Annotated in this window: 49 protein-coding genes (2 of these 49 only partly in view); 27 read left to right on the top strand and 22 right to left on the bottom strand. The window is 67.8% G+C overall.

All coding sequences use genetic code 11. The annotated features are described in order from the left end of the window. From QFZ83_RS31625 to QFZ83_RS31705, 17 genes are all read left to right on the top strand, one after another. On the top strand, positions 1–769 hold the 3' portion of the coding sequence (locus tag QFZ83_RS31625; protein WP_307512333.1) for a tetratricopeptide repeat protein. The gene continues 566 nt to the left of window position 1, outside the view; 769 of the gene's 1335 nt are visible here — the last part of the coding sequence; its start codon lies off the left edge, out of view; the stop codon is at positions 767–769. 69 nt (positions 770–838) lie between these two features. Continuing rightward, positions 839–3568: a type VI secretion system ATPase TssH gene (gene tssH / locus QFZ83_RS31630; protein WP_307512334.1), complete on the top strand. Its 2730-nt coding sequence runs from the start codon at positions 839–841 to the stop codon at positions 3566–3568. Between the two features lie 51 nt (positions 3569–3619). Continuing rightward, positions 3620–6688, top strand: a complete 3069-nt coding sequence (locus QFZ83_RS31635; RefSeq protein WP_307512336.1) for a type VI secretion system Vgr family protein — start codon at positions 3620–3622, stop codon at positions 6686–6688. Between the two features lie 21 nt (positions 6689–6709). Next, positions 6710–9304, top strand: coding sequence for a DUF2169 domain-containing protein (locus tag QFZ83_RS31640; RefSeq protein WP_307512337.1), 2595 nt, complete (start codon positions 6710–6712; stop codon positions 9302–9304). Beyond that, positions 9301–10353 carry a pentapeptide repeat-containing protein gene (locus QFZ83_RS31645; RefSeq protein WP_307512338.1) on the top strand — a complete coding sequence of 351 codons (1053 nt, stop codon included), beginning with the start codon at positions 9301–9303 and terminating at the stop codon, positions 10351–10353. Before QFZ83_RS31640 ends, QFZ83_RS31645 begins: the two co-directional genes overlap by 4 nt. A gap of 53 nt (positions 10354–10406) precedes the next feature. Further along, positions 10407–11072 carry a DUF3540 domain-containing protein gene (locus tag QFZ83_RS31650; RefSeq protein WP_307512340.1) on the top strand — a complete coding sequence of 222 codons (666 nt, stop codon included), beginning with the start codon at positions 10407–10409 and terminating at the stop codon, positions 11070–11072. Between the two features lie 22 nt (positions 11073–11094). Then, the gene (locus QFZ83_RS31655) at positions 11095–11490 is read left to right on the top strand and encodes a DUF4150 domain-containing protein (RefSeq protein ID WP_307512342.1); all 396 of its coding nucleotides are present in this window, start codon (positions 11095–11097) and stop codon (positions 11488–11490) included. Between the two features lie 58 nt (positions 11491–11548). Then, entirely contained in the window at positions 11549–13927 is a 2379-nt protein-coding gene (locus QFZ83_RS31660) for a type VI secretion system Vgr family protein (protein WP_307512345.1), read from the top strand. A 21-nt stretch (positions 13928–13948) separates the two neighbouring features. Continuing rightward, positions 13949–14431 (top strand): DUF6484 domain-containing protein, encoded by a 483-nt coding sequence (locus tag QFZ83_RS31665; protein WP_307512347.1) that lies wholly within the window; start codon positions 13949–13951, stop codon positions 14429–14431. Between the two features lie 21 nt (positions 14432–14452). Further along, positions 14453–15550, top strand: coding sequence for a DUF2169 domain-containing protein (locus QFZ83_RS31670; protein WP_307512349.1), 1098 nt, complete (start codon positions 14453–14455; stop codon positions 15548–15550). A 3-nt stretch (positions 15551–15553) separates the two neighbouring features. Beyond that, entirely contained in the window at positions 15554–16579 is a 1026-nt protein-coding gene (locus QFZ83_RS31675) for a hypothetical protein (protein ID WP_307512351.1), read from the top strand. Next, positions 16579–17682 (top strand): PAAR-like domain-containing protein, encoded by a 1104-nt coding sequence (locus tag QFZ83_RS31680; RefSeq protein WP_307512352.1) that lies wholly within the window; start codon positions 16579–16581, stop codon positions 17680–17682. The genes QFZ83_RS31675 and QFZ83_RS31680 overlap by 1 nt, the downstream gene beginning before the upstream one ends. Before the next feature lie 51 nt (positions 17683–17733). Continuing rightward, on the top strand, positions 17734–18687 hold the full coding sequence (locus QFZ83_RS31685; RefSeq protein ID WP_307512353.1) for a hypothetical protein: 954 nt from the start codon (positions 17734–17736) through the stop codon (positions 18685–18687). Next, entirely contained in the window at positions 18684–19958 is a 1275-nt protein-coding gene (locus QFZ83_RS31690; protein ID WP_307512354.1) for a TIGR02270 family protein, read from the top strand. Before QFZ83_RS31685 ends, QFZ83_RS31690 begins: the two co-directional genes overlap by 4 nt. 7 nt (positions 19959–19965) lie before the next feature. Then, positions 19966–20118, top strand: coding sequence for a hypothetical protein (locus QFZ83_RS31695; RefSeq protein WP_307512356.1), 153 nt, complete (start codon positions 19966–19968; stop codon positions 20116–20118). A gap of 122 nt (positions 20119–20240) precedes the next feature. After that, on the top strand, positions 20241–21962 hold the full coding sequence (tagH, locus tag QFZ83_RS31700; RefSeq protein ID WP_307512358.1) for a type VI secretion system-associated FHA domain protein TagH: 1722 nt from the start codon (positions 20241–20243) through the stop codon (positions 21960–21962). Further along, positions 21959–22864, top strand: coding sequence for a PP2C family serine/threonine-protein phosphatase (locus tag QFZ83_RS31705; protein WP_306881839.1), 906 nt, complete (start codon positions 21959–21961; stop codon positions 22862–22864). Before tagH ends, QFZ83_RS31705 begins: the two co-directional genes overlap by 4 nt. On the opposite strand, the gene QFZ83_RS31710 is transcribed toward QFZ83_RS31705, so the two are convergent. The 5 genes from QFZ83_RS31710 to tssA form a co-directional block, all read right to left on the bottom strand. Beyond that, complete coding sequence (locus QFZ83_RS31710; protein WP_013539050.1) at positions 22852–23448, bottom strand: hypothetical protein; 597 nt, start codon at positions 23446–23448, stop codon at positions 22852–22854. The two genes, QFZ83_RS31705 and QFZ83_RS31710, sit on opposite strands and share 13 nt — an antisense overlap. A gap of 116 nt (positions 23449–23564) precedes the next feature. Then, positions 23565–24047: a type VI secretion system tube protein Hcp gene (locus QFZ83_RS31715; RefSeq protein WP_013539051.1), complete on the bottom strand. Its 483-nt coding sequence runs from the start codon at positions 24045–24047 to the stop codon at positions 23565–23567. Between the two features lie 137 nt (positions 24048–24184). Beyond that, entirely contained in the window at positions 24185–25678 is a 1494-nt protein-coding gene (gene tssC / locus QFZ83_RS31720; protein WP_013539052.1) for a type VI secretion system contractile sheath large subunit, read from the bottom strand. A 56-nt stretch (positions 25679–25734) separates the two neighbouring features. After that, positions 25735–26250, bottom strand: a complete 516-nt coding sequence (gene tssB, locus QFZ83_RS31725) for a type VI secretion system contractile sheath small subunit (protein ID WP_013539053.1) — start codon at positions 26248–26250, stop codon at positions 25735–25737. A 65-nt stretch (positions 26251–26315) separates the two neighbouring features. Then, positions 26316–27344 carry a type VI secretion system protein TssA gene (gene tssA / locus QFZ83_RS31730; protein ID WP_307512360.1) on the bottom strand — a complete coding sequence of 343 codons (1029 nt, stop codon included), beginning with the start codon at positions 27342–27344 and terminating at the stop codon, positions 26316–26318. Positions 27345–27415: 71 nt separating this feature from the next. Between tssA and tssJ the strand changes: the two genes are divergently transcribed. Beyond that, positions 27416–27937: a type VI secretion system lipoprotein TssJ gene (gene tssJ / locus QFZ83_RS31735; protein WP_306881837.1), complete on the top strand. Its 522-nt coding sequence runs from the start codon at positions 27416–27418 to the stop codon at positions 27935–27937. A gap of 17 nt (positions 27938–27954) precedes the next feature. Here tssJ and QFZ83_RS31740 read toward each other — a convergent pair whose 3' ends face one another. Together QFZ83_RS31740 and QFZ83_RS31745 are read right to left on the bottom strand one after the other, a co-directional pair. Then, positions 27955–29118, bottom strand: coding sequence for a type VI secretion system protein (locus tag QFZ83_RS31740; protein ID WP_306881836.1), 1164 nt, complete (start codon positions 29116–29118; stop codon positions 27955–27957). Then, entirely contained in the window at positions 29115–30440 is a 1326-nt protein-coding gene (locus QFZ83_RS31745; protein WP_013539057.1) for a DotU family type IV/VI secretion system protein, read from the bottom strand. Before QFZ83_RS31745 ends, QFZ83_RS31740 begins: the two co-directional genes overlap by 4 nt. A 242-nt stretch (positions 30441–30682) precedes the next feature. Here QFZ83_RS31745 and QFZ83_RS31750 point away from each other — a divergent pair, with 242 nt between their 5' ends. Continuing rightward, positions 30683–31375, top strand: coding sequence for a response regulator transcription factor (locus QFZ83_RS31750; RefSeq protein WP_013539058.1), 693 nt, complete (start codon positions 30683–30685; stop codon positions 31373–31375). 170 nt (positions 31376–31545) lie between these two features. Here QFZ83_RS31750 and QFZ83_RS31755 read toward each other — a convergent pair whose 3' ends face one another. From QFZ83_RS31755 to QFZ83_RS31785, 7 genes are read right to left on the bottom strand one after another with little or no spacing between them, the layout of a single operon-like run. Beyond that, positions 31546–32859: an MSMEG_0569 family flavin-dependent oxidoreductase gene (locus QFZ83_RS31755; RefSeq protein ID WP_307512363.1), complete on the bottom strand. Its 1314-nt coding sequence runs from the start codon at positions 32857–32859 to the stop codon at positions 31546–31548. 49 nt (positions 32860–32908) lie between these two features. Further along, positions 32909–33193, bottom strand: a complete 285-nt coding sequence (locus QFZ83_RS31760) for an MSMEG_0570 family nitrogen starvation response protein (RefSeq protein ID WP_013539060.1) — start codon at positions 33191–33193, stop codon at positions 32909–32911. Further along, a complete protein-coding gene (locus QFZ83_RS31765; RefSeq protein ID WP_306881833.1) occupies positions 33184–34197 on the bottom strand; it encodes a sll0787 family AIR synthase-like protein in 1014 nt (337 codons plus the stop codon). The genes QFZ83_RS31760 and QFZ83_RS31765 overlap by 10 nt, the downstream gene beginning before the upstream one ends. Continuing rightward, complete coding sequence (locus tag QFZ83_RS31770) at positions 34194–34754, bottom strand: MSMEG_0567/Sll0786 family nitrogen starvation N-acetyltransferase (protein ID WP_306881832.1); 561 nt, start codon at positions 34752–34754, stop codon at positions 34194–34196. The genes QFZ83_RS31765 and QFZ83_RS31770 overlap by 4 nt, the downstream gene beginning before the upstream one ends. A 2-nt stretch (positions 34755–34756) precedes the next feature. Further along, entirely contained in the window at positions 34757–35839 is a 1083-nt protein-coding gene (locus QFZ83_RS31775) for an MSMEG_0568 family radical SAM protein (protein WP_307512850.1), read from the bottom strand. Continuing rightward, positions 35802–36860, bottom strand: coding sequence for a Nit6803 family nitrilase (locus QFZ83_RS31780; protein WP_307512364.1), 1059 nt, complete (start codon positions 36858–36860; stop codon positions 35802–35804). The genes QFZ83_RS31775 and QFZ83_RS31780 overlap by 38 nt, the downstream gene beginning before the upstream one ends. A 15-nt stretch (positions 36861–36875) precedes the next feature. Beyond that, positions 36876–37358: an MSMEG_0572/Sll0783 family nitrogen starvation response protein gene (locus QFZ83_RS31785; RefSeq protein WP_013539065.1), complete on the bottom strand. Its 483-nt coding sequence runs from the start codon at positions 37356–37358 to the stop codon at positions 36876–36878. A gap of 346 nt (positions 37359–37704) precedes the next feature. Between QFZ83_RS31785 and QFZ83_RS31790 the strand changes: the two genes are divergently transcribed. Then, positions 37705–39108, top strand: a complete 1404-nt coding sequence (locus QFZ83_RS31790) for a PLP-dependent aminotransferase family protein (protein ID WP_307512365.1) — start codon at positions 37705–37707, stop codon at positions 39106–39108. Here the strand turns inward: QFZ83_RS31790 and QFZ83_RS31795 are convergent. The 8 genes from QFZ83_RS31795 to QFZ83_RS31830 form a co-directional block, all read right to left on the bottom strand. Further along, a complete protein-coding gene (locus tag QFZ83_RS31795; protein WP_307512367.1) occupies positions 39089–40324 on the bottom strand; it encodes an NUDIX domain-containing protein in 1236 nt (411 codons plus the stop codon). The two genes, QFZ83_RS31790 and QFZ83_RS31795, sit on opposite strands and share 20 nt — an antisense overlap. A gap of 62 nt (positions 40325–40386) precedes the next feature. Next, on the bottom strand, positions 40387–41364 hold the full coding sequence (locus QFZ83_RS31800) for a tripartite tricarboxylate transporter substrate binding protein (protein ID WP_307512369.1): 978 nt from the start codon (positions 41362–41364) through the stop codon (positions 40387–40389). Positions 41365–41505: 141 nt separating this feature from the next. Further along, positions 41506–42189, bottom strand: a complete 684-nt coding sequence (locus tag QFZ83_RS31805; protein ID WP_307512371.1) for a response regulator transcription factor — start codon at positions 42187–42189, stop codon at positions 41506–41508. After that, a complete protein-coding gene (locus QFZ83_RS31810; protein WP_307512373.1) occupies positions 42186–43829 on the bottom strand; it encodes a cell wall metabolism sensor histidine kinase WalK in 1644 nt (547 codons plus the stop codon). Before QFZ83_RS31810 ends, QFZ83_RS31805 begins: the two co-directional genes overlap by 4 nt. Before the next feature lie 114 nt (positions 43830–43943). Beyond that, positions 43944–44438, bottom strand: coding sequence for an Lrp/AsnC family transcriptional regulator (locus tag QFZ83_RS31815; RefSeq protein ID WP_013539071.1), 495 nt, complete (start codon positions 44436–44438; stop codon positions 43944–43946). A gap of 78 nt (positions 44439–44516) precedes the next feature. After that, entirely contained in the window at positions 44517–45920 is a 1404-nt protein-coding gene (locus tag QFZ83_RS31820; protein ID WP_307512374.1) for an aspartate aminotransferase family protein, read from the bottom strand. A 184-nt stretch (positions 45921–46104) separates the two neighbouring features. Further along, positions 46105–47040: a glyoxylate/hydroxypyruvate reductase A gene (locus QFZ83_RS31825; RefSeq protein WP_307512376.1), complete on the bottom strand. Its 936-nt coding sequence runs from the start codon at positions 47038–47040 to the stop codon at positions 46105–46107. Positions 47041–47051: 11 nt separating this feature from the next. Then, complete coding sequence (locus QFZ83_RS31830) at positions 47052–47930, bottom strand: GNAT family N-acetyltransferase (protein ID WP_307512379.1); 879 nt, start codon at positions 47928–47930, stop codon at positions 47052–47054. Positions 47931–48434: 504 nt separating this feature from the next. Here QFZ83_RS31830 and QFZ83_RS31835 point away from each other — a divergent pair. The 7 genes from QFZ83_RS31835 to QFZ83_RS31865 all read left to right on the top strand — a co-directional run. After that, positions 48435–49100 (top strand): haloacid dehalogenase type II, encoded by a 666-nt coding sequence (locus QFZ83_RS31835; protein ID WP_307512380.1) that lies wholly within the window; start codon positions 48435–48437, stop codon positions 49098–49100. Positions 49101–49131: 31 nt separating this feature from the next. Continuing rightward, positions 49132–50424: an FAD-binding oxidoreductase gene (locus tag QFZ83_RS31840; RefSeq protein ID WP_307512382.1), complete on the top strand. Its 1293-nt coding sequence runs from the start codon at positions 49132–49134 to the stop codon at positions 50422–50424. Positions 50425–50494: 70 nt separating this feature from the next. Continuing rightward, the gene (locus QFZ83_RS31845; protein ID WP_307512384.1) at positions 50495–52117 is read left to right on the top strand and encodes an ABC transporter substrate-binding protein; all 1623 of its coding nucleotides are present in this window, start codon (positions 50495–50497) and stop codon (positions 52115–52117) included. 34 nt (positions 52118–52151) lie between these two features. Further along, positions 52152–53108 (top strand): ABC transporter permease, encoded by a 957-nt coding sequence (locus tag QFZ83_RS31850; RefSeq protein ID WP_307512386.1) that lies wholly within the window; start codon positions 52152–52154, stop codon positions 53106–53108. A gap of 10 nt (positions 53109–53118) precedes the next feature. Continuing rightward, on the top strand, positions 53119–54024 hold the full coding sequence (locus tag QFZ83_RS31855; protein WP_307512388.1) for an ABC transporter permease: 906 nt from the start codon (positions 53119–53121) through the stop codon (positions 54022–54024). After that, on the top strand, positions 54024–55682 hold the full coding sequence (locus tag QFZ83_RS31860) for an ABC transporter ATP-binding protein (RefSeq protein WP_307512390.1): 1659 nt from the start codon (positions 54024–54026) through the stop codon (positions 55680–55682). Before QFZ83_RS31855 ends, QFZ83_RS31860 begins: the two co-directional genes overlap by 1 nt. Positions 55683–55693: 11 nt before the next feature. Then, positions 55694–56504: the 5' portion of a tartrate dehydrogenase gene (locus QFZ83_RS31865; protein WP_306881961.1), read on the top strand. Its footprint extends 278 nt past the window's final position; the window shows 811 of its 1089 coding nt (coding positions 1–811); it begins with the start codon at positions 55694–55696; its stop codon lies off the right edge, out of view.

Genomic DNA, 56504 nt, shown 5'->3' on the forward strand with positions numbered 1-56504 from the left:
CTCCAAGGTGATTCGCGCGCTGGAGCTGCTCCGAGAGAACGAGCAGGCCATCCGCATGTACCGGGAGTGGCTGGCCGAAGATCCAGGCAATCCCGTGGTCGCGCATCTGCTGGCCGCCTGCGAGGGGCATGCGCCCGCGCGCGCCAGCGACGGCTATGTGGAGACGTTGTTCGACAGCTACGCCGGCAGCTTCGACGCCAGCCTCGAGAAGCTGCACTACCGCGCACCCGAACTGGTGGCGCGCGCGGTGCGGGACATGTTCGGCCCGCCCGCCGCGCGCATCGCCGTGGTCGATGCCGGCTGCGGCACCGGGCTCTGCGCTCCGCTGCTGCGGCCCTGGGCCTCGCACATGGCCGGCTGCGACCTGTCGGTCGGCATGCTGCAGCGCGCGGAGCAGCGCGGCGGCTACGACGTGCTGCACAAGGCCGAACTCACCCACTACCTGCACACCCAGCCCGGCCGCTTCGACCTCGTGGCATCGGCCGACACGCTGTGCTACTTCGGCGACCTGCACGAAGTGCTGGCGGCCGCCGCGCGTGCGCTGCGCCCCGAAGGCGGCGTGGCGTTCACGGTCGAGGCCATGGACGGCGGACCGAACGACTTCAGGCTCGAAGGCAGCGGCCGCTACCGCCATGCGGCCGCGCATGTAGAGGCCTGCCTCGCGGCCGCCGGTTTCGACGCCATTCGCATCGAGCCGATCGTTCCGCGCCGTGAAGCGGGGCGGAACGTGCAAGGGTGGCTGGCCAGCGCAAGGCTTTTTGCGCCATGAAGCCGGGCACGGACCGCCGAACTTCAAATTGCCCGAGATGAATCGTCTTCAACAGATACGGAGTCTTCCATGAGTGAAATCAGTCGCACCGCCCTCTTCGGCAAACTCAACTCGCTGGCCTACAAGGCCATCGAAGGCGCCACGGTGTTCTGCAAGATGCGGGGCAATCCGTATGTGGAACTGGAGCACTGGTTCGCCCAGCTGCTGCAGGCGCAGGACTCCGACCTGCACCGCGTGATCCAGCATTACGGCCTCGATGTGTCGGTGATCGCCAAGGACATGACGGCCGCGCTCGACCGCCTGCCGCGCGGCGCGACCGCGATCAGCGACTTTTCGCCGCACATCGAGAACGCCATCGAACGGGCATGGACCTACGCCACGCTGCAGTTCGGCGAGGCGCAGGTGCGCACCGGCTACATCCTGGTGGGCATGTTGAAGACGCAGAGCCTGCGCAACCCGCTCTTCAACTTGTCCAAGCAGTTCGAGAAGATCAAGGTCGAGGACCTCGCCGACAACTTCCCCAAGGTATGCGATGCCTCGCCCGAATCGCAGATGCGTGCGCAGGACGGCACCGGCATGGGCAGCGGCGCCCCCGGCGAAGACTCGGGCGCGATGGCGCCGGCCGCCATGGGGAAGGGCGATGCGCTGAAAAAATTTGCTGTCGACCTCACGGAGAAAGCCAAGAAGGGAGAGATGGATCCGGTGACCGGGCGGGACGAGGAAATCCGCCAGATCGTCGACATCCTCATGCGCCGCCGCCAGAACAATCCGCTGCTCACCGGCGAGGCCGGCGTCGGCAAGACCGCGGTGGTGGAAGGCTTTGCGCAGCGCCTCGCGCGCGGCGACGTGCCGCCGCAACTGAAGGACGTGAAGCTGCTCACGCTCGACATTGGCCTCTTGCAAGCGGGCGCGAGCATGAAAGGCGAGTTCGAGCAGCGGCTGCGCCAGGTGATCGACGAGGTGCAGAGCTCGCCGACGCCGATCATCCTGTTCATCGACGAGATCCACACGCTCGTGGGCGCAGGCGGCGCGGCCGGCACCGGCGATGCAGCCAACCTGCTCAAGCCGGCTCTGGCGCGCGGCAACCTGCGCACCATCGGCGCGACCACCTGGGCCGAGTACAAGAAGTACATCGAGAAAGACCCGGCGCTCACCCGCCGCTTCCAGGTCGTGCAGGTGCCCGAGCCCGACGAGGTGAAGGCGATATTGATGCTGCGCGGCGTGGCCAGCGTGCTGGAGAAGCACCACCGCGTGCAGCTGCTCGACGAGGCCATCGAGGCTGCAGTCAAGCTCTCGCACCGCTACATTCCCGCGCGCCAGTTGCCTGACAAGGCGGTGAGCCTGCTCGATACGGCGTGCGCCCGCGTGGCCGTGTCGCAGCATGCGACGCCGCCCGAAGTGGAAGACTGCATGCGCCGCATCGAAGGGCTCACGGTCGAGCAGGAAATCATCGGTCGCGAAGCCACCATCGGCATCGACGTGACCAAGCGCTCGGCGCAGGTGGAGGCGCTGCTGGTCGAGTCGAAGCTGCAGCTCGAAGCGCTGAATGCGCGCTGGCAGGAAGAGAAGGGGCTGGTCGACCGGTTGCTTGAATTGCGCAGCAAATTGCGCGCGGGCAACAAGCCGGTGGATGCGCCTGCGGCCGCAGCCGATGCAACGGTCGCCGCCGCGCCGGCAGACCCGGCCGCTGCCGCAGTCCCCGCGCACGACCGCGCCGCGCTGCTTGCCGAACTGCACGAGCTGCAGGCCAAGATTCACGCGGTGCAGGGCGAATCGCCGCTCATCCTTCCTTCGGTCGACGAACAGGCCGTGGCCTCGGTCGTCGCGGACTGGACCGGCATCCCGGTCGGCCGCATGGTCAAGAACGAAGTGGAAGCGGTGCTCAAGCTCGCCGACACGCTGAACCAGCGCGTCATCGGCCAGAAGCACGGCCTGGAGATGATCGCGCGCCGCATCCAGACCTCGCGTGCGCGGCTGGACAACCCGCAGAAACCCATCGGCGTCTTCATGCTGTGCGGCACCTCGGGCGTCGGCAAGACCGAGACCGCGCTTGCGCTGGCCGAGGCGCTCTATGGCGGCGAGCAGAACATCATCACCATCAACATGAGCGAGTTCCAGGAGGCGCACACCGTCTCCACGCTCAAGGGCGCGCCGCCCGGCTACGTCGGTTATGGCGAGGGCGGCATCCTGACCGAGGCGGTGCGCCGCCGTCCCTACAGCGTGGTGCTGCTCGACGAAGTGGAAAAGGCCCACCCCGACGTGCACGAGATCTTCTTCCAGGTCTTCGACAAGGGCTGGATGGAAGACGGCGAGGGCCGGATGATCGATTTCAAGAACACGATCATCCTGCTCACCACCAACGCCGGCAGCGAGCTCGTCATGAGCATGTGCCGCGACCCCGAGCTGCTGCCCGATTCGAACGCGCTGGCCGATGCGCTGAAGGCGCCGCTCATGAAGGTGTTCCCGCCCGCGCTGCTGGGCCGCATCGTCACCATTCCCTATTACCCGCTGTCGCCGGACATGATGAAGAAGATCGTGCGGCTGCAGCTGGGCCGCATCAAGAAGCGCGTGGAGACCAACCACGGCGTGCCCTTCGAATACACCGAGGCGGTGATCGAGCAGGTGGTCGCGCGCTGCCAGGACCCGGAGTCGGGCGGCCGCGTGATCGACGCGATCCTGACCAACACGGTGCTGCCCACCATTTCGGTCGAGTACCTGCAACGCCTGGCCTCCGGTGGAGAGATCCGCCGCGTCGCGCTGGACGTGAAGGACGCCGACTTCACCTACGCGTTCGACTGAGCTGCTCCATCTTCAAGAGACCGAGCCGCCTTCATCCTTCAAGAGTAAAAAATGGCCGACCACGAGTTCCGCATCGAGACCGATTCACCCGCCAAGGACGACCTGATGTTCTGGCGCATCGTGGGTCACGAGGCGCTCGCGCGCCCCTCGGCGTACGAGCTCACGGTGCTCTCGAAGAACAAGGCGCTCGATGCCAAGGACATCCTGGGCCGTGCGTTCGACGTGGTCATCGAGTTCCAGGACAAGGACGGCGGCAAGCACGAGCGGCATTGCCAGGGCCATGCGGTGCGCTTCGTGCGCGCGGGTCATGTGGGCCGGCATTTCGAATACCGCATCACGCTGCGCTCGTGGTTCTGGCTGCTCACCAAGCGCACCAACTCGCGCATCCTGCAGGACAAGAAGATCCTGGAGGTGCTCGATGCCGTGTTCGAAGACAGCCCCATCAAGCGCTTCAAGAAGACCAAGGCCGGCAACGTCATCGGCACCCACACGCCCCGGCGCTACTGCGTGCAGCACCAGGAGAACGACTACCAGTTCCTCTCGCGCCTGCTGGAGGACGAGGGCATCTACTACTGGTTCGATGCGCACGATGCGCCCGGCACCATGCACCTGTCGGACGCGAGCGATCTCGCGCACGAGAAGCTGCCGGTGGACGGCACGCTGCGCTACATGCCCAGCGATGCGAGCGAGGCGCGGCACAACGAGATTTCGCGCTGGATCAGTTCGCGCCAGTTCGACACCGGCAAGCAGGCCTCGCGCGACAGCGACTTCAAGGCGATCAAGAAGAAGCTGGGCGCCACCATCGACGTGAAGGACGACCATGAGCTGGCCGACTTCGAGGAGTTCGAATTCCCGGGCGGCTATTTCACGGGCGACGACGGCGAGAACCGCACCAAGCTGCGCGGCGACGAACTCAACGCGCGCCGCGACCGTCACTGGGCGCTGACCACCTGGCCCGACGTGACGGCCGGGCGCAGCTTCAAGTTCGAAGGCGATCCCGACGGCACGCGCAACGGCGACTACGTGATCGCGGCCTGCACCTTCATGGCGAGCCATCCGGGCTACGAAAGCGTCGGCGTCGGCATGGCCGTGACGCAGGACGTGCGCACTGCGATGACCGAGGTGCTGCGTGACGATGCGGTGAACGCCGACACGCTGCAGGTGCTGGAAGACCTGATCGCCAGCACGCCGATGCTCAACACCTCGCAGCCGGGCACCAGCGCATTCTTGATCACGGCGATCCCGCTGGAGCGCGCCTACCGGCCGCCGCGCCTCACGCCGCGCGTGACCATGCCCGGGCCGCAGACCGCCATCGTGGTCGGCCCGGCCGGCGACGAGCTGCACGTGGACGACCACGGCCGCGTGAAGGTGCACTTTCACTGGGACCGCTACGACGAGAGCAACGAGAAGTCGACCTGCTGGGTGCGCGTGTCGCAGCCCTGGGGCGGCAAGGGCTGGGGCGGGTATTTCATTCCGCGCATCGGCCAGGAGGTGATCGTCGACTTCCTGAACGGCGATCCGGACCGGCCGGTGATCGTCGGCCGCGTCTACAACGACGACCAGCCCATTCCCTACAAGTCGCCCACGCAGAGCGGCTTCAAGACCCGCTCCACGCCCGGGGGCGGTCCCGCGAACTACAACGAGATCATGTTCGAGGACAAGAAGGGCGAGGAGAACATCAACATCCACGCCGAGCTGGACATGAGCCGCAGCGTGGAGCGCGACGATTCGACCACGGTGGACAGGGACCAGTCGGTGACCGTGAAGCGCGACCAGACCGAGCACGTGGACCGGGACCGCAAGAGCACGGTCACGCGCAACGAGACCACCATGGTGGTGGTCGACCAGAAGAACACGGTCAAGGGCAACCAGAACAACCAGGTGGTGGGCAACCGGACCACGCATGTCGACACCGACGACAAGACCATCGTCACAGGAACGAGCCTCACCGACGTGACCGGCGCGCGCACCGACACCTCGCGCGCCGGCGAGACGCGCAACGTGATCGGCAACCAGAGCATCACCGTGAGCGGCAACCTGACCTACAAGGCCGCGAAGATGAGCTTCGAGGCGGGCCACATCGACTGGCTGGTCACGGGCGCGAGCTCCAAGTACATCACGGTGCCCACCGGGCCGCTGCACCTGATGGCCAACAAGATCAAGCTCCTGAGCAACACCGGCATCGAGTTGCTGGCGGTAGGCAGCCTGGACGCGACCTCGTGCGGCTCGAACACGACCGTGCTGGGCCCGAACACCAGCGGCTACATCGGCAACAACAGCGAGGCCAACCTGGGCCTCACACGCTCGACCTTCATGGGCCTGAGCATGGAAAACGCGCTGGCCGTGGCCATCTCCAATTTCATCGGGGTGCAGATCGAGAACACGCTGGCCGTGAAGCTGATCGGTGTCGCCGGCTCGGAGATCGAGGCCGCGCCCACCGCCGTGGAAGCGCACGTGCTCAAGACCTTCGTGCCCGGAGGCGGCGCAGGGGGCGGCGCGGATGCGGCCGCCGTCGCGGCCGCGCTGGGCGCCGTCGTCGGCGTGAAGAGCGCGATCGCCGACGTCGGCGCGACGCTCAAGCAATATGCCGATGCCGCCAAGCAGCTGAACGACGCGGCCGACGATGCCGACGATGCCGATTTGCCGGGACTCGCGGAACGGCTGCGGGCGCTCTCGCGCATCACGAGCCGGCGCCGCGCCGAAGGGATCATTGCCGCGATTCCCGTGATCGGAACGGTCCCCGTGGTGCTGGCCGAGGGAATCATTGCCGGCGCAGGGCTCAAGACCGGCGCCGAACGGCGTGCGGACGACACAGCCACGCTGGCCGACGGAACCGCCGCGCCGCCGCCACCCCCACCGCCGCCGCCGGGCCAGCCTGAGCCGAGAGAGCCGACCTCGGAATGGACGCCTGCGCCGCCACCACCGCCGCCACCACCGCCACCGCCGCCACCGCCGCCGCCGCCGCCACCACCGCCACCGCCACCGCCACCACCACCGCCACCGCCACCGCCACCACCGCCACCGCCACCGCCACCGCCACCGCCACCGCCACCGCCACCGCCACCGCCACCGTCCGATCCCATGGACGGCGGAGTGCCGCCGAGCGGCGGGGTGCCCTGAGAGAGAACGCCGGACGCGACCATGCAAGTCCTCAAACCACAGGCGCTGGGCCTCTCGACGCGCCCGATCGAATTCCGCAAGCGCTTCGGACTGAGCATCAGCGCCTGTCTGCACCTGCCTTTTGCACAGGGCGAGCGCGGCACGCTGTGGGCCGAGCAGTCGATGTGGTCGTTCCTGGCCAAGGAGATGGCCCAGCCGCTGATCGACGAAGGCGTTGCCAAGCTCACGCCGGAGTTCCTGGTGCATGGCAAGGCGTACGCGCCCGCGGACAGGCCCAGTGCCTGCGCTGTGCGGGCCCGCTTCGGCATGCTCGAGAAAACCCTGCTGGTGTTCGGCGATCGCCACTGGGACGGCGCGCGCCCGAGCGCGCCTGCGCCTTTCAGCGAAATGCCGCTCGACTGGAGCCGCGCCTATGGCGGGCGGGACCATCCGCCCAACATGGCCGGCCGCGGCCGCGAGAAGGTCGATGGGGTGGCCTGGCTGCCCAATACCGAGCTGCCCCACGACCGCCTGCTGCGTCCGGAACAGGCCATCGCCCCGGCCGGCTTCGGCGCACTGGACCTGATGCATCCGCAGCGCGCGCAGTACCGCGGCACCTACGACGCCGACTACCTCAAGCAGCACGCGCCCGGGTTTGCACCGGACACCGACTGGCGCTACTTCAACCTCGCGCCGTCCGACCAGTGGATGGGCGCCCCGCTCGCGGGCGACGAGTCCTTCTCGTTCGAGAACATGCACCCCGGCAAGCCGCTGGTCGAAGGCCGCCTGCCGGGCATGCGCGCGCGCGTGTTCGTCGGCTACCGGATGGAGGGCGCCGAGCCCAAGATCCGCGAAGTGCCGCTGCGGCTGACGACCGTGTGGTTCTTTCCGCATGCGGAGCGCTGCATCGCGATCTTCCAGGGGCTGGCCGAAGTCGGCACCGACGACGGCTCCGACGTGGTGAGCCTCATGGGCGCGGTCGAGCGCATCGGCGAGGTTCGGCCCGACGCGCACTACCTGGATGCCGCCGCCAAGCGCGCCGACCCGAAGATGGGCCCGGTGTACGCCATCGTCGACAGCGACCTGCTGCCCGAAGGCGTGGACACCGCGGACCCCGACGTCGAGGCCGCGAAGGCGCCCTTCGCCATCGAAGGCCTGCAGGCCGAGGCGCAGTACCGCCGCGCGGAGATGGATGTGGAGTTCGCGCGCGACAAGGCCATCGAGATGGGCCAGAACCCCGATGCGCTGGGTATCAAGATGCCGCCGCGCGAAAAGGTGCCGACCGGCGACGCGCTGCCGGCCTACCTGGAAAAGCAGATGAAGGTGTCCGAGGCCCAGCAGTGGGCCGCGGTGGAAGACGCCGTCACGGCGCTGGAGAAGGCGCTGGCGATGGCGGACTACACCAACCTGGATATCGCCGCCGTGCAGCATCGCGGCCCGCCCCTGTACGACCCCGACAAGCACGTGGCCGAGATGAAGGCGCTGGCCGCGGGAAGCGCCAACCCGCCCGACCTCGCGCCGATGTACGGCAAGCTCTGCCAGATCGAGGACGCCAACCGCATGGGCTACCTGCAGTCCGCGCATGCGCAGTTGCCGGCCTTCCCGATGCCCGCGGAAGCTGCAGCGAAACTGCGCAGTGAAATGAGTCGTGCGAGCGCGGCCGGCATCAAGTTCTTCGCGGGCATCGACTTGACCGGCGCGGACCTCTCGGGCCTGGACCTGCGCGATGCGAACTTCGAGGGCGCGTGGCTGGAGAGCGTCGATTTCAGGAACAGCAATCTCTCGGGTGCCAACTTCGCCAGTGCGGTGCTGGCCCATGCGAACCTGGAAGGCGCGATCGCCATCGGCGCGAAGTTCGGCAAGGCCAACCTGGGCAAGGCGATCCTGGCGCGCGGCGTGTTCGACGACGCGGACTTCACCGAGACCATGTTCATGCATTGCGCGTTCGCCGGCACCCAGATGCGCCGCGCCGGGTTCATGAAGGCCAACCTGCTGGAGACGACCTGGGGCGATGCCGACTGGTCCGGTGCCCAGCTCTCGGGCCAGACTTTCTACAAGCTCGACCTGCGCGGCATGCGTTGGCCGGAGGCGGACCTCTCGGCCTGCAACTTCATCGAGTCGGACCTGTCGGGCGTGGACATGCACGCGGCCCAGTTGGCCAGCGCCACCTTCGCCACCTGCAAGCTCGATGGCGCGAAGCTGATGGGCGCGCAGTGCGTGGGCGCCGTGGCGGTCAAGGATTCCAGCCTGGTCGCAGCGGACATGAGCCAGGCTAACCTGCGCAACTTCAACTTCGGAGCCTCCGACATGCGCGGCGCGAAGCTCGTGCGCGCGGTGCTCGACGGCGCCAACCTCTGCGAGGCGCAATTGCAGGATGCGGACCTGCGCCTGGCCAGCGCCAAGGGCGCGCTGCTGCGCAAGGCCGGCTGCGCGAACGCGCTGCTGTCGGGCGTGAATTTCAGCGACGCGATCTTGCAGTCGGCGAACCTGCGCGGTGCCGACCTGCGCCGCAGCAACCTCTTCGGCGCCGACTTGAGCCGCGTGCGCCTGGATGGATCGACCAGCTTCGATGGCGCACTGCTCAAGCGGGCGCGCACCTGGCCGCGCCTGACACCAGAGCAACAGGCATCCGCATGAAGCCGAGTCTCCTGGCCATCGCAGTCAGCGTCGGCGAGACGCTGGAAGGCCTTGACCTCTCCAAGGGACAGTACGCCGGCCTGCCGCTGGGCGGCGCCACGTTCTCGCGGGTCGATTTCGCCGAGGCCGACTTCCGCGGCGCCGATCTCCGCGAGGCCGTGTTCGACCAGTGCGAGATGCGCGGTGCCATCGCCTCGGGCGCGAACCTGCGCAAGGCCGTCTTCAACCGCTGCCGTCTCGACCACGCGGACCTGCGCGAGGCCAACCTGCATGGCGCGGTCTTCACCGAGTGCGACATGGCGCATGCGCAGCTGGCGCAGGCCGCGATGTCGATGGCCACGGTGTCCCGCTGCAAGCTGGACCACGCGAGCCTGCGCGGCGCGCGGCTCGACTCGGCCGTCATCACCCATTCGGGGCTGCTGGACGTGTGCGCCGACGACACGCACTGGCAATACACCACCATGGAGGCCTGCGACCTCACGCACCTCACATGGACGGGCGCCCGCATGCTGCGCAACGTGTTCTTCCGGACCTCGCTCAAGGGCATGTCGTTCGCGGGGCTGGACCTGGAGGGCTGCCAGTTCACGGCGGCCGACCTGAGCGGCGCCGACTTCAGCGGCATCACGCTCAGGCAATGCAACTTCCAGAGCGCCACGCTGGACGGGGCGCGCTTCACCAAAGCCGTGGCGCCCTCGACGATCTTCTGCGAGGTGGTGGGCCGGGGCGTCGACTTCTCGGGGGCGGGGCTGCGGCAGGCGCTGTTCACCGGCGCGACGCTGGCCGAGGCCAATTTCGCGGGCTGCGACCTGTACCAGACGCATTTCGCGGGCGCGAAATTGCAGGGCGCCAATTTCACCGGCGCGGAACTGACCTATGCCGATTTCCGGCACGCCGACCTGCACGCGGCCGACCTGCGCCAGGCCACGCTGCTGCGTACCGTGCTGCACGGCGCCAACACTGAGAACGCACAGATGAGCGACCGCGCGCGTGCCCTCGAATCCGATCCCGAACTCGCGCAATCCGAGCGCTGGCAACCGCTGGTCGCCTGATGCATCGAACGCATTCAATGAACACAGTCACAAGGCAGACAGGGGAGCCCGCCATGAACGAAACGATGCACAAGCCCGCCGCGCCTCGCGCCCGCCGGCGCCAACCGGCCAAGGCCATCACGGGCGAGTGGTGCGTGGGGGTTCTCTCGACCGGCCACACAGGCAAGGAGGGCGCGTTGGTCGTCGCGAGCGGCGACCTGCGCCTGCACGCCACGCGCGCTGCGAGCTGCCTGCTCGAACCGGCGGCCGGCGACAGCGTGGCGTGCCTGCGCATCGCTCCGAACGAGGTCTGGATCATGGCCGTGCTACAGCGCGAGGAGAGCACGCCCAACGTGGTGAGCTGCGCGGGCCACATGCGCATCGCGGTGCAAGGCGGCGCGCTGGAGCTGGAGGCGGCGCGCGTCGGCCTCAAGTCGCAGCAGCTGGACATCGCCACCGAGAAGACCACCGTCGCCACCGAGACCGCTGACGTCGTGGGCCGCCAACTGCGCGTGATCGGCACCAGCATCAAGGTGATCGGCTCGATCATGTCGTCGGTGATGGACCGGGTGCAGCACTTCAGCAAGAGCTACCTGCGCACCACAGAGGGCATCGACCGCGTGGCGGCCACGCACCTGGAATGCGAAGCCACGCAGCTGATGCGGCTGGAGGGCGAGCACACGTTGATCAATGGCCGCGAACTCATCAAGGCGCGCGGCGCGCAGATCCATTTCGGTTGAAGACAAGAAGAAAGACGCCGTCATGTTCGCCAATTGCCAGCTGATGGGCACAGACATGGGGTTTCCCGATGTCTGCATCACGCCCGCCGCGCCGTCGCCGATTCCGGTTCCCTATCCGAACATCGCGATGGGACCGATGGCGATTCCCAACTGCCCGATGGTGCTGATCATGGGCGCGCCCGCCCACAATCTGGGAACCACCATTCCCATGACCAACGGGGACAACCCCGGCGTGCTGCTGGGCGTGGCCTCGGGCACCGTGATGGGGCCCAGCCGTCATCTCACCGGCGCGTTCACCGTGCTGCTGCACGGCATGCCCGCGTCGCGCCTGACCAGCGTTTCGCTGCAGAACAGCACCAACTGCCCGGGCGTGCGCACAGTGCCGAGCCAGACGTTGGTTGTGCTGCTGGCGCCCTAGAAGAAAACAACGGCAATCACCGGCGCCCCAGCGCCGCGGAAGGGGAGAAGGCCAACCCATGGCTGATCACGAGTTCCGTATCGAAAGCGATTCGCCCACCAACGGCGAACTGATGTTCTGGCGCATCGTCGGCCACGAGGCGCTCGCGCGTCCGTCCACCTACGAACTCACCGTGCTCTCGAAGAACCGCGCGCTCGACGCCAAGGACATCCTGGGCCGCGCGTTCGACGTGGTCATCGAGTTCCAGGACAAGGACGGCGGCGTGCACCAGCGCCACTGCCAGGGCCATGCGGTGCGCTTCGAGCGCACCGGCCACGTGGGGCGGTACTTCGAATACCGCATCGGCCTGCGCTCGTGGTTCTGGCTGCTTTGCAAGCGCATCAACTCGCGCATCCTGCAGGACAAGAAAGTGCTCGAAGTGCTCGACGCGGTGTTCGAAGACAGCCCCATCAAGCGCTTCAAGAAGACGCAGACCAGCAACGTGATCAGCACCCACAACCCGCGGCGCTACTGCGTGCAGCACCAGGAGAGCGACTACCAGTTTCTATCGCGGCTGTTGGAAGACGAAGGCATCTATTACTGGTTCGACGCGCACGACGCGCCCGGGACCATGCACCTGTCTGACGCGAGCGACATCGCGCACGACAAGCTGCCCGTCGAGGGCACGCTGCGCCACGTGGCGAGCGACACCACCGAGGCGCGCCACAACGAGATCTCGCGCTGGGTGAGTGCGCGGCAGTTCGACACCGGCACCTACGCATCGCAGGACAGCAACTTCAAGTCGATCAAGAAGAAGCTGGAGGCCGCGGGCGGCGCGCCCGACAAGCACGAGCTGGCCGAGTTCGAGGCCTTCGAGTTCGCGGGCGGCTACTTCTCGGGCGGCGACGCGGACGACAAGGGCAAGCTGCGCGGCGAAGAGATCGTCGCGCGCCGCCAGCGCCACTGGGCGCTCACCACCTGGCCCGATGTGACCGCGGGGCGCAGCTTCACCTTCGAGGGCGACCCCGACGGCGCGCGCGACGGCGACTACGTCATCGCGGCCTGCACCTTCGCGGCGAGCCATCCGGGCTACGAGAGCATTCCCCACAGCACGCCGCGCATGCCGATCGAGCAGGCGCTGCGCGAAGCGCTCGACGACGATGCGGTGAACGCCGAGGCGCGGCCCGCGCTCGAAGCGCTGATCGCCAGTGCGCCCGCGCTGCGCACCGACCCGCAGGGCACGAGCGCCTTCCTGATCACCGCGCTGCCGATCGACGTGCCGTTCCGCCCGCCGCGCCTCACGCCCCGCGTGGTGATGCCCGGGCCGCAGTCGGCCATCGTGGTGGGGCCGGCCGGCGAGGAGATCCATGCCGACGACTTCGGCCGCGTGAAGGTGCACTTTCACTGGGACCGCTACGACAAGAGCGACGAAAAATCGACCTGCTGGGTGCGCGTGTCGCAGCCGTGGGCGGGCAAGGGATGGGGCGGGTACTTCATTCCGCGTATCGGGCAGGAGGTGATCGTCGACTTCCTGAACGGCGACCCCGACCGGCCGATCATCGTGGGCCGCGTCTACAACGACGACCAGCCGATCCCGTTCGGCTCGCACACGCAGAGCGGCTTTCGCACGCGCTCCACGCCCAAGGGCAGCGCCTCGAACTGCAACGAGTTCCGCTTCGAGGACAAGAAGGGCTCCGAGCAGGTGTACCTGCACGCCGAGAAGAACCAGGACATCGAGGTCGAGAACGACGAGACCCATTGGGTGGGCCACGACCGCACCAAGACCATCGACCACGACGAGACCACGCACGTCAAGCACGACCGCACCGAGACGGTGGACAACAACGAGACCATCACCGTGCACGGCCAGCGCACGGAAACGGTGGACAAGAACGAGACCATCACCGTCCACATGAACCGTACGGAGACGGTGGACCTGAACGAGACGATCTCCATCGGGCAGAACCGCTCGATCACCGTGGGGGCGAGCGAGACGGCGACGGTGGCGCTGCAGCGCACGCACACGGTGGGGATCAACGAGACGATCACCGTGGGCGCGGCGCAGGAAATCACGGTGGGCGCGATGCAGGCGGTGACGGTGGGGGCGAGCCAGACGATCAACGTGGGCGCGAACCAGTCGAGCAGCATCGGGGCGAACCGGTCGGTGAATGTGGGGGCGAACCTCTCCACCACCGTGGGAAAGAACGAATCGCGCAGCGTGGGCGAGGGGCGCACCACCAGCGTTGGGAAGGACGATTCGCTCACGGTCGGCAAGAACCTCGTCATCAGCGCGGGCGACTCGATCTCGATCACCACGGGCAGCGCAAGCATCACGATGAAGAAGGACGGGACCATCGTCATCAAGGGCAAGGACATCACGATCGACGCCTCGGGAAAGATCAACGCGAAGGCGAGCAGCGACATCGTGATGAAGGGTTCGAAGATCTTGCAGAACTGATTCCATTCACGGAGGTTGACCATGAGCGGCAGAGATGTGATCGAAGCGCAGTTGAAGGAAGAGGTGGCCCTTGCACCCTGGAATGCCGTCGCGACCGGCGAACTGCTGGCGCTGGCAGACGAGGGCAGCACGCCCATCGTGCGGATCGCGGGGCGGGCGAACGCAGCCGCGGTTCGTGCACGCACGGTGGTGGATCTTCACGGCGCGCACATCGGCAGCAGCGTCGTGCTGGTGTTCGAGGAAGCCGATCCGCAGCGGCCCATCGTGATGGGGGTCTTGCGCGGCACACAGGCGTGGCCGCTGCCCGAGGCCCCGGCACAGGTCGAGGTCGATGCCGACGGGGAGCGCATGCTGGTGAGCGCGCGCAGCCAGTTGGTCCTGCGCTGCGGAAAAGCCAGCATCACGCTGACGAAGGCAGGCAAGGTGCTGATCCAGGGCAGCTATGTGTCGAGCCGGTCGAGCGGTGTGAACCGCGTCAAGGGCGGTTCGGTCCAGTTGAACTGACGAACGGCCCGGCGGCGAATCATGGAACTCATCAATGCCACCCGGATGGTGACGGGCTACAACATGGGCCTGGAGCCCAGCGGGCGCGAACTGCTCGTGGTGGTCATCAAGGGCACTTTCCGATTTCCGCATCCCGAAGAACCGGAGGGCCATTTCGCATTGCACGAGACGCAGCTGCCGCTGGTGATGGCCGACACCTTCAGCGGAGCCCCGGGCTACTCGGCCCCGGTGTACGAAGTCGATTTCGCGCCGCGCAAGCCGCGCTGCGACATCCTGCTCGCGGGAAGCGCTCATGCGCCGCAGGGGCGTCCGACAACGCGTGTCGAGGTCGGCGTGCGAATCGGTGGATGGAGCAAGACGATGGCGGTCATCGGGCCGCGCCATTGGGAGTGCGGCCTGTCCGGCGCGAGCGCCACGCCGCCTGGCGTCTTCGTTCGGCAGCCGATTTCCTACGATGTGGCGTTCGGAGGCAGCGATGTGCGCCATGAGGACCCCGCGCAGCACGCGGCCTACATGCCCAATCCCGTCGGACGAGGATTTCATCGGCACATCAAGGCCGGCTGGGTCGATGGCGCCCCCTTGCCATCGACGGAGGAGGTGGACCACGCGGTACGCGAGCCGGGCGGAAGCTATCGGCCGATGGCCTTCGGGCCCGTGGGGCGTGGATGGGAGCCGCGCAGTCGTTTCGCCGGTACCTACGACCAGGTGTGGAGAGACGAGCACTTTCCTTTTCTGCCGCCCGATTTCGATGCGCAGTACTTCCAAGCGGCGCCCATGGACCAGCAGGTACCGCTGGATTACTTCGGCGCGGGCCCGACCGAGGTGCTGCTCGCGAATCTCACGCCGGAGGGCCTGACGCGCTTCACCATCCCGCACCTGGTTGCGCCGGTGCATGTCTTTCCCAGAACGGGCGAGCGAGAGGACTGCGCCGCGACGCTCGACACGGTCGTGATCGAACCCGATGCCCAGAGGTTCAGCCTGACCTGGCGTGTCGCTCGACCGCTGCGCAAAAGCATGTTCGAGATATCCCAGGTGCTGGTAGGAAAGAAGGGGCGGGAGTGGTGGCAGCAACGGGATTCGGTGCCTTTCCCGATCCCCGTCGTGATGGTTGCGGCCTGAGCCATGGCCGCATTGCCGATCGCCATTCAGAGTGCTGGCCTCGTGACCAGCGTCGGCCTGAGCGCGCCGGCCGCATGTGCGGCCATCAGGGCGAAACTGAAGAACCCGTGCGAGACGCGATTCGTGGACTCGATCGGCGAGTGGATCATGGCGCACGAGGTGCCAATGGACACGCCCTGGCGCGGGTTGCCCCGGCTCGCTCATATGGCGGCCATGGCTGTCGAAGACTGCTTGCGCGATGTGCCTCGGGCCGAGTGGCCTTCGATTCCGCTTCTGCTGTGCGTGGCCGAGCATGACCGGCCGGGCCGGCAGGAAGGCCTCGACGATCAGCTCTTTCTCCAGCTGCAACAGGTGCTCGGCGTGAGCTTCGCCGTGGAGTCCGCCATCGTGGCGCACGGTCGGGCGGGTGCGGGCGTGGCGTTGCTGCAGGCGCGCAAGCTGGTCCATGAACAGCGGCTGCCGGGGGTGCTGATCGTTGCTGCCGACAGCCTGCTGAACTGGCCGACGCTGGGGCACTACGAACGAAGCGGGCGTCTTCTCACCTCCCACAACTCCAACGGCTTCATGCCGGGGGAGGGCGCTGGCGCGCTGCTGGTGGGCTTGCCGGACGGGCAGCCGCAGCTTCTTTGCGCCGGCATCGGTTTCGGGGTCGAGGCGGCGCACATCGACTCCGGCGAGCCTCTGCGCGCCGATGGCCTGGTGGCCGCCATTCGCGCCGCGACGGACGACGCCGGATGTGAAATGCACGATCTCGACTTTCGCATCGCGGATATCTCGGGCGAGCAGTACTACTTCAAGGAGGCCGCGCTCGCGCTGTCGCGCACGATGCGCCGGCTCAAGGAGGAGTTCGACCTGTGGCATCCGGCCGAATGCACCGGCGAGGCGGGCGCGCTGTCGGGCATCTCGCAGGTCGCCGTTGCCGATGCGGCCTGCCGCAAAGCCTACGCGCCGGGCCGCAATGTGCTCTTGCACATGGCCAATGACGCGGGCCAGCGCTGCGCCGTCGTTCTGGCATTCGGGAGCGCCTGATGGGCAACCAGGTCTATGCCAACGAGATGGAGGTGTCCTGCAAGGCCGCCGACGGCAAGTCGCTGTGCGCCTTCCCCGACAGCTGTTTCACGCCGCCCTTAACCCCCGCCACGCCGCCCGGCACGCCGCTGCCCTATCCGAACACAGGGCTGGCCAGCGACTCGAGCGACGGCTCGACAACCGTGAAGATTTCCGGCCAGGAGGTCATGCTCAAGAACAAGTCGTACTTCAAGCGCAGTTCGGGCGACGAAGCCGGCTGCGCGCCCAAGAAGGGCGTCGTCACGAGCACGAACATGGGCAAGGTCTACTTCAACGCCTGGTCGATGGACGTGCTGATCGAGGGTGAGAACGTGGTGCGCCATCTGGACCTGATGACGCACAACCATGGCTCGGTGCCGGGCAACACCGCGACCTGGCCTTATCTGGATGCGATGACCGGCCCGCAACAGGAGAAGGCCTGCGGCGACGAAATGGCGGAGGTCAAGGCGCAATGCCCGAACTGCGAAAACAACAAGCATGCAGACGAGGATTGCCCGCCGCTCTATGCCAACGCGTCGAAGAACAAGGGATACAAGGACGACCCCTGCGTCAAGGCAAAGCGCTGCATGCTCGTGCCGTACTCGAAGCAGAACAACAAGAAAGGTGGCTGCTGCCCCGGACAGACCGCGCACCACATCGTCCCGAAGCACCACTTTCCCGCGAGCGAGTTCCCGGGGTACGACCAGGGGGCCGCCCCCTGCGTATGCGCCGAGGGGCACTCATGGCACCGCAACTGCGAGGCGCCGTTCAACAAGGCCGACAAGACACACCCTCAGATGCATGACATCCAGGACGCCGCCGAAAGGGAGTGCATCGACATCGTGGAGCAGAACATTGCGGCGGGTGAAGACGTGGGCAGGCGCACAGCGGACCATGCTTGCAACTACGACGAGGTTCGCGACCAGGGCATCGACGCGCATCACCAGTGCTTTCCCAACGACGATCCGGCATGCAGCGACAAATGCCTGGCAGCGCAGATCAATGCCTACCACCGGCAGCAGAGCGTGGGCATTCGGGACGGAACGCTGGTGCATACCAAGCCCGTGGGCGCCGCGGACGACTGACGGATCGGCAACGCGTCGATATCCAACGCAATCGAGAAGGAACATCCCGACATGACGACTTCACAGGAATTTTCCGTTGCGGACAGCGTCATGGTCGATGTCCGCATCCTCGGGGCCGACCACTACGTGTTCGCCGCGCACAGCGAGCAGGGCTTGGCGCGAGGGGCCTATCGCTGCCAGCTCGTCGAGTATTTGCGAGGGCAATGGAGTTTGCTGGCATCGTGGCCATGGCAGGCGGTGGCACTCGAGATCGTTCCGCAGCCGCAAGGAACGAGGTTCGATGTTCTCGGACGCGATGGACAGGTGGGAAGCCTCGCGGGCGGCGTACAGACACAGGTTCACGTCGAACCCGGCAGACCTGTAGGCCCCTTCCGCGGACTGCGGGCCGTGAAGGGCACGCTGTTCGCGTTCGGCATGAAGCGCGAGGTCTACTGGCGCGATCCGTCCGATGCGTGGATCAGGATCACCGATGGCTTCGAGCCTGCGCCGGACCCGGCCCTCAGTTTCGCGGAGCGGATGAAAGCCCGGATCGGGAAGGTCGGAGGCATCAACGCCATCGCAACGGACACGCAAGGCTATCTCACCGGTTTCGGAATGCGTGGCGAGATCTGGCGCTTCGTCGTGGACCGCTGGAAGGCCGTCGACAGTCCCACCAACCTGATGCTGCTGGACGCGACCGAAGCCGAAGACGGAACGCTTTACGTCTGCGGCCAGATGGGGTTGCTGCTTCGAGGCGATGCGGACCGCTGGGCGCCGGTGAGTTATCTGGGGCCGCCGAAACTGGATTTCTGCGCGATCCAGTGGTTTGCCGGTGCCTTGTATGTTGCCGACGGCAACTCGCTGCGCGTGATGGAGGACGACGAGCTCAAGGTGGTCGACCATGGCGTCGAGGAGATCGTTCCCTGCGTGGTGCTTGCCGCTGCGCACGGGCAGATGCTGTCGATGGCGGGGCAGGAGGTCTGGCAGACCGCGGACGGCAGGCACTGGAAGTGCATTCTCGGATGAGCACCGTCGCCGTCGCGCGCCCTGTTCTTGCCGTCGTGCAGCAGCACGCCGAAGATGCCGCCGTGCTCGCGCGCACCCGGTCGGTACTTGCAGGTGCTCCGCAGGCAAAGCTGCGCCATCTGCGGCGGTTGGACGATCGTCTGGAGGCTCACCTCGACGGGTTGCGCATTGCGGGGGCGCTCGGGGCGCAGTTGTGCGATGCCGCGCTCGCGCGGCCGGGCGCCGGAGAGGCCTTCGTGATTACCGCGCTGGCGCTCGATGCCGAGGATGGCGAGCGTCTCGGAAAGATCTTCGCCTTGGCCGAGACGCTGCCAACGCTGCGGCCGGGCGTCGTCGATGCCTTCGAGTGGGCACCGACGTCGGCGTTGCGCGGAATCACGACGAAACTGATGCAGTCGCCGGATGCGTTCCAGCGGACGGTGGGCATCGCGGCGTGCGAGAGCCACGGGGTCGACGCCGGAGATGTTCTGGCGGCGTCATTGGTCGACACAGACGTGGACCTGCGTTCGCGGGCGCTGCGCGCAGCGGGCGCATGTGGCCGCACGGACCTGATCGCGGCCTGCATGGCGGCCTTGAACGACGAAGACCCCGAGTGCCGCTTCCAGTCGGCGCAGTCCCTGGCATGGCTCGGCGAGCAGCGTGTGGCCGCTGACGCGTTGAATACCCTCATGCGCGACTGTGTCGACTGCGGTGCGCGTGCCGCTGCGTTGTCCTTCAAGCTCGCGACGTTCGAACGGGCGGCGCCGATGTTCAAGGCGCTGCTCGACAAACCGGAGGGGCTTCGCACCGCGATCCGGGGCGCGGGCATCGTCGGTGATCCGCAAGCGGTTGCGTGGCTGATCGAGCAGATGGGCGACCCGAACGTCGCCCGGCTCGCCGGCGAGGCGTTCAGCCTGATGACGGGAGCCGACCTGGCGTGGCTCGATCTCGAACGCAAACCGCCCGACGGCGGCGAAGGGGGACCGACCGACGATCCCGCGGACGATGACGTCTCGCTGGAAGAGGACGAAAGCCTCCCGTGGCCAGACCCGGAGCGCGTGCGGACATGGTGGTCGATGCATGCCGGGCGCTTCCAGGCCGGTGAGCGCTATTTCATGGGGGCGCCGCCGTCGTGGTCCCATTGCGTCCAGGTGCTCGGGGATGCAGGCCAGCGTCAGCGTCTCGCCGCCGCCGAGTACCTCTGTCTCTTGCGCCCAGGTACCCCGCTCTTTCAGACGAGTGCTCCCGCATGGCGGCAGCAGCATCGGCTCGGCCACATGCCGGCGGCCTGAACGGCAAATGGCCGCGAAATACATTCTTGCCGCGTTCGCCATCGTCTTCTTGCTGATGGCGCTGGTGCGCGGCGCGGCGGGTGGCGCCGCCCGCACCTGGCTCCTCATCGCCCTCATCTTCGTCGCCGTCGCCGCCTGGCTGCAATGGCATACCTCTTAAGGCGAGATTGCCAACCCGCCCCACGGAATGAATACTCCTTCTGAGTTTTTTCGCCCGCGCACGCCCTGCGCGCCCGGGCTGTGTCCGGACATAGAAGGGCCTAGAGCCTCGGGGGCCGATTCATGATCCATATCGCTGTCATCACCCGGCAAGGCGCTCCGGCGGGGCAGCCCATCGCTGCGGATTTCGGGCCCAACGGGGGCACCATCGGCCGGGCCGACACGAACACGCTGGTGCTCGACGATCCCGACCGCACTGTGTCGCGCGTGCATGCCCAGGTGCTGTGCCGCGATGGCCAGTACTTCGTCATCGACCGGGGCAGCAACCCGATGCAATGCAACGGTGTGTCGCTGGGGTCCGGCAAGGAGGCCGCGCTCACCGATGGCGCGCGGCTGGTGGTCGGCAGCTTCGAACTCAGCGTGAAGATGACGGCCGCGGCGGCTCCGCCGTCGCTGGCGATTCCCAACACCATCATGTCGGCGCCCGCCGCCGCATCGGCAGGTGGCGGTGGCGACGATCCGTTCGCGGATCTGCTCGCGGGGCTCGGCTCGCCGCCGGCATCCGCACCGGTCTCGTCCAGTGCAGCCAAGGCCGCCGCACCCGCCAGCGCCGATTCGCTGCTCTTCCCCGACCCGATGGCAACCGGCTCCCGCAACACGCAGGCCGCACAAGTCGATCCGTTCGCCAACTTGCTAGGGCCCACGCCGAGTTCCGCGCCGGCCGCGGGCCTTGGCGCGCTCGACGATTTCTCGGACCTCGGCGCGCCGCCCGCGCACGGCAAGGCCTCGGGCATCGACGATCTCTTCGGCGGCATGAACAGTGGCGGCGGCATCGGCGGCGATCCACTCGCGCTGTCGCCGCTGGCCGATCCGCTGCTGCAGCCGAACACGGCCTCCTCCGCGGACCCGCTGGCCGCGTTGCAGAGCGCGGCACCGTCCACGCCGACGCCGCGCTCCGATCACTTGCCGATCGACCAGTTCGGCTTCACGCCGCCGAAGGCGGTGACGTCTCCGCCTCCACCACCACCACCTCCGCCGCCTCCACCACCAACTGCGCCCGCGCCGGTGGCCGCAGCGCCTGCAGAGGTGCTGCCGCAGTTCGATGACATCACGGGCCAGCCGATCCGCATCAGCGGCCCCGAGGTGGGCAGCAGGCCATTGGAGCCGCTGCCGCCCCTGCCGCCGCCACCACCGCCGCCGGTTCAGCGCGCGTCCGCACCGGCCGCGCCGCGCGCCGAGCGCACGGCCTCCGACGACGAACTGCTCGCGGCGTTCCTGCGCGGCCTCGCCAGCACGCACCAGCCGCCCGAGATGCTCACGCCCGGCCTCATGGAGCGCATCGGCTCGATGCTGCGCAGCGCCACCGAAGGCACGCTGCAGTTGCTGCTCACGCGCCAGGAGTTCAAGCGCGAGGTGCGCGCCGAGGTCACGATGATCGCGGCGCAGGCCAATAACCCCTTGAAGTTCTCGCCCACGGTGGAAGTGGCGCTCGCGCACCTGCTCGGGCCGGGCGTGCGCGGCTTCATGCCGCCGGAGGCCGCGATGCGCGATGCCTTCAACGACCTGCGCGCCCACCAGTTCGGCGTGATGGTGGGCATGCGCGCGGCGCTCGCGCACGTCATCACGCGCTTCGAGCCCGAAGAACTCGAGAAGAAGATCAGCGCGAAGTCGGCGCTCGACGCCATCTTCGCGGCCAACCGCAAGGCCAAGCTCTGGGACCAGTTCGTCGCGCTCTACGGTGGCATCGCAAGCGAGGCGGAAGACGATTTCCACAACCTCTTCGGCAAGGCGTTTCTCGAAGCCTACGAAGAGCAGATGGCGCGCCTGAAGTCCGACGGACAGTGACGACGCAGAAGAAGAAAAGCAAGAAGCAGCAGAACGACGACCTCGGTCGAAGCCATCACCACAACAACACCAGCCATCGCGAGGCACCCCGCTTGGAAATCGAAATCGTCACGTTGTCCCGACAGGGCGGCCGCACCTACAACGAGGACGTCCATGGCCATTGGCATGACGAGCGCTATGTCGCCTGCCTGGTGGCGGACGGCGCGGGCGGTCATGGCGGCGGCGATGTGGCGGCAGCCACGGCGCGCAGCAGCGTGCTGGGCGGTTTCTCGGCGGCGCCGGGGCTGGACGAGATCACGCTGCGCACGCTGGTCGAGCAGGCCAACCGCGACGTGGTGGCGCGCCAGGCCGAAGGCGGCAAGCTCGCGGGCATGCGCTCCACCGTCGTCTTCGCGGCGATCGATCTCGAGAACCAGGCGCTCGCCTGGGTGCACAGCGGCGACAGCCGTGCGTATCTGTTCCGCGGCGGCGCCATCGTGGCGCGCACCACCGATCACAGCCTGGTGCAGCAGATGGTCGCCGGCGGCATGCTCGACGAGGAGGGCGCGCGCCTGCATCCGCAGCGCAACATGCTCCTGTCGGCGCTGGGTTCGATCGAGGAGGCGCCCGACATCGCGGTGTCCGACCGCATGCGCCTCATGCCGGGCGATGTGCTGCTGTTGTGCAGCGATGGCGTGTGGGAGCCGCTGGGCGACGAGTGCCTGGTCGACACGCTGCATGCCTCGCGCACGCCCAGCCAGTGGACCGAGCAGCTCGACACGCAGATCAAGGCGCGCGCCAAGCCGGGCCACGACAACTACACCGCGCTCACGCTCTGGGTGATGCCCGACGAGAACGACGATGACGCCACGCGGTTGATGCCCGAGCCGATGCCGCAGGCAAGGGACGATCAGAACCCATAGTCGAACCAGCTCTGCGGAAGAATGAACTCCCAGTAGTCCTTGAAGAGGCTCTCCGGAATTCCGTTCTTCTTGGCGCTGTTCGAGCGTGCGTAGTTGAGCGCACGGATGTAGGCGTCGCGATCGTTCGCTTCGAAGGCCGATTCGAGCATGCTGGCGCCCGTCCTGAACAGCGGTTTGTACTGCAGGTGCCTGCCCACCTGCGCCGACAGGCATCCATCCAGCCGCAGGCCGCGTTCTTCGGTGAGGTATTGAAAGAACTGGCAATGCAGCCCGAGCGAGAATTCGCGGTCGCGCAGCATGTGCCGGGCGAGTTCGTGGTAGTTGGTCTCCACGCCGGCCCATTCGTAGAAGGCCACCTTCTCGGGGTTCTTCACCTCGAGCTGGCCGAAGCCGACGCCCAGGCCGCTGGGAGTCTCTGCCTGCTGGATGTTGCAGAAGCCCGTTTCCTCGAAACAGATCACGGCAATCATGAAGTAGGAGACCGGGTGATCCTGGGGGTGCACGCGCTGCAGCGTGCTCCAGAAGGTCGGGAAGTCGTAGGCTGCTGCCTGGTTCCAGGCGAATGGCGTTTTCTTGACTTGCATGAATCTCTCCTTGGGAGTTGTTTCTCATGCCGGCCAGGCGGTCGCATCCGGGTGCGCACAAAGCAAAGCCAGGCAGCTCTGCCGGGCTGCCTGGCTGGGCGGGGAGGGACGGGCCCTCAGACCTTCTTGTTGGCTGCGATGTCCCAGCCCGTTTCCTTGGTGCCGTCGCCGGAACCGTCGGCCTTCTGGGGCGTGTACTCGTACTTGAACTTGGAGAAGTTCAGCGTCAAGGTCTCGGTCAGGCGGTCTTCACCGCCGCTGCCGCCGGTCTGGATGCTGCTCACCAGGATGTCTTCCATCGTGAGCTTGACGTATTCGAGCGGCGTGGCGCCGGCCTTGCGCACCACCAGCGTGCCCTTCTTGATGTGCTGGCCATTGCAGCAATCCAGGAGCAGCAGGTGCGAGGAAGAGTCGACGTACTTGGTGATCGAGACGTCCTGCACGCTCACCTTGCCGGCGCCCGAGCCGCCGCCCACGTGGCCGGTGCCGGACTGGCTGGCACCCCAGCTCCAGGCGAGAACGTCGATTTCCTTCTTGTGCGAATCGTCCTTGGATTCGCCGTCGACGCCTTCGAGCTTCAAAAACATGTCTGCAGCCATGATGCTTACCTTTCAGTTGTGTGTGAGTCAGGGAAAAAGGGCTTCCGTGCGGTGCCTAAGCGTTGGTGCCCGGGAGCTATCAGGAGAACGAGCGGAGGGCCGTTTTTTCAAAGACCCTCCGAAGGCATATGCCTTCGTTACTTGCCGCCCTTGGCCGAGGGCAGCTTGGACACCAGCCGCAGCGACACCGTGAGGCCTTCGAGCTGGTAGTGCGGGCGCAGGAAGAACTTGGAGGTGTAGTAGCCGGGGTTGCCCTCGACCTCTTCCACCACCACCTCGGCCGCGGCCAGGGGCTTGCGGGCCTTGGTCTCCTCGGACGAGTTGACGGGATCGCCGTCCACGTAATTCATGATCCATTTGTTGAGCCAGCGCTGCATGTCGTCGCGCTCCTTGAAGCTGCCGACCTTGTCGCGCACGATGCACTTCAGGTAGTGCGCAAAGCGGTTGCAGGCAAAGAGGTAGGGCAGGCGCGCCGCGAGGTTGGCGTTGGCTGTGGCATCCGGGTCGTCGTACTCGGCCGGCTTGTGCAGCGACTGCGCACCGATGAAGGCCGCGAAGTCGGAGTTCTTGCGGTGAATCAGCGAGAGCAGGCCGGCCTTGGAGAGCTCGGCTTCGCGCCGGTCGCTGATGGCGATTTCGGTCGGGCACTTCTGGTCCACGCCGCCGTCGTCGCTCGGGAAGGTGTGCAGCGGCAGGTTTTCCACCGCGCCGCCCGACTCGATGCCGCGGATGCGCGAACCCCAGCCGTAGAGCTTGTACGAGCGGTTGATGTTGGTCGCCATCGCATAGGCCGCATTGGCCCAGGCGTACTTGCTGTGGTCGGCGCCGGCGGTGTCTTCCTCGAAGTCGAATTCCTCGACCGGGTTGGTGTTGGCGCCGTAGGGCGTGCGCGCCAGGAAGCGCGGCATGCACAGGCCCAGGTACTTGGCGTCGTCTGAATCCCGCAGCGAGCGCCAGCCGGCGTACTCGGGCGTGAGAAAGATCTTGGTCAGGTCGCGCGGGTTCGCGAGCTCCTGCCACGACTCCATCTGCATCAGGTTGGGGCTCGCGCCGGTGATGAAGGGCGCATGCGCCGAGGCCGCGATCTTGGACATTTCGCCGAGCAGTTCGATGTCGGGCGGGCTCTGGTCGAAGTGGTAGTCGCCCACCAGCGCGCCGAAGGGCTCGCCGCCGAACTGACCGTATTCCTGTTCGTAGATCTTCTTGAACATCGGGCTCTGGTCCCAGGCCGCGCCCTTGAACTTCTTCAGGCTCTTGGCGAGGTCCGTCTTCGAGATGTCCATCACCCGGATCTTCAGGTGCTCGTCGGTCTCGGTGTTGTTCACCATGTAGTGCAGGCCGCGCCACGCACTCTCGAGCTTCTGGTAGTCGGGGTGGTGAATGATCTTGTTGACCTGCTCGGTCAGCTTCGCGTCGATCGCGGCGATCATGGCCTGGATCGACTTGGTCACATCCTTGCCGATGACGGTGCTGTTGCTCAGCGCCTGCTGCGCGAGCGTGAGCACGGCGGCTTCGACGGCGCTCTTGGCTTCGTCGCTGCGCGGCTTGAATTCCTTTTGAAGGAGCGACGAAAAGTCGCTGCCCGCATAGGCAACGTCCTTGAGTGCGCTCTGCTCGAGTGCTTCGGCCATGGTGGTTTCTCCTCGTGTACCGGTAGGTCAGGCGTTGGGGCGTTTGTGTGTGGGTATCAGGCGGCCGGCTTGCTGCCGTCCTCGGGCTTGGCGGTAGCCGCCAGCGACTGCAGGAGGGCCGGGTCTTCCAGCACCTTGGCCAGCAGTTCCTCGGCGCCGTTCTTGCCGTCCATGTAGGTCACCAGGTTGGACAGCTGCGTGCGGGCTTCGAGCAGCTTGTTGAGCGCGCCGACCTTCTTGGCCACGGCCGCGGGCGAAAAGTCTTCCATGTTCTCGAAGGTCAGTTCCACCTTGAGTTCGCCTTCGCCGGTGAGCGAGTTCTCCACCGCGAACGCGGCGCGCGGCTTCATGGCCTTCATGCGCGAGTCGAAGTTGTCGACGTCGATCTCCAGGAACTTGCGATCGGCCACGGGCGCGAGCGGATCGGTGGGCTTGCCCGACAGGTCGGCCAGCACGCCCATCACGAAGGGCAGCTGGATCTTCTTCTCGGCGCCGTAGAGTTCGACGTCGTATTCGATCTGCACGCGTGGCGCCCGGTTGCGGGCGATGAATTTCTGACTGCTCTTGGCCATGGCGATGCTCCTTGCGGGGGTAAATGGGGCGGTTGGATCAACAGAAAAAAGGGGGGAGGCGGCGGCTATTCGGACGAACGCTTGCCGGTCACGGTCTCGATCGTGTCCAGCGCGCCGGGCGCGAGGTTGGCCATGATTTCGAGAAAGCTCACGCCGATGAGCTTCTTGGCGCGGTCGATCAGGAGCGGCGCGGGGTTGCCGGGCTCGGTCTGTTCGAGAAAACGGATCACGCGGTCCAGCATCTGCAGTGCGTCCTGACGGCTCTGGATTTCGCCGCGCGCGGCGGCAGCACGTGGTGCGCCGCCGGCTTGGGCGCCGTCGCCGTCAGCGCCGTCGGCCACGGCTTCATCGGGTGCGCCGATGGCCGCGCTGCAGGCCTTCTGCAGCATGCGGCCGATGCTGCGCAGCGGCGCCAGGTCGATCACGTCGGCACGGCCGGTGCGCTCGACCAAGAGCGCCTGCAGCTTCTCGACCAGGCCGGGCACGCCGATGGCCGCCTGGATCAGTTCGGGCCGTTCGGCATGCAGCGCTTCGAGGCCGCCCTGGATCTGCGCCGGCGAATAGGTGGCGTCGCCGCCGATTGCATTCAATGCGTTGTTGGCCACCGCGATGTCGCGCACGCGGATCGCGCCGACGCCCGGCGCCACGCCCACCTGCGCGTCGTACAGGTCCTTCAGCACCATCGCCTCGTCGCCCAGCGGTGCCAGCGCGTTCAGGCGCATGGTCGGGTCGTTGTCGTCGTCGGCATCGAGCTTTGGATGTATGCCTTCCCAGAATTTGTCGAGCAGGCCGGTGAGCAGCTCGAGCCCGGCGACGAAGCCGGTGATGCCCTGCAGGCGCGTCGATGCGCGCAGCAGCAGCACCGCGGGGCGCACGTCCTTGCTGCGGCGCAGGAGCGCATCGGACTGCTCGGCCACCTGGCGCCACTCCGGCTCCACCGCGGGGATGACGGTGTCGCCGAACTGTTGTTCGGGCTTGCCCTGCGCGGACGTGGTGAGCGCGGTGAAGTCCGCGTCGTACTCCAGATCGTCCCCGCATGGCGATGCCTCGCCAATGGGCGTGAGCAGTGCTTCGACAAGTTCGTGAGTCAGCATGTTGCCTGTTCGAGTTCGCTGGTGATAATCAAAGATGCGTCAGGACCGGTCAATGCAACGAAGGGAATAGCATGCGCACGCTGGGTACACACCATTCGTCCTATGAAGGCTTCTTCGCTGCGGCATCGCGGCGCCGTGTGGCGGGTCTCGGGCTCGCAATCGCGGGTCTCGTGGGCATCGGCCTCGCCGGCTGCGCGAGCAAGCCGGTGGTCACGCCGGTGAGCATCACGCTCGTGGCCGGCGCCGATGCCAACCCCGATGCGCGCGGCCGCGCATCGCCGCTCACGGTGCGCGTGTATGCGCTCAAGTCGCCCGGTCCCTTCGAGGGCGCGGACTTCTTCTCGCTGTTCGAGAAAGACCAGGCCACGCTCGGCGCCGAGCTCGTGCAGCGCGAAGAAATGCTGCTGCGCCCCGGCGAAACCAAGAAGCTCGACCTCACGCTGCCCGCCGACGCCAAGTCCATCGCGGTGATGGCGGCGTTCCGCGACCTCGACCGCGCGCGCTGGCGCGAGGTGGTGCCGGTGACCACGGGCAAGCCGCAGACGCTCACGGTCAACTTCGGCGCACGGCAGATCCGTATCGACGCCAAGTAAGGTCGGCGCCCCTTGCTTCATGGCGCACCCGTCGTTGTGTTCGACGACGGGCGCCCTGGCCGCACCAGGGGCTGATCGGCTGGCAGGAACCGTTCGAACAGATCGGTCACGAAGGCCCCGCCGGTTGCGTCCGATGCGGCGGCAGTGAAGTAGAGGCCGCGCCAGCGCGGCGCACGAGAGCCCTTGCCGTGGCTCTCGAACAAGACCTCCGCCACCTCGCGCAATGCGGGCTGCAACCCCTGCACCGCTTCCACGAACCCATGGATCGAGAGCCGCGCCGCGGCCCCGTGCTGCTCGCGCATCAACGCCATGCGAAGGCTCTGCAGTTGCGCGGCGATGGGGTCGAACAGCGCATCGAGCCGATCGCCGGCGGTTGCGCTGGGCGCGGCAAACGGGTCCGGCAGGCGATGGCCCAGCGCCTGCGCCAGCACCTCGGGCGGCAGCGCGCCGCGCAGGGCGGCGTAGCCCGTCAGATGCTCCAGGCCGGTGATGACGAGGTACATGGGCAACTGCAGGCGCAGGGTGTCGCCCGCCTCGTCGATCAGCCGGCGCATCTTCGCGGCGAGGGGGCGCAGGCTATCGGCATCGGCTTGCAGCAGCTCGCTCGCGGAGAGGCACGCGACCACGCCGTTGAGCGGCAGGCGGTCGCGCCGCTCGGCCAGCGCCAGCAGCGCCTGCAACCACAGGGCGCGCGTGCGCGGCGCGCCGGCGGCTTCGCCGACCGCCGCGGGTTGCACCTCGATGGCGGTCAGCGCACCGGTCAGCCACCAGCGCCAGCAGGCCCCATCGTCGGGATCGCTGTCGGGGTCGCTCTCGGGGGCGCTGTGGTGCCGCGCGAGGTGCTTGCCCTGCGCGGTGGCCAGCAGCCCCGGCAGGTCGGCCGCCGCATCGCCGATGAACAGGAGCCACGGCACAGGCGCAGCCGGGTCGCGCGACGACCGCGCGGGCCGCGGCGCCTGCTGCCGCAGCGCCTGGCGCGCCTCTGCCATCGATTCCCGCAGCGCCTCGATGGCCGCCTCGTCCGGGGGCGCATCGAGCGCCTCGATGCGGCGCAGCAAGGCACGCCGCCGCGCACCGCGGCCGGCGTCGTGCACCATCGCGCACAGCAGCCCGAAGCCCAGCAGGCACAGCGCGAGCAGCATCCAGAAGAAGTGCGTGGGCGAGGAGAGCAGCGCGGTCATCGCGAGACCGTTTCGAGGAACACGAAATCGGCGATGAGGCGCTCGCTGTTCTTGCTGGCCGCGAGCGCTTCGCGCAGCCGCAGCAGGTAGGCCGAGGCCAGCTCGAACGGCGGACGGTCCGAGGTCTCGGTGAATGGCATCGGCGCCGAGAGCACCGTGATCAGGACACTGCCGAACGGCGGGCTCACGAGCCAGCTCGAGGGGATGTCGCGGCCCAGCTCCAGCGTAGCGCCGGTGTGCAGCGTCGTGGGCGCCTGCCCCGCATTGAGGTGCATGACCGAGCCGTCGGCGGTGTAGTAGTCGACCCAGATGTAGCTGTCGTGCCGCGGCGCCACCACCTGCACGCGCACGTTGTCGCCTTCGCGCAGCTGCTGGTTGTGGGCCGTGGGCACTTCCACTTTGAGCCCGTGGCTCTTTTCCTTGTTGCGCGCCTGGTAGGGCTTCAGGATGGCGAACACCTCGCAGTGCGGCCATACGCGCAGGCCCACCTCGACGCGCGGCGAGGTCACACCGGGCATGGCGCTCACTTCGCGCGCCACGCGCGGCAAATCTTCGGGCAGCGAGACGAAGCCGCTCACCTGCGTATGGCCGTCCTTGCCGACCGAGGCCGAAAGGTCGGCGCAGGCATAGCCCTGCAGGTGCGCGTCGATCCGCTGGGTCAATGCGGTCTGCGTCGTCGCGGGGCCGGAGGCCATCAGCCACAGCAGGTACACGAGGGGCAGCAGCAGGGCCAGTGCGGCGCTCGCGCGCAGCAGTGCGCGGTCGCGCCGGTGGGTGTCGTTGGGGCCGCGCGGATCGGCCACGCCATAGGGCTGGGGCGTGATGCGGTCCTGCGCGAGGCTGCCGAGCGCCAACGGCCGCAGCCGCAGCTGGCGCCCGTGCAGGTCCTTGAGCTTGCCCAGCTCGCCCTGGTCGCCCTCCTCGAAGTAGTACTGGCCCTTGAAGCCGTGCGCGAGCGCGTGCCAGTAGACCTCGCGCACCTCGTCGTCCTGCGCGGTCAGTGCCGAGAGGTGATGGAAGAACTCGCTGTGCGCGTTGTTGGAGTTGAAGAGCTGCACCTGCAGCGGCGCGGCGCCGGCCTCCGCGCCGGGGTGGCGCGCGAGGATTTCGTCGATCCACGCCACCATCGCGAACACCGCGGATTCGACCTGTGCCGCCGGTGTGCCGGATGCGAGAGCCTGGGCACGCGCCGCATCGAGCAGGCGGCGTGCCTGTTGCTGCGCTGCGTCATGCGAGAGTGCGGGCCGGCCGGCCGCAATGGAGGCGTCCAGCGCGAGGCCGAACGAGAGTGAGGCGGTGAAACAGTCGAGCAGCCGGGGCATGGAGGTGCCCGCTCAAACTTGCATTGCGAAGGATGCCTTGTACCGGCGTCTGCATCGATGGCACATGCCCATGTCCCCGGTTCCTTCGAGTGGGAGTTCATTCTCCAAAGGGGTCCCGGCGGGCGCCATACCGCTTGGGGTCTATGCCGTTGGTGGGGCCGGGCGGCCTTGCTGCGCGGGGCAATCGCCGTTATCTTCAGCAATCGCTGACTTCCACGCAGCTGGAACAACGGAACCAAGCCATGAAAATCCTGATCGCCGACGACCACCGGCTCGTCATCGAGGCGGTCAAAGCCAAGTTGTCGGAACTGGAGCCCGGCATCGAATTCGTCCTTGCGATGAGCGTCGACGAATTGCTTGCAGGCGCGAACGACGACCTCGACCTGGCCGTGATCGACCTCAACATGCCCGGCGCGGACGGCCAGGCGCACATCGACGAAATCCGCCGCCGCCATCCGGCCGTTCCGGTGATCGTGCTGTCGGGCTACGAAGACCCGGCCATCATGCGCAGCGCGCTCGAACGCGGTGTGCTCGGATTCATTCCCAAGGCCTACTCACCCGAAGTCATGCTCTCGGCCGTGCGCCTGGTGCTGGCGGGCGGCGTGTACGTGCCGCCGATGATGCTGACGGCGCTGCCACCGGGCATCGTGGCAGGCGTGGCGCCGCAGGGCGGCGGTGGCGAGGTGCTGACGCGCGGCGGCGGTGGCGCGGGCCAGACGCTGGAGCACCTGCGCAGCGTGCTGACCGAGCGGCAGGTCGAGGTGCTGCAACTGCTCTCGCAGGGCAAGCCGAACAAGCTGATCGGGCGGAGCCTGGGCATCAGCGAAGGCACGGTGAAGATCCATCTGGCTGCGATCTTCCGGGCGCTGAATGTGCGCAACCGAACGGAGGCTGTAGTGGCTGCGCAGGCTTTGACTGAGGCGCAGCAGGCTTGAGTTGATTCGTTCGGGGCGGGTGCGAAGGCCACCGGGTACTCCCCTCCGCGAATGTCCCCCGGGGCTTCGCCCCTCCTCCTTGATTTCGCTGCGGGGAGCACCCGATGCCCTTCGCACTCGGGCACGCTGCTGGTTGATCGGCCGATCAACGACTGCTCCTGGCGACGCTTCTAGGCTGCTCGCAATGCGGGAGCCGATGGCGCTTCCATCGCGCTGCTGCGCAACCCCTTCTTTCTTTCTTCGATCGCGTCGGCGAGAAACTCCGCATCGCGCGCGACGCCCGAAAAGCGGCCCGACCCCCACGTATGCAGCCACGGCAGGCCGAGGAAATACAGGCCCGGCTCGTTGGTCACGCCGCGCTGGTGCACCGGTGCGCCTCGGCCGTTGAAGACCGGCGCGTCCACCCAGGCGAAGTCGGGCGAGAAGCCGATGCACCAGACCACGCTGGTGATGCCCGCCGCCGCAAGGTCGAGCCGGGTGCGTTCTTCCGCCGGCTCCCACACGGGCGTGTAGACCGAGGGCGGCGGCGCCTCGAGGCCCTGCGCGGCGATGAACTTGTCGATCGATGCGTTGATGCGGTTGTAGGTGGCGTCGGCGCTGTCGAGGTTCTCGCGCAGGTTGGGCTGCAACTCGAAGCCGCCGCCGTCGAAACCGCTCAGGAGGCCATAAAGCTCCATGCCTTCGCGCGCGAAGCGGCGCAGGTCGATGTCGCGCCCGCCGTCGCGGCCGGTCACGTAGTGGTTGGTGTTGTCGCGCACGCCTTCGCGCAGCGGGTGCTCGGTGACGGGCATGTCGTAGTACTTCATGTCGGCGAGCCAGTCGACCACTTCGCGGCCGCGGTAGAAGCGCGCGCAGCGCGGCGCATTGCCGGTGGCCAGGTGGACCTTGCGGCCGGCCAGGTGGAGGTCTTCGGCGATCTGCGCGCCCGACTGGCCGCAGCCCACCACGAGCACCGCGCCCTCGGGCAGTTGCGCCGGGTTGCGGTACTGCGCCGAGTGGTACTGCGCGACGGTGGCCGGCAGCTTCTCGGCCAGGCGCGGCACGATCGGGCGGTGGTAGCCGCCCGAGGCGACGACCACCTGGTCGGCGGTGTAGAGGCCGGTGTCGGTCTGCACCATGAAGCGGTCGCGTTCGCCCGTGCCCTGCACGCGGGACACGCGTTCGACGGTGACGCCTTCGATGGCCGGCGCCTTCACATGCGCGACGAAGCCGGCGAGCCAGTCGTTGATCTGGTCCTTGACCATGAAGCCGTGCGGATCGCTGCCGAGGTAGCCCCAGCCCGGCAGTTGGCACTGCCAGTTGGGCGTGACGAGGCAGAACGAATCCCAGCGCTGGGTGCGCCAGCTGTGCACGAGGCTCCGTTTCTCGATCACCAGGTGGTCGATGCCGCGCTGCTGCAGGCAGTGGCTCAGCGACAGGCCGGCCTGGCCGCCGCCGACGATGACGACGCTGTAGTGGCTGCGTCCGCCGTAGGGATAGGACATGGGGTCTTCTTTCTTTCTCTCTGGATGTGGATGGCTTCGTTCGACAGCGTCAGTCGACGGCGACGACGGTGACCTCGGCATCGGCGATGCCGGTGAAGCGGGCGGCGATGCGTTCGATCTCGGCGAGCTGGTCCATGGCCTGCGAACACGCGAAGCCGTACCTGGCGCGCACGCGTTCGGAGGCCATGCCCAATGCCTGGCGGGTGCGCTGCAGGAATTCTTCGAGGGCGTAGCGTTCGCCGGGCGCAAAGAACTCCTGCACCACGGACGAGGGCGAGTAGCAGCGCGTTTCGCTGGCGTCGGGCCAGCGCACGTGGAAGTGCATCACGGGCATGCGAGGGCCTCCTGCTGCTGTCGCTGCGGCGGCTGGATGAAGGCGTCGCCGCCGAAGTCCCACAGCAGCGCCTCCTCGCCGTTCGCGCGCAGGCGCACCTGCCGCGTTGCATCGACCTCGCCGACCACCGCGCAGGCGATGTCGCGGGCGGCGAAACGGCTCAGCACCTCCGCCACCTGCGCGGGCTTCACGCTGAGCATGAAGCCATAGCTCGGGAAAGCCGAGAGCCAGCGCATCAGCGGCGCGCCATCCGGTCGCGGCAATGCATCGATGTCGATGCGCGCGCCGACACCGGAGCACTCCAGCAGCATCATGGCCGTGCCGACGGCGCCGGCCATGCTGATGTCCTTTCCCGCGCAACAGAGGCCGTCCTCGGCCAGTGCGGGCAGCAGTTCGAGGTCGGCACGCAGCCGCGCGGCCGGTGCGGTGGTCGATGCGTTCCAGTACGGAAAGGGCTCCTCGTACGCACCGCGCAGGTCGGCGGCCATCACCAGCAGTTCGCCGGGCTTCGCATCGAAGCTGGTGAGCAGCTTGCGTGCATGGCCGAGGATCGCGACCGCGAGCTGCGGACGCTCGCTGCGGTTGTTGCTGTGTCCGCCGACGATGGGCACGCCATAGCGCACGGCCGCCTCTGCGAGACCGCGCAGCACATCGTCGGCCGGGTTCATGCCGGTGCTCCAGAGCGCATCGACAACCGCAGTCGGGCGCCCACCCATCGCGTAGATGTCGCTCACGTTGACCATCACGCCGCAGTAGCCCGCGAACCACGGCATGCGCACGATGAAGTCTTCGACCAGTCCTTCGATGGCGAACAGAAGGTAGCCGCCGTGGCCATCGGGAATCGCGGCGCAGTCGTCGCCGATCGGCACGGCCTGGGCGAGTGCGGCATGGCCGCCGGGCAGCGACCGGCCGAGGGCCGAGACCACGTCGCTGATGTCGCGCTTGTGGGCGAAGCCGCGCGTGGCGCGCAGGGCTTCTGCGATGTCGTGGACGCTGGTCGTCATGCCAGCACCTTCGCGCGCGTGACGAAGCCGCTCACCGGGTCGTGGCAGGGCGGATACCAGCCGAGGTCGGCCTGCATGCGCGCATGCGGGCGACCGTGCACAGCGGTTTCTTCGAGCAGCTGCCAGCCGAGTTTGCGGAACAGCGGCACGTTCTGCATCTGCACCTGCGCGAAGAAGGCAGCGCAGCCCAGCGCGTTGGCGCGCGAGACGGCCAGCCGGATCAGCGTCACGCCAAGATGCCCCTGGCTGCGAAACGCAGGGTGCACCGCAAGGCGAGAACCCCACCATTCGCCCTCTGCCTCACCGCGATGGATGCGCACCGTGCCCACCACCTGCTCGGGCATGCCGCCGTTGCACGACATCGCGACCAGCAGTTGCGAGCGGTCGTCCGTCGCATCGCGGTCGTCGCGCGCGAAGATGCCCTGCTCGATGCAGAACACCGCGCGGCGCAGCGCCATCGCCTCGTCGCGCTCCCACTGCTGCGCGGCCTCGCGCACGAGGTATTCGACGGGCGCGTAGTGCAGGTCGAGTTCGCTCATGTCGTCGATGCACAGCATGGTCAGCTTCCGCTTTCTTTTTCGTAGATGGAGAGCGACGAACACGCGCCGCATTTGCCGCAGCCGGCCTTGATGTCGGCCGAGCGCAGGCCCGCGGCCACCACGCGTTCGCCCAGCGGCGCGAGCAGCGACTTCATGAACTCGGGCGAGGGCGCGGGATGGTCTTCGAGCGGCGTACCGCTGATCGGAACAAACGGCACGACGAAGGGATACACGCCGCGTGCGAGCAACTGGTCGCAGATGTCGAGGATCGCTTCGCGCGTGTCGCCGAGGCCGGCCAGGATGTAGGTGCTGACCTGGCCGCGCCCGAACACGCTGATCGCCGCCTCGAACGCGCTCATGTAGCGCGAGACCGGCACGCTCGCCTTGCCCGGCATGATCCGGTCGCGCACCTCGGGCGTCACCACTTCGAGGTGCATGCCGAGCGTGTCGATGCCCGCGGCCTTCATGCGGTGGAACCATTGGTCGTCGTCGGGCGGCTCGCACTGGCCCTGGATCGGGATGTCGACCGCGGCCTTGATCGCGAACGCACTCTCGCAGAGGACGGCCGCGCCGCGGTCGGTGGCATTGGGCGTGCCGGTGGTCATCACCATGTGCTTGACGCCATCGAGCAGCACGGCCGCCCGCGCCACCTCGGCGAGCTGCTCTGGCGTCTTGCGGGCGATGGTGCGGCCGGCCGCGAGCGACTGGCCGATCGCACAGAACTTGCAGCTCTTCTTGCGGCTCTCGTAGCGGATGCAGGTCTGCAGCACCGTGGTGGCGAGCACGTCGCTGCCGTGCAGCGTGGCGATGTGCGAATAGGGCACGCCGTCGAAGGTCTGCATCGCGTAGAAGCGCGGCTGCTTCGGAAAGCTGATGCTCGCGATCGGGATGCTGCCGCGCATCACGCGGCTCATGCCCTCTGCATCGGGCGCTTCCGCCGTGAAGGGCGAGTGCCAGGCGGTGGAGGTGTGGACCGGCACCATGATCGTGTGGCCGTCCACCGTCACGGCCTTGTGGTCCGAAGGGCCCGCGCCGCCGCGGCGGCTTGCGACGCCGGCCGAAGGGTCAACCAGCCGCAACCCGAAGGACTGGAGCTCGGTCATCAACTGCCGGCTGTCTTGCTGTTGCTGCGTCGTCGTGGTGGTCATGGTCGGGGCTCCGTGAGGCAAGGGGTTGGGGTTGCGTGAGATGCATCGGCACCGTGGTCTGCGCCGGCCGGTCGTTGATGGCGAGCGACAGCAGCTCGGGCCGCGCGTAGTGGCCGACCGAATCCATCATTCGCTTGCGCTTGGCGATGAGCGCCATGTCCAGGTCGGCGATCACCATGCCTTCGCCCTCGGTGAGCGGCGGCGCGAGGTGCTTGCCCTCGGGCGAGACGATGGCGGTGTGGCAGCCGCCGCGCAGCGCCTTCTGCAGTTGTGCATCGGGCGTGACCGAGCGGATCTGCGCGTCGGTGAGCCAGCCGGTGGCGTTGACCACGAAGCAGCCCGATTCGAGCGCGTGGTGGCGGATGGTCACTTCCATCTGCTCCGCGAAGATCGGCCCGACCAGCGAGCCGGGAAACTGCGCGCAGTGGATCTCCTCGTGCTGCGCCATCAGCGCATAGCGCGCGAGCGGGTTGTAGTGCTCCCAGCAGGCGAGTGCGCCGACGCGGCCGATGGCGGTGTCCACCACCTTCAGGCCCGCGCCGTCGCCCATGCCCCAGACCATGCGCTCGTGATAGGTCGGCGTGATCTTGCGGCGCTTGAGCGCGAGCGTGCCGTCGGCATCGAACACCAGTTGCGTGTTGTAGAGGCTGCCGTGGTCGCGCTCGTTCACGCCGAGCACCACGACCATGTTGCGCGCGCGGGCCCGCTCGGCCACGGCCTGCGTGACCGGGCCGGGCACGACCACCGCGCGCTCCACCAGTTGCAGGTGCGGTGCGCCCTGCAGCACCGGCGGCAGCACGAAGCTGAAGTAGGGGTAGTAGGGCACGAAGGTCTCGGGAAAGACCGCGAGTTGCGCACCTTTCGCCGCGGCCTCGTCGATGGCGCTGCACACCCGGTCGAGCGTGCCGTCGGGGCGCTCGAAGTCGGGCGCGATCTGGATCGCCGCGGCACGCACGATGCGGGGTGTGGAAGCCATCGCTCGGGTCCTGCCTTACAGCGTCCAGGTGTCGAGGATGACGGCGCCGGCCTTCTTGTGCAGCAGCACGAGGTCGAGCACGTCGAGCGGATTGATCGGCGTGATGCCCTCGATCAGCGCGCCTTCGCCGTGGCCGTAGAGCGCCTGCAGCGCGAAGCGGCAGGCGTACACCTTGCCGCCTTCTTCCATGAACTTGCTGATCTGCTTGTTGAAGTTCTGGTGGCCCGGAAAGGCCTCGTCGCCCAGCGTCGGAAAGCCGCGCTGCACGCCCAGCGTGACGCCGGGGCCGTAGAGCAGCACCGAGGTCTCGTAGCCCTTGCGGCGCAGGCGCGTTGCTTGCAGCAGGTTCACGAAACCGATGGAGCCTTCGAAGGCGACGGTGTGGAAGGTGACCAGCGCCTTCTCGCCAGGGTCGGCCTTGACGTCTTCGAACACCTTCTCTTCGTAGTCGACGAGGAACTCGCCTTTCTCGTTGCGGGGGCGGGTGACTTTGGGCATGGGGGGGCTCCGGTTGGGTGGTTGGACACGCAGGTCTTGCGTGCCTTTTCCTTCGCAGGCGATGTGCCAGCGCGCGGGCGGGTGCGTGCGATCAATGCGCGATCAATGCGCAGTGGTGCGGGGCGCGCGCGGATAAAAAATTTTCAGACGGTCGCCACGGTGGGTACGCAGAGCGCCGGGCGAACGGTTTTTGCACCGCGACGACGCATTCGCCATGCGATCAATGCACCCGATCAAGGGGGTTGATCGCACCTGATCGAAGCATCGGACCCCTCTGGAGCGGGCGCGATTCATGCGTGTTGATTGGTGGCCAGATGCAATCAATAAATGCAATCAACTCCGCACGATGACCACGATCACCGCCCATTGGAAGAAGCAGCTGCGCAACAGCGACCGGCCTGCCTACCTGCTGCTGGCCGAACTGATCGCCGACGACATCAAGACCGGGCGGCTGGGCGTGCGCGATCGCCTGCCCACGCTGCGCGAGCTCGCGGCCGACCTCGACCTGAACTACACGACGGTGGCGCGCGGCTACGCCGAGGCGCGCAAGCGCGGCCTCATCGATTCGCGCGCGGGCACCGGCACCTTCATCCGCTCGGGCAGCCCGAGCCTGCGCCTGCGCGGCGGCAGCGGCGCCGAGATGACGATGAACATGCCGCCCGAGCCCGACGACGAACACCTGATGGCGCGGCTGCACGAGAGCGCGAGCCGCGCCTTCGCCGAGATCGACTTCCACGACCTGCTGCGCTACCAGGACTTCGGTGGCACCGCGCACGACCGCGAGGTGGCGATGCAGTGGCTGCGCCCGTTCGTGCCGCACGCGAGCGTGGACCGCATCCTCGTGTGCCCCGGCATCCATGGCGTGCTCACGGCACTGTTCTCGCAGCTCGCGCGGCCTGGCGAACTGATCTGCGTGGAGTCGCTCACCTACCCGGGCGTGAAGGCCATCGCGGCGCAACTGGGCGTGCAGTTGCATGCGCTGCAGCTCGACGACGACGGCCCCATCGCCGATGCCTTCGAGCACGCCTGCAAGACGCTCAAGCCCAAGGCGCTGTACTGCAACCCGACGCTCCTGAACCCGACCGCCGGCACCGTGTCGCGCGCGCGGCGCGAAGCGCTGGCCGACGTGGCGTTGCGCTACGCCATTCCGATCATCGAGGACGACGCCTACGGCATGCTGCCGCGCCAGACGCCCGCCACCATCGCCACGCTCGCACCCGCGCTCACCTACTACGTGAGCGGGTTCTCCAAGTGCTTCGGCGCGGGGCTGCGCAGCGCGTATGTGTGCTCACCGACGGTCGTGCAGTCGCAGCGCCTCGCGGGCGCGATGCGCGCCACCACCGTCATGGCCTCGCCGATCACCAATGCACTCACGACGCTGTGGGTGGAAGACGGCACGACCGAGGCGATGCTGCAGGCGGTGCGCGCCGAATCGGTCGCGCGGCAACTGCTCGCGACACGCTATCTCGGCGACAGCGGGCTGCAGGCGCATCCCGAAGGGTTTCATGCGTGGCTGCCGCTCACGCCGGGGTGGAGCCCGGTGGAGTTCGCGTCGTACCTGCGTACGCAGAACGTGGGCGTGGTGGCGAGCGCGGCGTTCTCGACCGACGGCGATCCGCCGGACGCGGTGCGCATCTGCCTCGGCGGGCCGATGTCGCGGGAGCAGTGCGACCAGGCGCTGCGGCTCATCGCGGACACGCTGGCGCATCCGCTGCATCCGCACGCGACGCTCAGGACGGGCGGTGGATGAAGCCTTGTGACGGGGCGATCCATTCGATGGCGTCGTTCTTCCCGGTCGTCACCACGTCGCGGCCCGTGAAAAGCATGCGCTCTTCGACCAGAAGAAAGCTTGGCGCGCCGTCACTGCTCTTCAACATCTGAAGCGTGGCGCCGCCGAGGTCCAGCGTGCCGCCGGGCCAATCGGGTTGCGCCGTGGCAGTCCAGCGCACGGGGCCGGGCGCGACGGCGCGAAGGGCGTCGTCCAGCGGCGCGGGGCCGATCAATGCCCAGCCGTCTGATCCGCCGACGAGATAGCTGTTGTTGCCGGCGTTTCCCACCACGCGGATCACCCTGTCGGACAGCCGCGTGACGAGGCCCGCTTCGAGCGCATAGCGCGCATCGCCTCGGCCCTCTGGATCGAGGCGGCCGATCTCGTCATACGCGGGCTCCTCGATGTTCACGGCGCGGCGGCCTTCGGAGCCGTCCGCGAGCCTCGGCATGTTCAGCGGAATCTCGCGCAACTGCCGCGCATGCGCCATGAATTCATCGGCGCGCTGGAAGGCATCGAGCTGCTGCAGCACGCGCCGCGTCACGTTCATCAGCTTCAAGCCGCGCGCCGGGTCCAGCGCATCGGCCGGGCGCAGCCACATGTGTTCGACGGTCTCGCGGCCGTCCGGCTGCACCTCTTGTCCGGCCGGCATCAGCGCGACGAAGAAGCGCGTGTCGAAGCGGCGCGGCATGCCGGGCGGCGTGAGCCAGTGGCCGAAATAGACGACGCGGTCGCCGGCGAGGCACCAGCCGCGCTGCCTGCACATCGCGAGCAGCGCATCGGTGCCTTGCTCGGCGGCATCGCGCATCGTGGCGAGTTCGCCGGAGGGCAGTTCGAGCAGTTGAACCGGAAGGTTCTCGGCATCGTTCGCGAAGAGAAGGCCGGCCTCTTCGAAGCACTCGCGGATGGCGGCCGCGTAGAAGTCGAGCCCGCCTTCGGGCACCGCGAGACGGGCGCTGGCTGCGGCGTCGTCGAGGCCTGCGCACAGCGCATGCAGGTGGCGGTCGTGTGCATCGACCACGCCGCCTGGGAAGACGCTCGCACCGCTGTTCTGGTCATTGGCCTTCTCGGCCCGGCGCAGCATCAGGGCTTCGAGGCCTTCGCTGCCGTCGCGCAGGACGACCAGCGTGGCAGCGGTGCGGATGGGGCGGGGTGTGGGAATGGGAACGGGAGCAGGGGCGGGCGTCGTGGCGGTCATAGCGGCGCTATTGTGAACGCGTGAATGCGCGGACACAGCCGCCGCGAACCCGCCCGGCGCGTCTACTCCAGCGAGATGCTGTTGTCCTTGACCACCTTGGCCCAGCGCTTCGACTCGGCCTCGATGAGCTGCGAGAAATCCGCCGGCGAGCCGCCCACCGGCACCAGCCCGAATTCGCTCAGGTACTGGCGGTACTCGCCGGACTCCGCGATGCGGCGCGACACCGCACCCAGCTGGTCGATGACCGATTGCGGCGTTCCCTTGAGCGCGAAGACGCCGTGCCACGAATCGCCTTCGAAGCCTGGAAAACTCTCCGCCACGGTCGGCACCTGGGCCAGCGAGTCGAGCCTGCGGACACTGGACACGGCCAGGGGCCGGACCTTGCCTGCCTTGATGTAGGGCAGCACGTCCGCGATGGGCGAGAACGCCACGTCCACCCGGCCACCGATCAGGTCGGTGAGGCCGCCGTCGCGATAGGGAATGTGGTTGAGCGCCAGCCCCGCGCTGTTGGCGAAATAGGCCATCGACATGTGGGGCACGGTGCCCATGCCGTAGGACGCGTAGCTCACCTGGCCGGGCTTCGCCTTGGCCGCCTTGATGAGGTCGGCCAGTGTCTTGTGGGGCGACTCCGTCGGCACCGAGACCACGAGTGGAATGGACAGCATCCGCGTGACCGGCACCAGGTCCTGCGGCTGGTAGGGCAGCTTCCTGTAGGCGAAGGGATTGATCGTGACCGTGCCGCTCGCGGTGTAGAGCAGTGTGTAGCCGTCCGCGGGCGAAGCGACGGCGGCCTGCGTGCCGACGATGGTCGATGCGCCGGCCCGGTTTTCCACGATCACCGGCTGCTGCAGCTGCTTGCTCACCCGGTCGCCCCAGTAGCGCGCCATCACATCGGGCGCGGTGCCGGCGGGGAACGGCACCACCAGCCGGATGGCCTTGGTGGGGTATCGGTCCTGCGCGTGGGCAGAGGTGACGGCGATCAGGCCGAGCAGGGCGGCCGCCATGGCCGATCGCAGGCGAGTGGCTGGGGTGCGGTGCATGCTTGTCTCCGTTGTAGTTCGATGCGGGGGATTGCATCGCCTATCCGGTACGGCGCCAAGCTTGGACGCGGGAAACACTTTTCCAGTGCGCGGGGGGTGGCGCGGGAGCAGGCGTGCACCTGTGCCGCCAACTACCCTCGTTCAGCCCGGGGTGGGGTCCAGCCGATAGCCCAGGCCGCGGACCGTCTGCAACAACGCCACGGGATGGCCATCGTCGATCTTGCCGCGCAGGCGCCGCACATAGACATCGACGATGTTGGTCAGCGGATCTTCGTTGGTGCCCCAGACGTTGGAGAGGATGCGTTCGCGGCTGTAGACCCGGCCGGGCGCGGTCATCAGCAGTTCGAGGAACGCGAGCTCCTTGGCGGTCAGCGCCACGGGCTTGCCGGCCCGCGTCACCGACATGCGCTCGCGGTCGAGCACAAGGTCCGCCACCTGCAGCGTGGTGGCGCGGGGCCGCATTTCGCGGCCGCGGCGCAGCAGCGCCTCGATGCGCGCGAGCAGCTCCTCGAAGGCAAAGGGCTTGGTGAGATAGTCGTCCGCACCCAGGCGCAATCCGCTCACCTTGTCCTGCGTATTGCTGAGCGCCGTGAGCATCAGCACGGGCACATGGTGGCCTTCGGCGCGCAAGGTCTGGCATAGCTCCAGGCCGCTCAGGCCGGGAAGCATCAGGTCGAGCAGCAGCAGTGAAAGGTCGCTGCCGCGCGCCAGAGCCAGGCCTTCGGGTCCGGTGCGGGCCAGCTGCACGCGGTAGCCCTCGGCGCCGAGGCCTCTCTGTAAAAAGTCGGCGACGCGCGCGTCGTCTTCGACCACCAGGATGTTCATGTTTGTTGTGTCTGGAAGGAGAAATGGCACGGCAGCTCGACCCATACGGTCGTGCCCTGCAGCGGAATGCTCTCGAGCCGGATGCTGCCGTGGTGTGCATGCACGATGGCCTGCGCAATGGACAGGCCGATGCCGGTTCCGTCGGCGCGATGCACGCGCGCCCGGCGGCCGCGCACGAACCGGTCGAACACCTTCGGCAACTCATCCGCATCGATGCCGATGCCCTCGTCGACCACGCGCACGCGCACGCGGCTGCGTTCCTCTTCGTCTTCGCGAACGAGTTGCCAGCTCACCCGCACGGTGCCGTCCTGGCGCGAGTAGCGCACCGCGTTGTCGAGCACGATCACGAGGGCCTGCCGCAAGCGGTCGGCATCGGCTTGCAGCACGACCGGGGGCGTGCCGACATCGATGGCTTCGAGCAGCACGCGAACCTCATGGCGCGCCCCCAGCGCGCTGGCCATGTCGGTGACATCGCCAAGAAGCTCCGGCAGATCGACTTCGCCGAACCGCATCGCCAACTGATCGGCCTCGGCTCGGGCGACCAGCAACAGGTCGTCGATCACGCCGGTCAGTTGCTTCACGCCGCCCACGATGCGCGTCAGCGTCTCCCGGTATTCCATCGGCGGCTTTTCCGCGCCGCGCAAGGCGATCTCGGCTTCGCCGCGAATCGCCGTGGCGGGCGTACGAAGCTCATGGCTCAGGTCGGCCAGCAGTTGGCGGCGCCGCTGGTCGACCTGCTGCAGCGTCTCGTGCGCGGCGCTCAGTTCGCTGGTGCGTTCCAGCACGGCCTCTTCGAGGCGGCGGCGCGCGGCGTCGGCGTCCTGCCGGTGGCGCTGCAGTTCGGCCGCCATCGAATTGAAGTGCTCGGCGACATGATCGAACTCGTCGTGCGAGCCGAGGGCGATGCGGTGGTCGAGCGATCCGGCACGCAGCGCCTGCGTGCCAGCGAGCAGGCGGTCCAGCGGACGCTGCAGCCGGCGCTTGAGGTAGAGCGCGAGCACGATGGCTGCCGCGAGCGTGATGACTGCCAGGCCGATGGACTGCTGGCGCAACTGGTCCAGCCCGCGTTCGGTCGCGGCGCGGGCCACGGGCACCACGTTGCGCTGCCGCTCGATGGCGCCGTTGATCAGTTCGCGCAGATCGCGGCCGCGCGCCTTGTCGAACACTTCATTGAGTTCCTGCCAGACGCTGGCGAACTCGGCGCCCCGCTCCAGCGGCGCGAGCTTCACCAGCCGGGCCCTGACCGCGGCGATGTTGTCATCGAGCAGGTCGCTGACCGCCGCGAGCTGATCGATCTCGGGCGGGATCGGCGTGCCTTCGCGCGCCGAAATCTCGCCCCAGAGCGCCAGGTCGCGCCGGGCGAGCTGACGCAGGGTTTCGGTGCTGGCCTGCATGCGCGCCAACTGGCTGTCGCGCACCTCCGGAGAGGCATTCGCGTCCATCAGTTGCTGGGAGGCCCACACGCGCAGCCTTTGCTTGCTGGCCGACAGCTCCAGCAGTTCCGAAAGGATGTCGCTGGCCAGCCGGCTGTGCTGCGCGTAGTCGTTGACCCGGTTCGATCCCCAGTAGACGAAGCCGGCTTGAACGCAGACCAGTGCGACGAGAACGGCGAATGCGAGGGACAGGCGGAGGCGGAACATGGCGAACTTTAACGTCGCCAAGCCGAACCGCAGATGAACATCAGATGAAGTCGCGGCCGCCACTTGTCGCCGTGCGTTCCGGTTCCTCCAGCCAGATGTCTGGCCCGGCAGCGTTCAGTGCTCGTGAGGAAAAAGCCGCTCGATCGGGCAGTGCGTCTTGATGAACGGCGACTTGATGACGATGTAGCTGAAGTACTTCGAGATGCCGATGTTGCGTTCGAGCAGGCCCTCGATCACTTCCTGGTAGTGGTTCACGCCGCGGGTGAGAAAGCGCAGCAGGTAGTCGTAGCCGCCGCTGACCAGGTGGCATTCGAGCACCTCGTCAACCTCGCGGATTGCGGCCTCGAAGCGCACGAAGTCTTCGCGGTGATGGTCCTGCAGCGTGACCTCGGTGAAAACCGTCAGCGTGTCGCCGAGCTTCTCGAGCCGCAGGTGCGCGCCGTAGCCGGCGATGTAGCCGGCCTGCTCCAGCCGCTTGACGCGGATGAGGCAGGGGCTGGGCGACAGTCCGACCGCGTCCGCCAGGTCGACGTTGGTCATGCGCCCGTTCTTCTGCAACTGGGCCAGGATGCGCAGGTCGAGTCGGTCGATCTTGAAAGCTTCTGACATGGCGGAGCCCGATTACAGGAAAGGTCCGATTCTGCGTCGTCGGCCGGTGATTGAGGGAGGCTTTGCGCGTCTTCCTGTTCAGGCCGCCAGCGCGGCGCGAACGTCGGGTGCCTCGAGCACTTCGTCGAGCGTCTTCTTCAGCCGGGCGAAGAGCTGCGCGAACTCGTCCTCGGTGAAGGTGAGCGCGGGCGCAAAGCCCAGGATGTGGTCGCCGAAGGAGCGGAACACCAGGCCGTTGCGGTAGCCGGCGGCAGAGATGCGTTCGGACAGCCCCAGGGCCGCATCGAAGCCACGCTTGCTGGCTTTGTCGCTCACCAGTTCCAGCGCGCCCAGCAGGCCGCGGTGGCGCGCATCGCCGACCAGCGGGTGCGTGCGCAGCGCATCGAGCCCGGCCGCGAAATGCGCGGCGCCGCGCTGGCCGTTGGCGAGCACGCCGCCTTCCTCGTAGAGCCGCAGCACCTCGAGCGCAACCGCGGCGCCCACCGGGTGTGCCGAATAGGTGGCGCCGTGGCCGATGGACGCACCGGCGGGCGCGCCGTCGGCGATGCCGGCGTAGACCTTCTCGGACATCATGGTGGCGCCCATCGGCACATAGCCTGCGGTCAGTCCCTTGGCCAGGGTCATGAGGTCGGGCTCCACGCCCTCGGCCTCGCAGGCGAACATCGGGCCGGTGCGACCGAAGCCGGTGATGACTTCGTCCACGACGAAGAGGATGTCCAGGTCGCGCGCGGCCTCGCGCATGGCCTTCAGCCAGCCCACGGGCGGCACGATGACACCGCCCGAGCCCTGGATGGGTTCGCAGAAGAAGGCCGCCACGTTGTCCGCGCCCAGTTCGGCCACCTTGGCGCGCAAGGCTGCGACCGACGCGGCGATCAGTGCCTGCGGGTCGCCGCCATCGGCACGGCGGTAGGCGTAGGGCGACGCGATGTAGTGCTGCGTGGGCAGCGGCAGGTCGAAGCCGCGATGGAAGGCCGGCAGCGCGGTGAGCCCCGCGCCGGTGGACGACGAGCCGTGGTAGCCGCGCTCCAGCGAAATGAACTGTTTCTTGGAAGGCCGGCCGGTCGCGTTGTAGTACTGCACGATGAAGCGCACAGCCGCATCGACCGCCTCGGAGCCGCCCAGCGTCAGGTACACGCGGGTGAGCGACGCGGGCGTGATCTGCACGAGCTTTTCGGCCAGGCGGATGGCTGGCTCGCTGCTGAAATGAAAGTAGCCGGTGGCATACGGCAGCCGGCGCATCTGCTCGGCGGCGGCCTGCACCACGCTCTCTTGCCCGTAGCCCACGTTCACGCACCAGAGGCCGGCGAAGGCATCGAGCAGTTCGTGGCCGTTGCCGTCGGTCAACCAGGCGCCGCGGCCCGAGGCCAGCACGGTCGGGCCGCGCTGCTCGTGCACGCGCCAGGGCGAGACGGGGTGGATGAGGTGGGCGCGGTCGATCGCGTCGAGCGCGGCGTGGTGAGGCAATGCGGTGGGGTGCGTCATGGCGGTGTGTGTGAAGGCGAGAGCAAAGGAGGCTGTCGATGCCCTCAGCTTAGGCCGCGCATCGCGCGAGGTGGTGCTGCTTTGGGGGTGCTCCGCGAAGCAGGCTGCGGTTGTGTGCGGCGTCGGCAGCAGATCGTGCGGTCGGTCTTTTTCGACGTCTCGATGGGGCGCTTCGATCGACGACTCAATACCCGCGTGCGCGATCGACCAAGCCGACCATCGGCTCGCCGGCCTCGAAGCGCTCGAGGTTGTCGAGCAGCGCTTCTGCGGCGCTCAGCGGCTGCGTCATGCTTGCAATGTGCGGCGTGAGCCGGATGCGCGGCTGGCGCCAGAAGGCATGTTCCGGCGGCAAGGGTTCGGGATCCGTCACATCGAGCACCGCATCGCCGATCTGCCCGCTGGCAAGGGCTGCGAGCAGGTGCGCGTCCACCAGTTGCGGACCTCGCCCCACGTGCACCAGGCCCGCGCCCGCGGGCAGCAGCGAGAACAGCCGCGCATCGAGGAAGCCGCGCGTCGAGTCGGTCAGCGGCAGCAGGCACACGAGGATGTCGGTGCGCGCCAGAAAGGCCGGCAGCTCGTCGGCGCCGGCATGGCATTGCACGCTGTCGACCGCATGCCGCGAGCGGCTCCATCCGGCGCAGTCGAAGCCCAGTGCGACGAGCTGCGCCAGCGCGGCCTGTCCGAGCGAGCCCAGTCCGAGCACGCCGATGCGCCGCTCGCCGGCGGGCAGCACGGGCAGCGGCTTCCACACGCCTTCGTCCTGCTGGCGCTGGTACTGCGGCATGTTGCGATGCAGGCCGAGCACTGCATGCGTCACGTACTCGACCATGCCGCGCACGATGCCGGGCTCGACCATGCGCACCACCGGCAACGCGGCCGGCAGCGCCGCGAAGTCGAACTGGTCGACGCCCGCGCCCGAGGAAAACAGCACCTGCAGGTTCGGGAAGCGCACCGCCATGTCGGGCGGCGGCTCCCAGGCCGCAAGAAAGCGCACCTGCGCCGGATCGCCGACGTCGGGCCAGATGCGAAAGTCGATATCGGGCCGGCGGCGGGCGAACACCTCGGCCCACTGGCGACCGCGCACGGGGTCGGACTTGTAGAGGAAGGTCGTGGTGCCCATCGGTTTCCCCTTCAGCCCACGGCCTGTGTGACGAGCGCGAACAGCGTCGGTCCCGCCGGCGGCACAGCGAGCGGCGCACCGCGCACCATCGTCGTGGGCGCGTCGACGCGCAACAGGCCGATGCTCTCGAGCCATTCGGCCAGCCCGCTTTCGAAGTCGATGTCGATGCGCGTGAACTGGCCGGCATTCACGCCCGCAAGGTGCGCGATCAATGCCTTCGCGCCGTCCGCATCGGGGGCCACCACCGGACCGATGGCGTGGCCGCGCCCGAAGCGCCGCAGCATCGCGAAGCCGACGGGCTCGTTCTCGCGATCGAGCACCACGCAGGCGTCGGCGCTTTGCAGCAGGTCGGCGATCAGCGCATCGCGCGGCATGCCGCGCGATGCCGCGTCGAGTGCCTGCAACGCGGGCAGTTCGTTCAGGCCCGCGGGCCGCAGGCGCCAGCCCGGCTGCAGCGCGACCAGCGGCGGCGACAACGCAATGCCCTGGTGCTGGCGCATCTCGCCGGTGCGCACGAAGCCCAGCCGCTCATAGAGACCACGCCCTTCGGCCGTCGCATGCAGCAGCACGGTGCGGTCTTCCATGCCGTCGAGCAGCGCAGTCATCAGCCGGTGCCCGATGCGGCGGCCCTGGCAAGCGGGGGAGACGATCACCAATCCGATGGTGGCGTGGGCCGGGCCCCAGAGCCAGCGCTGTCCGGTCGCGACGATCTGGCCGTCGCGCTCGGCTGCGATTCCCTCGGAATGCACGAACGTCTGCGCCCAGTCCGCCGGGCGATGCGGCCAGCGCAATTCGGCGGACAGCGCATGCACATGCGGCAGGTCGGCGGGCGTCATCGGTCTGAACACCACGCCGTCCATGGCGGGTGCATTCGGAATCGGATCGGGCATCGGAAAACTCTCTCTGTTGCGGTGAATTGCGCGTCCATCTTGGACGACATCGCGGCTGTGCACCAGAGCGAAACGGGCATCCACCGCAACTCGCAAGCTTCGCCTGCAGCATGCCCCGCTTTTGCAATTGCCTGCGGTGGCGCACCCGGCATACGCACACAAATGCTGCGCCAACCTGCCTAGCATCGGTCGCCATTCCCTTACGTGTCGCCGCCCCTGATACCAATGCCACGCCAATGCCATGCATGCCTCGATCCACGCACATCCCGGACGCTTCAAAAGCGTGCCGACCGGCTGTGCAGCGGCACATCAAGGTGCATGGCGGCACGCATCGAGGGCAGACCGCACGGCATGCCGTCGCCGGCCCCGCAAACCGCAGCTTCGTTGCGGCGGACATCGTTTTTCAACACATCCGTCACACGACTGCGTGCTGCAATCACTTCGTAATGAGCTTGTCGCAATTCCCATCCATGTCCCAACTTTTTTGATCAAGGATTCGAGACCATGACCTTCCGTCCCAAGTACGTGACCTTCGACTGCTACGGCACCCTCACCCGGTTCCGCATGAAGGAGATGGCTGCCGACCTCTTCGCCGACCGCATTCCGGCCGAGCGCATGGAAGAGTTCCATGCCGACTTCACCGCCTATCGCTTCGACGAGGTGCTGGGCGACTGGAAGCCCTACGAAGTGGTGCTGAAGAACGCGGTGCGGCGCCTCTGCAAGAAATGGAAGATCCAGTACTTCGACCTGGACGCGCAGAAGATCTACGACGCGGTGCCCACCTGGAGCCCGCACGATGACGTGGCGGCCGGCCTGGCAAAGGTCGCCAAGGAGATTCCGCTGGTGATCCTGTCGAACGCGTCCGACGACCAGATCCAGAAGAACGTCGCGATGCTCGGCGCGCCCTTCCACCGTGTCTACACCGCGCAGCAGGCGCAGGCCTACAAGCCGCGCCTGCAAGCCTTCGAGTACATGCTCGACTCGCTGGGCTGCAACCCGGAGGACGTGCTGCACGTGTCGTCCAGCCTGCGCTACGACCTGATGTCGGCGGACGACCTGGGCATCGTCAACAAGGTGTTCGTGAACCGCGGCCACGGCCCGGGCAACCCGGCCTATCACTACACGGAAATCCAGGACATCGGCGGCCTTCCCGGCGTCGTCGGTCTCTGATCGCTCCGCAGCCCGCACGCCTCATCACACCATGAAGCTCGACTCCTACTGGACCGATTCGGCGCCGGCCTTCTCCCCCGCGGCGTGTGCGTTGCCGGGGCAGGTCGATGTTGCGATCGTCGGCGGTGGCTTCACCGGCCTCTCGGCGGCGCTGGCATTCGCTCGGCGCGGTGCCCGCGTCGCGGTGCTGGAGGCCGGCACGCGCGTGGCGGCGGAAGCGTCGGGCCGCAACGGCGGGCACGTCAACAACGGGCTGGCCGTGGACTATGCCGATGTGGCGGCCAAGGTCGGCGTTGAAAAAGCCCGCGCCTGGTACCACGCCTACGACGCCGCGGTGGACGCCGTGGCGCGGCTGGTGCGCGACGAAGAGATCGACTGCGACTTCATGCGGCACGGCAAGCTCAAGCTCGCCACGCGCGCCAGCCAGATGGACGCGCTCGAACGCAGCGCGCAGCGGCTGGTCGGCGACGGCGTGGACACCGAGGTCGAGATATTCGATGCGGCGCGCGTGCGCGACGAAGTGCAGAGCGAGCGCTTCCACGGCGGGCTGCTCTACAAGCGCAGCGGCCAGATGCACATGGGCCGCTTCGCCCACGGCCTGGCCACGGCCGCGCAACGCCACGGCGCGCAGATTCACACCGGCACCGCCGTCGAACGCATCGAGCGCCTGGGCCAGGGCCACGCGCACCGGCTGCACACGGCGCGCGGCACCGTCACCGCGCAGCAGGTGCTGCTGGCCACCGGCGCCTCGCGCCATGGCGGCTACGGCAGCTTCGGCTGGCTGCGCCGCCGCATCGTGCCGATCGGCAGCTTCATCGTGGTGACCGAGCCGCTGGGCGCCGAGCGCGCACACGCGCTGCTGGCGGCGCGGCGCACCTACACGACGGTCGCGAACATCCATCACTACTTCCGCCTCACGGCCGATCACCGGCTGGTGTTCGGCGGACGCGCGCGCTTCGCGATCTCCAGCCCGCAGTCGGATGCCGCGAGCGGCGAGATCCTGCGCGCCGGGCTGGCCGAGACCTTTCCGCAGCTGGGCGCCGTGCGCCTGGACTACTGCTGGGGTGGCCTCGTCGACATCACGCAAGACCGCCTGCCCCATGCGGGCGAACGCAACGGCCTCTACTACGCCATGGGCTACAGCGGCCACGGCACGCAGATGTCGGTCCACATGGGCGAGCGCATGGCCGCCGTGATGAATGGCGACGCCAACGCCAACCCCTGGCGGGACCGTGCATGGCCCGCCATTCCCGGCCACTTCGGTGCGCCCTGGTTCCTGCCGGCGGTGGGCATGTACTACCGGCTCAAGGACAGACTGGCCTGAGCGCCCGCTGCCGATCTGCGTTTCCCCCTTTCGATTTCTTCCACCCCACGGCCTCCCAGGAGTACCCACCATGAGCGACAGCAACAAAAAGAGCCTCGAACATCTCGTCGGCCCCGGCGAAAGCCTTCGCGTGATGGATTCGCTGAAACGCGGCGCCTCGCGGCGCGACATCCTCGCGATGCTGATGGCCGGCGGCATGCAGGCCACGCTGGCCGGTGGCCTCGCGGGCATGGCGGTGTCGGCCCATGCGCAGACGCCGCGGCGCGGTGGACGCATCCGGGTGGCGGGCGCCACGGCCGCGGCAACCGACACGCTCGATCCGGCCAAGCAGTCGAACCAGACCGACTACTCGCGCTGCAACATGGTCTACAACGGCCTGACCTCGCTGGACGGCAGCCTCACGCCGCAGCCCGCGCTGGCCGAATCGTTCACCACCAAGGACGCCAAGACCTGGGTCTTCACGCTGCGCAAGGGCGTGACCTTCCACGACGGCAAGGCGCTCTCACCCGCCGACGTGGTGTTCTCGGTGATGCGCCACAAGGACCCGGCCACCGCGTCCAAGGCCAAGGTGCTCGCCGACCAGATCGAGAGCGCCAAGGCCACCGGTGCCAACGAAGTGACCTTCGTGCTCACGGCGCCGAACGCCGACCTGCCGGTGATCCTGGGCACCTCGCACTTCCAGATCGTCAAGGAAGGCACCACCGACTTCAACGCGGGCATCGGCACCGGCCCCTACAAGCTGAAAGAGTTCAAGCCCGGCATCCGCTCGCTGGTGGTGCGCAACGACGCCTACTGGAAACCGGGCAAGCCGTACCTCGACGAGATCGAGTTCGTGGGCATCGGCGACGAGAGCGCGCGCGTCAACGCGCTGCTGTCGGGCGGCATGGACCTGGTGGGCTCGGTCAATCCGCGCTCGGTCGAGCGCGTGAAGGGAACGCCCGGCTTCGGCATCTTCGTCACGCAATCAGGCCAGTACTCCGACCTGGTGATGCGCAAGGACGTGGGCCCCGGCGCCAACCCGGATTTCGTGCTCGGCATGAAGCACCTGTTCGACCGCGAACAGATGAAGAAGACCATCGCGCTCGACTACGCGGTGATCGGCAACGACCAGCCCATCGACCCGACCAACCGCTTCCACTTCGCCGGCCTGCCGCAGCGCGCCTTCGACCTGGACAAGGCGAAGTTCCACCTGAAGAAGTCGGGCATCACCGGCAAGGTGCCGATGGTGGCGTCGCCCGCGGCGCTGTACTCGGTCGAGATGTCCCTGTTGCTGCAGCAGACCGCGCAGCGCGCCGGCCTGGAGCTGGACATCAAGCGCATGCCGGCCGACGGCTACTGGTCGAACCACTGGCTCAACAGCCATGTGGGCTTCGGCAACGTCAACCCGCGCCCGAGCGCCGACGTGTTGCTCACGCAGTTCTTCCAGTCGGGCGCGGCCTGGAACGAGTCGCGCTGGAAGAGCGAGAAGTTCGACCAGTTGCTGCTCGCCTCGCGCGCCGAGACCGACCTGGCCAAGCGCAAGCAGATGTATGCCGACATGCAGACCATGATCCACCAGGACGCGGGCATCGGCATCCCGCTGTTCCTCGCGAGCATCGACGGCCACACGTCGAAGCTCAAGGGCCTGTCGCCGATTCCGCTGGGCGGGCTCATGGGCTACAACTTCGCCGAGAACGTGTGGCTCGAGGCATGACGCGCGCGGGCCATCGCTGCACGGGATGTTCGCCATGAACCGCGTGATCCTCAAGCTCCTCGGCCAGCGCATTGCGCTCGCGCTGCTGTCGCTGCTGACGGTGTCGGTGGTCGTTTTCGCGATCACCGCGGTGCTGCCCGGCGACGCGGCGCAGGAGCAGCTCGGCCAGGACGCCACGCCCGAAGCGGTGGCGGCCCTGCGCGCCCAGATGGGCCTGGACGTGCCGGCGCCCCAGCGCTATGCGAAGTGGCTCTTCGGCATGCTGAAGGGCGACCCCGGCCTCTCGTCCACCACGCAGATGCCGGTGGCCGAAATGGTGGCCAGCCGCCTGCCCAACTCGTTGTTGCTGGCCGCCGTCACGGCGCTGTTCTCGGTGCCGATCGCGCTGACGCTGGGCATCGCCTCGGCGGTGTGGCGAGGCTCCTGGTTCGACCGCGTGGCCTCGACCACGGCGGTGGGCGTGGTGTCGGTGCCGGAGTTCCTGGTCGCGACGCTCGCGGTGCTGGTGTTCGCGGTCAAGCTGCGATGGTTGCCTGCGCTTTCGTTCGTGAGCGACATCGAGTCGCTGGGCCAGATGCTGCGCGCCTTCGCCATGCCGGTGCTGGTGCTGTGCTGCGTGATCGTGGCGCAGATGATGCGCATGACACGCGCCGCGGTCATCGACCAGCTCGAGGCGCCCTACATCGAGATGGTGCGCCTGAAGGGCGCCTCGCCGATGCGCATGGTGCTCGCGCATGCGCTGCCCAACGCGGTGGGGCCGATTGCCAACGCGGTGGCGCTGAGCCTGTCGTACCTGCTGGGCGGCGTGATCATCGTGGAGACCATCTTCAACTACCCGGGCATCGCCAAGCTGATGGTCGACGGCGTCTCGCAACGCGACATTCCGCTGGTGCAGACCTGCACCATGATCTTCTGCTGCGCCTACCTGATCCTGGTGACGACGGCCGACATCTTCGGCATCCTCGCCAACCCGCGGCTGCGGCACCGCTGAAGGGAACCCCATGGAAACCTCCACATCTTCAGCCGTTGCGAACGCTGCGGTGCCCGCGGTGCCGGTGCCGCAGGAACGCCGGGGCCGCGTGCTGCCGTGGCTCGGCGGCTTCGGCGTCTCGGGCCTGCTGGGCCTCGCGGTGCTCGTGTTCTGGCTGCTCGCGGCGCTGCTCGGCCCGTGGCTGCTCTCGCACGGCACGGCGGCGATGGGCACCTCCAACGTCTTCGAGCCGATCAGCGCGGCGCACTGGCTCGGGACCGACTACCTCGGCCGCGACATGCTGGCGCTCATCATCGAAGGCGCGCGCTACACGATCGGCGTTGCGCTGCTGGCCACGCTGCTGGCCAGCGGAACCGGCACCACGCTCGCGCTGCTGGCCGCCGCCAGTGGCCGCTGGACCGATTCGGTGCTCAGCCGCGGCCTGGACACGCTGACCGCGATCCCGAGCAAGATGTTCGCGCTCATCATGGTGGCGGGCTTCGGTTCGTCGGTGGCGATGCTGGTGGTCACCGCGGCCATCATCTACGTGCCCGGCGCCTACCGCATGGCGCGCTCGCTGGCCGTGAACATCAACGCGCTCGACTACGTGACCGTGGCGCGCACGCGCGGCGAAGGCACGCTCTACATCATGCTGCGCGAGATCCTGCCGAACATCCTCGGCCCGATGCTGGCCGACCTGGGCCTGCGCTTCGTCTATGTGGTGTTGCTGCTGGCGAGCCTGAGCTTCCTGGGCCTGGGCATCCAGCCGCCGGCGGCCGACTGGGGTTCGCTGGTGCGCGAGAACATCGGCGCGCTGGCCATGGGCGGCGCCTCGGTGATCGTGCCGGCGCTGGCCATCGCGAGCCTGACCATCGCGGTCAATCTGGTCATCGACAACCTGCCCGGCCGAGCCGCGCGCGAACGGGGGAAGCTCTGATGGGTGCCTCACTCACTGTCAAGGGCCTGTGCATCTGCGCGGGCACCAGCACGCTGGTCGACAACCTGAGCTTCTCGGTGCAGCCGGGCGAAGTGCTCGCGCTCATCGGCGAATCGGGCTCGGGCAAGACCACCACCGCGCTCGCGCTCATGGGCCATGCGCGCGACGGCTGCCGCATCTCGGGGGGCAGCGTGCGCATCGGCGAGACCGACGTGCTGGCGCTCGACGCCCGTGCGCAGCGCGCATTGCGCGGCCGCACGGTCGCCTACATCGCGCAGAGCGCGGCCGCATCGTTCAATCCGTCGCGCACGATCATGGACCAAGTGGTCGAGCCCACCGTGATCCACGGCCTGTGCAAGCGCGCCGAGGCCGAGGCCAAGGCGGTGCAGCTTTTCCGCGAACTCGCGCTGCCCGATCCGGAAGGCATCGGCGCGCGCTATCCGCACCAGGTGTCGGGCGGCCAGCTGCAGCGGCTGATGGCGGCGATGGCGCTCATCGGCGACCCCGATCTCGTGATCCTCGACGAGCCGACCACCGCGCTCGACGTGACCACGCAGATCGAGGTGCTGCGCGCCTTCCGCCGCGTGGTGCGCGAGCGCCGCGCCACCGCGGTGTACGTGAGCCACGACCTCGCGGTGGTGGCGCAGATGGCCGACCACATCCTGGTGCTGCGCAACGGCGGCATGCGCGAGATGAACGCGACCGCGCAGATCCTCGCCGCGCCGGCCGACGACTACACCAGGAGCCTGCTGGCAGCAGCCCGGCCGGTGGTGCGCGCGTCGGCCAAGGCCGCGAACGACGATCCCGAGTTGCTGCTTGAAGTGCGCCAACTCTCGGCCGGCTACGGACCGGTGGATGCGCAGGGGCGGCCGGCCAAGCCGATCCTGGAGAACATCGACCTCAAGCTCTACCGCGGTCAGGCCATCGGTGTGATCGGCGAATCGGGCTCGGGCAAGACCACGCTCGCGCGCGCCGTGGCCGGCCTTCTCAAGCCCAGCCATGGCAGCGTGCTGTTCCATGGCCGCGAACTGAAACCGACGCTGCAGCAACGCGAACGCGACGAGCTGCGCCGCATCCAGATCGTGTTCCAGATGGCCGACACGGCGCTCAACCCGTCGCAGACCATCGAGCGCATCCTGGCGCGGCCGCTGCAGTTCTACAAAGGCCTGCGCGGCGAGCCGCTGCGCAAGCGCATCCGCGAGCTGCTCGACCTGGTGAAGCTGCCGCAGACCGTGGCCGGGCGCCTGCCGGGCGGCCTCTCGGGTGGGCAGAAGCAGCGCGTGAACCTGGCGCGTGCGCTGGCGGCCGATCCGGACCTCATCCTCTGCGACGAGGTGACCTCGGCGCTGGACACGGTGGTCGGCGCTGCGGTGCTCGACCTCATGGCGGAGCTGCGGCGCGAGCTGGGCGTGTCGTACCTTTTCATCAGCCACGACCTGCACACGGTGCGCGCGGTGTGCGACGAGATCGTGGTGATGCAGCACGGCAAGAAGCTCGCGCAGGTGGCGCGCGCCGACTACGACCGGGGGCCGCACCACCCCTACTACGAACTGCTCGCGCGCTCCGTTCCCGAGCTGCGCTGCGGCTGGCTCGACGAGATGGACCGCGCCGCGACTGCGACTGCCACCTCCGCCGCCACCACCATCGCCACATCATGACAAGGACCGAGATGACACCGACCTTTCGCATTGCGCTGATCGCCGGCGACGGCATCGGCAAGGAAGTGATGCCCGAAGGCCTGCGCGTGGTGCTGGCCGCCGCGGAGCGCTTCGGCTTCGAGCTCGATTGCCGCACCTTCGACTGGGCCAGCGCGGACTACTACGCCGCACACGGCCAGATGATGCCGGACGACTGGAAGGCGCAGCTCAAGGGTGTCGATGCGCTGTACTTCGGCGCCGTCGGCTGGCCCGCGACCGTGCCCGACCATGTGTCGCTCTGGGGATCGCTCCTGAAGTTCCGCCGCGAGTTCGACCAGTACATCAACCTGCGCCCGGTGCGCCTGTTCGAAGGCGTGCCCTGTCCGCTGGCCGGCCGCAAGCCTGGCGACATCGACTACCTCGTGGTGCGTGAGAACACCGAGGGCGAATACACCTCCCTCGGCGGCGTGATGTACGAAGGCACGGACCGCGAGATCGTGATCCAGGAGTCGGTGTTCTCGCGTCACGGCACCGACCGCGTGCTGCGCTACGCGTACGAGCTGGCCAACAGCCGCAAGCGCAAGCACCTCACGGTCGCCACCAAGAGCAACGGCATCGCGATCAGCATGCCCTGGTGGGACGGCCGCGCGGATGCCATCGGCAGCGAATACGCCGATGTGACGGTCGACAAGCAGCACATCGACATCCTGTCGGCGCGCTTCGTGCTGCAGCCCACGCGCTTCGACGTGGTGGTGGCGAGCAATCTGTTCGGCGACATCCTCTCGGACCTCGGGCCGGCGACCACCGGCACGATCGGCCTCGCGCCCTCGGCCAACCTCAATC

Source organism: Variovorax sp. W1I1 (genome assembly GCF_030815625.1).
Classification (GTDB): Bacteria; Pseudomonadota; Gammaproteobacteria; order Burkholderiales; family Burkholderiaceae_C; genus Variovorax; species Variovorax paradoxus_C.

What these genes read in the sequence shown, in the direction of transcription:
- QFZ83_RS31805 (WP_307512371.1), bottom strand. Translation starts at nt 42,189, where the DNA reads ATGAACATCCTGGTGGTCGAAGACGACGCGCGCGTCGCCGACTTTTTA.
- QFZ83_RS31740 (WP_306881836.1), bottom strand. Translation starts at nt 29,118, where the DNA reads ATGACCGCGCTGCTCTCCTCGCCCACGCACTTCTTCTGGATGCTGCTC.
- QFZ83_RS31685 (WP_307512353.1), top strand. Translation starts at nt 17,734, where the DNA reads ATGACGACTTCACAGGAATTTTCCGTTGCGGACAGCGTCATGGTCGAT.
- tssA (WP_307512360.1), bottom strand. Translation starts at nt 27,344, where the DNA reads ATGCTGACTCACGAACTTGTCGAAGCACTGCTCACGCCCATTGGCGAG.
- QFZ83_RS31665 (WP_307512347.1), top strand. Translation starts at nt 13,949, where the DNA reads ATGAGCGGCAGAGATGTGATCGAAGCGCAGTTGAAGGAAGAGGTGGCC.
- QFZ83_RS31860 (WP_307512390.1), top strand. Translation starts at nt 54,024, where the DNA reads ATGGGTGCCTCACTCACTGTCAAGGGCCTGTGCATCTGCGCGGGCACC.
- QFZ83_RS31785 (WP_013539065.1), bottom strand. Translation starts at nt 37,358, where the DNA reads ATGCCCAAAGTCACCCGCCCCCGCAACGAGAAAGGCGAGTTCCTCGTC.
- QFZ83_RS31845 (WP_307512384.1), top strand. Translation starts at nt 50,495, where the DNA reads ATGAGCGACAGCAACAAAAAGAGCCTCGAACATCTCGTCGGCCCCGGC.
- QFZ83_RS31745 (WP_013539057.1), bottom strand. Translation starts at nt 30,440, where the DNA reads ATGCCCCGGCTGCTCGACTGTTTCACCGCCTCACTCTCGTTCGGCCTC.
- QFZ83_RS31675 (WP_307512351.1), top strand. Translation starts at nt 15,554, where the DNA reads ATGGCCGCATTGCCGATCGCCATTCAGAGTGCTGGCCTCGTGACCAGC.
- QFZ83_RS31640 (WP_307512337.1), top strand. Translation starts at nt 6,710, where the DNA reads ATGCAAGTCCTCAAACCACAGGCGCTGGGCCTCTCGACGCGCCCGATC.
- QFZ83_RS31840 (WP_307512382.1), top strand. Translation starts at nt 49,132, where the DNA reads ATGAAGCTCGACTCCTACTGGACCGATTCGGCGCCGGCCTTCTCCCCC.
- tagH (WP_307512358.1), top strand. Translation starts at nt 20,241, where the DNA reads ATGATCCATATCGCTGTCATCACCCGGCAAGGCGCTCCGGCGGGGCAG.
- QFZ83_RS31800 (WP_307512369.1), bottom strand. Translation starts at nt 41,364, where the DNA reads ATGCACCGCACCCCAGCCACTCGCCTGCGATCGGCCATGGCGGCCGCC.
- QFZ83_RS31760 (WP_013539060.1), bottom strand. Translation starts at nt 33,193, where the DNA reads ATGCCCGTGATGCACTTCCACGTGCGCTGGCCCGACGCCAGCGAAACG.
- QFZ83_RS31715 (WP_013539051.1), bottom strand. Translation starts at nt 24,047, where the DNA reads ATGGCTGCAGACATGTTTTTGAAGCTCGAAGGCGTCGACGGCGAATCC.
- QFZ83_RS31695 (WP_307512356.1), top strand. Translation starts at nt 19,966, where the DNA reads ATGGCCGCGAAATACATTCTTGCCGCGTTCGCCATCGTCTTCTTGCTG.
- QFZ83_RS31775 (WP_307512850.1), bottom strand. Translation starts at nt 35,839, where the DNA reads ATGACCGAGCTCCAGTCCTTCGGGTTGCGGCTGGTTGACCCTTCGGCC.
- QFZ83_RS31790 (WP_307512365.1), top strand. Translation starts at nt 37,705, where the DNA reads ATGACCACGATCACCGCCCATTGGAAGAAGCAGCTGCGCAACAGCGAC.
- QFZ83_RS31780 (WP_307512364.1), bottom strand. Translation starts at nt 36,860, where the DNA reads ATGGCTTCCACACCCCGCATCGTGCGTGCCGCGGCGATCCAGATCGCG.
- QFZ83_RS31835 (WP_307512380.1), top strand. Translation starts at nt 48,435, where the DNA reads ATGACCTTCCGTCCCAAGTACGTGACCTTCGACTGCTACGGCACCCTC.
- tssC (WP_013539052.1), bottom strand. Translation starts at nt 25,678, where the DNA reads ATGGCCGAAGCACTCGAGCAGAGCGCACTCAAGGACGTTGCCTATGCG.
- tssH (WP_307512334.1), top strand. Translation starts at nt 839, where the DNA reads ATGAGTGAAATCAGTCGCACCGCCCTCTTCGGCAAACTCAACTCGCTG.
- QFZ83_RS31645 (WP_307512338.1), top strand. Translation starts at nt 9,301, where the DNA reads ATGAAGCCGAGTCTCCTGGCCATCGCAGTCAGCGTCGGCGAGACGCTG.
- QFZ83_RS31690 (WP_307512354.1), top strand. Translation starts at nt 18,684, where the DNA reads ATGAGCACCGTCGCCGTCGCGCGCCCTGTTCTTGCCGTCGTGCAGCAG.
- QFZ83_RS31810 (WP_307512373.1), bottom strand. Translation starts at nt 43,829, where the DNA reads ATGTTCCGCCTCCGCCTGTCCCTCGCATTCGCCGTTCTCGTCGCACTG.
- QFZ83_RS31680 (WP_307512352.1), top strand. Translation starts at nt 16,579, where the DNA reads ATGGGCAACCAGGTCTATGCCAACGAGATGGAGGTGTCCTGCAAGGCC.
- QFZ83_RS31855 (WP_307512388.1), top strand. Translation starts at nt 53,119, where the DNA reads ATGGAAACCTCCACATCTTCAGCCGTTGCGAACGCTGCGGTGCCCGCG.
- QFZ83_RS31850 (WP_307512386.1), top strand. Translation starts at nt 52,152, where the DNA reads ATGAACCGCGTGATCCTCAAGCTCCTCGGCCAGCGCATTGCGCTCGCG.
- tssJ (WP_306881837.1), top strand. Translation starts at nt 27,416, where the DNA reads ATGCGCACGCTGGGTACACACCATTCGTCCTATGAAGGCTTCTTCGCT.
- QFZ83_RS31765 (WP_306881833.1), bottom strand. Translation starts at nt 34,197, where the DNA reads ATGACGACCAGCGTCCACGACATCGCAGAAGCCCTGCGCGCCACGCGC.
- QFZ83_RS31770 (WP_306881832.1), bottom strand. Translation starts at nt 34,754, where the DNA reads ATGCTGTGCATCGACGACATGAGCGAACTCGACCTGCACTACGCGCCC.
- QFZ83_RS31670 (WP_307512349.1), top strand. Translation starts at nt 14,453, where the DNA reads ATGGAACTCATCAATGCCACCCGGATGGTGACGGGCTACAACATGGGC.
- QFZ83_RS31750 (WP_013539058.1), top strand. Translation starts at nt 30,683, where the DNA reads ATGAAAATCCTGATCGCCGACGACCACCGGCTCGTCATCGAGGCGGTC.
- QFZ83_RS31635 (WP_307512336.1), top strand. Translation starts at nt 3,620, where the DNA reads ATGGCCGACCACGAGTTCCGCATCGAGACCGATTCACCCGCCAAGGAC.
- QFZ83_RS31660 (WP_307512345.1), top strand. Translation starts at nt 11,549, where the DNA reads ATGGCTGATCACGAGTTCCGTATCGAAAGCGATTCGCCCACCAACGGC.
- QFZ83_RS31655 (WP_307512342.1), top strand. Translation starts at nt 11,095, where the DNA reads ATGTTCGCCAATTGCCAGCTGATGGGCACAGACATGGGGTTTCCCGAT.
- QFZ83_RS31830 (WP_307512379.1), bottom strand. Translation starts at nt 47,930, where the DNA reads ATGCCCGATCCGATTCCGAATGCACCCGCCATGGACGGCGTGGTGTTC.
- QFZ83_RS31825 (WP_307512376.1), bottom strand. Translation starts at nt 47,040, where the DNA reads ATGGGCACCACGACCTTCCTCTACAAGTCCGACCCCGTGCGCGGTCGC.
- QFZ83_RS31755 (WP_307512363.1), bottom strand. Translation starts at nt 32,859, where the DNA reads ATGTCCTATCCCTACGGCGGACGCAGCCACTACAGCGTCGTCATCGTC.
- tssB (WP_013539053.1), bottom strand. Translation starts at nt 26,250, where the DNA reads ATGGCCAAGAGCAGTCAGAAATTCATCGCCCGCAACCGGGCGCCACGC.
- QFZ83_RS31710 (WP_013539050.1), bottom strand. Translation starts at nt 23,448, where the DNA reads ATGCAAGTCAAGAAAACGCCATTCGCCTGGAACCAGGCAGCAGCCTAC.
- QFZ83_RS31820 (WP_307512374.1), bottom strand. Translation starts at nt 45,920, where the DNA reads ATGACGCACCCCACCGCATTGCCTCACCACGCCGCGCTCGACGCGATC.
- QFZ83_RS31815 (WP_013539071.1), bottom strand. Translation starts at nt 44,438, where the DNA reads ATGTCAGAAGCTTTCAAGATCGACCGACTCGACCTGCGCATCCTGGCC.
- QFZ83_RS31650 (WP_307512340.1), top strand. Translation starts at nt 10,407, where the DNA reads ATGAACGAAACGATGCACAAGCCCGCCGCGCCTCGCGCCCGCCGGCGC.
- QFZ83_RS31795 (WP_307512367.1), bottom strand. Translation starts at nt 40,324, where the DNA reads ATGACCGCCACGACGCCCGCCCCTGCTCCCGTTCCCATTCCCACACCC.